The following is a 54,362-nucleotide window of genomic DNA, read 5'->3' as shown; positions in this document are numbered from 1 at the left end:
TGTCGCCGATCCAGGCGCCCATCGCGGCCTCGCTCCCCGCGAGGTACTTGAGCTTCGTCTCGGCGCGGCGGGGCGAGGTGATCTGGAGCATCAGGCGCACCTCGTCGCGGCGCTCGTGCACCGGGGCCTGGTGCCAGGCGGCGATGTAGGGCGTCGGGGTGTCGTAGAGGGCGTCGATGCCGCGGAGCAGGCGCTGGTACATCACAGCCAGCTCGTCGCGCTCCTCCGGGGTCGTCGCCGCCAGGTCCGGGACGTGGCGGTGCGGCAGGAGGTGCACCTCGACGGGCCAGCGCGCGGCGAACGGCACGAACGCGGTGAAGTGCTCGCCGCGGAGGAGGACGCGCTCGCCGGCCTGCTCGAAGGCGAGGACGTCGGCGAACATCGACGGCCCGTAGCTGTCGAGCGAGGCGAGCAGGCGGGTCGTGCGCGGCGTGACGTAGGGGTAGGAGTAGATCTGCCCGTGGGGGTGGTGCAGCGTGACGCCGATCGCCTCGCCGCGGTTCTCGAACGGGAAGACCTGCTGCACGCCGGGAAGGGCCGAGAGGGCGCCCACGCGGTCGGCCCAGGCCTCGACCACGGTCCGGGCGCGGGAGGCGCTGAGCGTGGCGAACGAGCCCTCGTGCTCGGGGCTGAAGCAGACGACCTCGCAGCGGCCGACGCTGGTCAGCGTCCGGCCGAGCCCGAGAGTGCGCAGGTCCTCCAGGGAGGCGGGCGCGTCCGCGTCCTCGAGGAGCGGGCCGAAGGAGGGGGAGCGGTTCTCGAAGACGGCGACGTCGTACCGGCTGGGCACCTCCGACGGGTTCGTCGGCGACGCCGGGGCGAGCGGATCGAGCTCGGCCGGCGGCAGGAACACGCGGTTCTGGCGCGACGCGGCGATGGAGACCCACTCGCCGGTCAGCACGTCCTGGCGCATCCGCGCGGTGGCGGGGCGGGGGTCGAGGTGGCGTGCGTCGGCGGCGCGCTCCGGGGGGAGGGTCGTGTCGGCGTCGTCGAAGTAGAGGAGCTCGCGGCCGTCGGCCAGCGTGTGCGGGCGCTTGACGACGCCGGCGGAGAGTGTGATCGCTTCGTTCATGGCAGGAGTCAGACTAGGGCCGCATCTTCGAAAAGGAAAGCTCGTTTTCCCTTTGACAAGTCCACCGGTCCGCGGGCACGATGGGCGGATGAGGACGGACGGCGAGCAGGAGTCCACGTCGGCGATCGAGCGCCGGCTGCGGCTGCGTCTAGCCGCCGAGAGCTCGGGCTTCGTCGGGGTCGCCCCGATGGCCGACATGCTCGGGGTCTCGGTCGTCACGGTCCGCTCCGATCTCGCCCTGCTCGCGAACGAGGGCGTCCTCCAGCGGGTGCGCGGAGGGGCGATCCCGGCGCCGAGGCCCACCGGCGAGCGCTCGCTCGAGGAGGGCCTTAGCGCCGCCTCCGACGAGAAGGCCGCGATCGGCGAGGAGGCCGCCGCCTCCGTCTCCTCCGGGCAGAGCATCGTGCTCGACGTGGGCACCACCCCGCTCGCCATCGCGCACGCGCTCGTGGCGCGGGAGGAGCTGCGCGACGTCACGGTGATCACGAACGGCCTCTCCACGGCGCTGGCGCTCGAGCCGGCCATCCCGCGCTTCACGGTCGTCGTCACCGGGGGCACTCTGCGGCCGCTGCAGCACTCGCTGGTCGAGCCGCTCGCGTCCGAGCTGCTCGAGCGGATCCGCGCCGACATCGCCTTCATCGGCTGCACCGGCGTGCACCCCGAGGCCGGCGTCACCAACGTCAACCTCCCGGAGGCGACCCTGAAGCGCCGGATGCTGCAGGCGGCGACCCGCCGGGTCGTGGTCGCGGACTCCTCGAAGCTCGGAGTGGTCGACCTCGGCCGGGTCGCCGCTCCCGACGAGTTCGACCGTCTGCTCACGGGGGCGGGGGCCGCCGACGGAGTCGTCGCCGCTCTGGAGGAGGCGGGGCTCGCGGTCACCCGCTGCCGGACGCTCGGCGAGCGCGTCAGTCCGTAGGATCAAGGAATGGCCGACTTCACCCCCGCCCCCGCCACCGGGCGCCAGTTCTCGCTCGACCTCACCGCCGAGGGACGCACCCTGCACGCCGTCGTGACGGAGGTGGCCGCAGCGCTGCGCCACCTCTCGGTCGACGGAGTGGAGATCACCGCCTCCTACCCGGAGAGCACCGTCCCGCCGTTCGGCTCGGGCATCGTCCTGATGCCCTGGCCCAACCGCGTCAAGGACGGGCGCTGGCACCACCGCGGCGAGACGCTCCAGCTCGCGATCACCGAGCCGAAGTACCACAACGCCATCCACGGCCTCCTGGTGAGCACCCCGTACCGCCTCGTCGACCAGGGCCCGTCCTTCGTCGAGCTGGCCGCGCCGGTCGTGCCGCAGGCGGGCTACCCGTTCCACCTCGAGACCTCGGTCCGCTACGAGCTGCAGGCCGACGGGCTGAAGGTCGTCCACCGCGTCGTCAACGTCGGAGCCGACGAGGCGCCCGTCGCCATCGGCACGCACCCCTTCCTCGCCATCGGCGACGTCCCGACCGACGAGCTCGAGATCACCGTCGACGCGGCGGTGCACATCGAGGTCGACGAGCGCCTCAACCCCACCGTGCAGAACCCGGTCGAGGGCACCGAGTGGGACCTCCGCTCCGGCCGCCGCATCGGCGACCTCGAGCTCGACGACGCCTGGGCCGACGTCCGGATGGTCGACGGCGAGAGCGTGCACGGCCTCCGCGCCGCGGACGGCCGCCGCGTGCTCCTCTGGGCCGACGCCTCGCACAACTTCATCCAGGTCTTCATCACCCGGATCTTCCCCGACGGCGACGACGTGAAGACCGCGATCGCCGTGGAGCCGATGACCGCTCCCGCCGAGGCGTTCAACAGCGGGCAGGGCCTGCGCTGGCTCGAGCCGGGCGAGGAGTGGACCGTCGCGTGGGGCATCCGCCACGAGGGGTTCCCCACCGCGTCATGACCACCCTCGCGGCGGTCGGGCGCGACGACGAGGCCAAGCGCGTCGCTCTCGTCCGGATGAAGCGGCTCGCCACGGGCCTGCTCGTGGTGATGGCCGTCGTCTTCGCCGTGTCGTTCGCCCTGCAGGAGCGCTACCCGTGGCTGCAGTGGGTCCGGGCCGCGAGCGAGGGCGGGATGGTCGGCGCGCTCGCCGACTGGTTCGCCGTGACCGCGCTGTTCCGGCGGCCGCTGGGCCTGCCGATCCCGCACACCGCGATCATCCCGACCAAGAAGGACGAGATCGGCGCGAGCCTCGCGCAGTTCGTCGAGGAGAACTTCCTCCGCGGCGCCATCGTGCGCGAGAAGCTCGACTCCTTCGGGATCGCCCGGCGGGCGGGGCTGTGGCTCGCCGAGCCGGAGAACGCGCACCGGGTCGGCGGCGAGAGCGCCGCGGCCGTCCGCTCGGCGATCGCCCTGCTGGACGACTCCGACGTGCAGCGCGTGATCGAGGCGCTGGCACGGCGCCACCTCCTCGACCCGCAGTGGGGCCCGCCGCTGGGCTCGCTGGTGGGAAGCGTGGTCGAGGCCGGCCACCACCGGCGCCTCGTGGACACGCTGGTGGAGCAGGCGGAGGCGTGGCTGACCGCGAACCCGCAGAGCTTCACCCGCATGGTCAGCGGCCGCCTGCCGAGCTGGCTGCCCTCCGCGGTCAGCCGAGCGGTGGACGAGCGGTTGTACCGCGAGGCTCTCGTCTTCGTCGCCGCGGTGCGCGAGGACCAGGTGCACCCGTTCCGGATCGCGATCGACGGCTACCTCGCCACGCTCGCGCAGGATCTGGGCACCGACCCCGACCTGATCGCCCGGGTCGAGGAGATCAAGAACCGCGCCTTCGACAGCCCGCGCGTCCGCGAGCTCGCCGGGGACGCCTGGGAGGCGACGAAGGCCTCCCTCCTCGGCGCGATGGACGACCCGTCGAGCCCCCTCCGCGGCAGCATCGAGTCGATCGTGGTCGATCTGGGCCGCCGGCTCTCGACCGACGCCGGTCTCGCGGCGACCGTCGACTCCTGGATCGGATCGGTCGCGGCCAACCTGGTCGACCGCTACCGCACCGACATCGCCAGCATCATCGGCGACACCATCCACCGCTGGGACCCGCGCGAGACGTCCGAGAAGCTCGAGCTGCAGGTCGGGAAGGACCTCCAGTTCATCCGGATCAACGGCACCGTCGTGGGCTCCCTGGCCGGGCTGGTCATCTTCACCGTCGCGCACGCGCTGCTCGGCTCGTGAAGCGGGGCGCCCGGGCCCGCTCCGCAAGCCCTCGTCGGCGTCGGTGGTCGGGCGTACGGTCGCACCATGAGCGATGACAACACCACCGATCCCGATGTCAAGACCGAGGGCGACGTCCTCGGCGCCCGTGCCGACGACGGCAGCGACACCAGCGCCAGCAAGGACCCGTCCGACTGGGTCACCGGCGACGAGCCGATGACCGGCCCGCAGCGCAGCTACCTCGACACCCTCGCGCGCGAGGCGGGCGAGACCCTGCCCGCCGACCTCACCAAGGCCCAGGCCTCCGAGCACATCGACCGCCTGCAGTCCTCCACGGGCCGTGGCGACGGCAGCAACGGGCACGACTGATCCCGCCGGGGCGCCCCGGGGCTGAGCATCAGTCCCCGTCGGCGCCCCCGTCCGGGGCGCGCACACCGCGCCCCGGCGTCCCTAGGGTTCCGTCATGGCGATCTCCCGCACCACGCGCAACGCCCTCGACCTCATCGACGCGATCCGGATCCCCGGCCGCATCGATCCCCGTCTGGCCCGGCAGGTGACCCTGTCCCTCCGCCAGCTCCTCGAATCCGGAGCCTTCGGCCCGAGCGAGCGGCTCCTCCGCCGCCGCGCGAGGAGGCTCCGCTCCCGCACCCGCGAAGCGGCCGCGTTCCGGCAGACGCGCTCGGCCGGCTGCACCGTCCAGCCCTGAGTCCGCTGAACGGAGCCGCTCCGCTGTGACCGGCGACGGGACAGACACCGTTCGCGCGGTCGTCTAGAGTTCCTGGCATCCGGTCCGCCGGATGCCCGCCGCAGTCTCCCGGCCGGTCGACAACGGAGTCGTCCCGGTGCGGGTCATCCCCCCGTTCGCGCGTCGAACGCCCCGCTGGTTCCAGCACCCCGCTCCCTCCTCGAGAAGGGACTCCCGCGATGACGACTCGCGTCTCGCACACCGCGACGACCGTCCGCCTCGTCCGCTGGTACCGGATCGACTCCGACTGGCTCTCGGAGGTCGTCACCGGCCGCCTGCTCGAGCACCAGGACGGCCGCTGGCGCCTGCTCGTCGGCGAGAAGGTCCGCGACTACCCGGACGAGGTGTGGTCGCTCTGCCACGAGTGACGCCGTCGCGGAGCACCGCGGCCCGGACGAGCCGTCAGAGGTAGAGGTAGTACGTCTTCGCGCAGTCCGTCGAGCAGAACGGGTCACGGCGGCGGGCCGGCCGGACTCGGCACGCCTCGCACAGCCGAGGCCGGCGCAGGAGGACGCGGAGGACGGTCAGCACCTCTGCACGGTAGTGCGGCGACCTGGCTGCGCCCTGGCACTGTCCGGAAAGCGCGACCAGGCGGTCGTGTGGTGGGCCCCGTCGGGCTCGAACCGACGACCCGCGGATTAAAAGTCCGCTGCTCTGCCAACTGAGCTAGAGGCCCGCGCGCTCCAGGGTAGCGGGCCGTCGACGCCCCCGGAGCAGGTGCGGCCCGGAGCAGGTGCGGCCCGTAGCGCGGACGATCCCGGAGCGGACCGCGTCCTCCGCGCGGGCATACCCGCCCAGCCGCGGGCGTTACCCTCCTCGAACCCCCTACGGAGCGCGAGCGCGAGAGCGTCCGCGCGCACGACCGCGGAAGGCGGCCCCATGACAGACGGCTTCCACAAGCCGACCAAGTTCCCCTCCCACGTCTTCGAGGCGTTCCAGGGAGGAGAGGACCCGGCGCAGATCAGCCGTGTCGCCCACGAGACCGCGATCGCGCTGCTGAGCCGTGTCCGGAACGACCCCGACCCGGTGGTCATCGACCGCCTGGTCGAGTACACCGACCACAACGGCATCGACGCGCTCGCCGAGCTCTGGGCGCGCTCCAGCGCGGCGAGCCTGCCGGGCGCCCTCTGGCGGATCTACCTGCTGCGGCTGGTCATCCGGCAGGACCCGGAGAGCACGAGCTTCCTCTACCAGCGCGGAGTCGAGCTGTCCGCCACGATCGACCCGGTGGTCGCCGGAGCCAGCACTCCCACGGGGCCGGCCGAGATCACCGAGCTGGCCGACCGGATCCTCCGCGGCGTCTTCGACGGCGACTTCGCGGTGGCACTGGACCGCGCCGCGGCGTTCTGCCGCGTGAGCGCCTCCGGAGCCGTCTCGGTCGCCGACGACGTGGAGCCGGTGAACCCCGCCCGGGCGAGCGAGCTGACCACCCGCGCCCTGCGCCTCTCGACCACCGCGGCCGAGCTCGTGAGCTGCGCGCGGCTGTGGCGGAGCGACTCCCTGGAGTGACGCGCAACCCGCGTTCACCCACTGCGAACGCCGCTCGCCGCCACCGCGGAGGCCTTTGGTAGACTGGCGGAAGCCGGATCGCAGTAACCCCGGGCTCCACTTATAGCCGCTTCGAGCGGCCTCGCGCCGAGAGGCGTTCCTGCGGTCCGGCCCCTTCTCTGCTCGCATCGCCGCCACGGTGCGCGAGGCGAGGGCCCAGGAGGAGTCGATCCTCGCCCGAGTCCCCACAGACAGGCGCCAGCGGAATGAAGAACAGCAGAGCTCTCCGGATCGGCGCGCGCGTCTGGGCGGGGGCGGGGCTGCTGGTCGTCGCCGCCCTCTACCTCCTCGCCGCCCCGAGCGTCGACGACGCGGAGGGCGCCCAGTTCGCCGCGGGGGTCTCGCTCTCGCAGGGCACGGTGATGCGCGTCCTCGCGGTCCTCGACGTGCTCGCCGGGCTCTGGGTCCTCATCCGCCCGCGCAGCTATCCGGGCATCACCGCTGCGGCGGTGGCCGTGATCTCGCTCTGGCTGGCCCCCCGGCTGGGCGACCCCGCGCTCGTGCCGATCGGCACGTTGGCGCTGGATGTCCGATTCGTGACGCATCCGATCGAGGTGTCGGTCGTCGTTGCAGGCCTGGCCGTGACAGCCTTCTGGATGACGCGGAATCTTTCAGCCCGGGCGCGGGCGAGGCGGGGCTGATGACGGACGACACCACAGCGGAGGCGGCTGTCCTCCTCGAGCGCATCGCCGGGGGAGAGCAGGCCGCGTTCGCCGCGCTCTACGACCAGATGGCCGGCCGGGTCCTCGGCCTGATCATCCGCGTCCTCGTCGACCGCTCCCAGTCCGAGGAGGTGGCCCAGGAGGTCTTCCTCGAGATCTGGCAAACCGCTGGGCGTTTCGCTCCGAATAAAGGAAGCGCGACGACCTGGATCCTCACGATGGCACACCGCAGGGCCATCGACAGGGTCCGCGCGGCTCAAGCCGGCCGTGATCGGGACATGCGCATCGGAATCCGAGACCTCGGACGCGACTACGACCAGGTCTCCGAGCAGGCGGAGGTGTCCCTCGAGCACGAGAAGGTCGCGGCCGCCATGGGCCGCCTGACGGAACTGCAGCGGCAGGCGCTGCAGCTCGCTTACTACGGCGGATACTCGCACAGCGAGATCGCGGGGATCCTGCAGTGCCCCGTGGGAACCGTCAAGACGCGCCTGCGTGACGGAATGATCAGACTTCGAGAAGAGATGGGGGTGGCCCTGTGAACGATGTGCGACTCCCCGACGGGATGGACGACCCGCGCGATCTCGCGGCGGGTCACGCACTGGGCATCCTGACGCCCGAGGAGCAGGAGCGCTACGAGCGCTTCCTCTCCGAGCACCCGGAGGCGCGCGGCGAGGCCGACGCGTTCGCCGAGGTGGCGGAGGCGCTGGTCGCCGACGCACCCGCCGTGGAGCCTTCGCCGGGCTTCAAGGCCGACCTGATGGCGCTCATCGCCACCACTCCGCAGCTGCCGCTGGAGGAGCCCGACGAGGACCACGAGGTGCCCTCCGCGCCCCGTCTGGTCCCCGTCGCCTCCGAGGGCGAGCGGAGCGGTCCGACGGCTCGCCGGGACGGTGGCGGCAGCGCCGCGAACCGCGCACGGAGCCGCTGGTTCGCCCGCCCCGCGGTCTACCTCTCGGCGGCCGCGGCCGCCGCGGTGATCGTGGTCGGCGGTGTGACCCTTCCGCCGCTGCTCTCGTCCGGCCCCGGCCAGACGCAGCAGCAGACGGCTCTGGAGCAGATCCGCAGCGCCCCCGACGCGCAGGAGACGACCGGCACGGTCGCCACCGGCGAGCAGGCGACGCTGGTCTGGTCGAGCTCGCTCGGCCGCTCCGCCCTCGTGGTGGACGACCTGGCGCCGCTGCCGGAGGACAAGACCTACGAGCTCTGGTACATCGGCTCATCCGGTCCGGTCGCCGCAGGGACGTTCGACGGGGGAGAGGGCAGCACCGTGGCCCCGCTCGAGGGGAGCCTGACCGAGGGCGGAGTCGTCGCCGTGACGGTCGAGGACGCCGGCGGCTCGCCGACTCCGACCACCGATCCGATACTGGCGATCGACATCGCCTGACGGCCCGAGCACGAGAAGAGCCGCACTCCCATGACGGAGTGCGGCTCTTCTCGTTCCCGGAGGGAACGCGGTGGAACGAGAGCGAGCCGCGACCCCGGAGGGACGCGGCTCGCTCTCGTCTGCGGCGGATCAGCCGAAGCGGCCCGAGACGTAGTCCTCGGTCGCCTGGACGGACGGCCGCGAGAACATCGTCGCGGTGTCGTCGTACTCGATGAGCTTGCCCGGCTTGCCGGTGCCCGCGATGTTGAAGAACGCGGTGCGGTCCGAGACGCGCGAGGCCTGCTGCATGTTGTGGGTCACGATGACGATCGTGTAGTCGTTCTTGAGCTCCTCGATGAGGTCCTCGATCGCGAGGGTCGAGATCGGGTCGAGGGCGGAGCAGGGCTCGTCCATCAGGAGGACGTCGGGGGAGACGGCGATCGCGCGGGCGATGCACAGACGCTGCTGCTGGCCGCCGGAGAGACCGGAGCCCGGCTTGTCGAGGCGGTCCTTCACCTCGTTCCAGAGGTTCGCGCCCTGGAGCGAGCGCTCGACGAGCGCGTCCGCGTCCGACTTCGAGATGCGGCGGTTGTTGAGCTTCACGCCGGCCAGCACGTTGTCCCGGATGGACATCGTCGGGAACGGGTTGGGGCGCTGGAAGACCATGCCCACCTGCCGGCGGACCTGCACCGGGTCGACGCCCGGGCCGTACAGGTTGTTGCCGTCGATCAGGACCTCGCCCTCGACGTGCGCGCCGGGGATGACCTCGTGCATGCGGTTGAGCGTGCGGAGGAAGGTCGACTTGCCGCAGCCGGACGGGCCGATGAAGGCGGTGACCGTGCGGGGCTCGATGGCGAGCGAGACGCCCTCCACCGCGAGGAACTGGCTGTAGTAGACGTTGAGGTCGTTGACCTCGATGCGCTTGGACATTGCTTCCTTCGGGGATTCCGGCCGGAGCCGAGTGGTGGGTGTCAGCGGCCGAGCTTGGGGGCGAAGATCTTCGCGATCAGGCGGGCGACCAGGTTCAGCGCCATGACGATCAGGATGAGGGCCAGCGCGCCGGTCCAGGCCCTGTTGAGGAACGCCTCGGCGTCGGGGCCCTGGTTCGCGTACTGCGTGTAGACGAAGACCGGGAGGGTCATCATCCGCTCGCTGAAGAGGTCGTAGTTCATCGACGCGGTGAAGCCGGCGACGATGAGCAGCGGGGCGGTCTCGCCGATGACGCGGGCGATCGCGAGGGTGATGCCCGTCGTGATGCCGGCGATGGAGGTCGGCAGCACGATCTTGACGATGGTCAGCCACTTCGGCACGCCGAGGGCGTAGGACGCCTCGCGCAGCTCATTCGGGACCAGCTTCAGCATCTCCTCCGACGAGCGGACGACCACGGGGATCATCAGCACGGCGAGGGCGATCGAGCCGGCGAAGCCCATCCGGACGCCGGGGCCGAGGAGCAGCGCGAAGAGCGCGTAGGCGAACAGGCCCGCGACGATGGAGGGGATGCCCGTCATCACGTCGACGAAGAAGGTGATCGCCCGGGCGAGGTGGCCGCGGCCGTACTCGACGAGGTAGATCGAGGTGAGCAGGCCGATCGGCACCGAGATCAGCGCGGCCATGGCCGTGATCTCGAGCGTGCCGATGATCGCGTGGAGGGCGCCGCCGCCCGCGTCGATGACGTTGCGCATCGACGAGGAGAAGAAGAGCGGATCGAACCGCGCGACTCCGTTGGAGACGACCGTGTAGAGCAGGGAGATCAGCGGGAGCAGCGCGATGATGAACGCGGTCGCGACCAGCGAGGTCACGAGGCGGTCGACAGCCTTGCGGCCGCCCTCGACCAGGCGCGAGACCACGTAGATGGCGACGTCGAAGAGGACGGTGCCCCAGAAGATCGCGCCGACGAGGCTGAAGTCGTTCATCATGCCGGCCGCCTGGAGGATCAGGAAGACGGCGGCGAACACGACCCAGCTGCCGACGAGCAGCATCCAGGGGGTGCCCTTGGGCAGCTTGCCCGCCTGCAGCGAGAAGGGCATCGACGAGGTGGCGGCGGACATCAGTTGGCTCCCGAGAAGGCCTTGCGGCGGTTGACGATGAACCGCGCGACCGAGTTCACGACGAGGGTGATGACGAAGAGGATGAGGCCCGAGGCGACGAGGACGTTGACGCCGACTCCGCTCGCCTCCGGGAACTGCAGCGCGATGTTCGCGGCGATGGTGTTCGAGTTCTGCGAGGTGAGCAGGAGGAAGGAGACGACCGTCGCGGGCGAGAGCACCATCGCGACGGCGAGCGTCTCGCCGAGGGCCCGGCCGAGGCCGAGCATGGCGGCCGAGACGATGCCCGGGGCGCCGAAGGGCAGGACGGCCATGCGGATCATCTCCCAGCGGGTCGCGCCGAGCGCGAGCGCCGCCTCCTCGTGCAGGCGCGGGGCCTGGAGGAAGATCTCGCGGCAGACCGCGGTGATGATCGGGATGACCATGACGGCCAGCACCACCGAGGCGGTGAGGATCGTCTTGCCGGTGCCCGACGCCTGGCCGCCGAAGAGCGGGAACCAGCCGATGTTCACGTTGAGGAAGAGGTAGAAGGGCTGCACCATCGGCGCCAGCACGGTCGCGCCCCAGAGGCCGAAGACCACCGAGGGGACGGCGGCGAGGAGGTCGACCACGTAGCCGAGGGCCATCGCGATGCGGCGCGGCGCGTAGTGCGAGATGAAGAGGGCGATCGCGATCGAGAGCGGCAGGGCGATCACCAGGGCGATCACCGCCGACCAGACCGTGCCGAACACCAGGGGGCCGACGTAGGCCCAGAAGCTCGTCGCGTCGCCGGGGAGGCTGCCGGCCGGCGCGGTGAACGCGGGGATCGACTGCGCGATGAGGAAGATCGCGACGGCGGCGAGGACGAGGAGGATGAGGGAGCCGGCGGCGACGGTCGAGATCGAGAAGACCCGATCTCCGACACGCACCTTCGCCTTCGGGCGGACGACGGTCTCAGTTGCCATTCCAGGGGACTCTCTTCAGACGAGGGGGTTCGGCGGGGCGCACAGGGAGATGCTAGGGCTCGGAGGGGGCGTCCGGTGGGTCGAGCCCGGCACAGGCGGGGCCCGTCCCGCGGATCGTGCTGCGAGACGGGCCCTGCCGGTGGGACTACTTGATCGACTCGATCGCGGTGGCGACGGTCGAGGCGAGCTCGGAGCTCAGGGGAGCGGAGCCGGCCTGAGCGGCGGCGGCCTCCTGGCCCTCCTCGCTCGCGACGTAGGAGGCGAAGGACTTGACGACCTCGCCCTTGTCGGCGTCCGCGTACTCCTGGCACACGATGAGGTAGCTGACCAGGACCATCGGCCAGGCGTCCGCCTCGGTGCCGGTGCGGTCGATCTTGATCGCGAGGTCGTTGTCCTCGCGGCCGTCGGCGATGGGCGAGGCGGCGACGACCGCCGCGGCTCCGTCGGCCGAGATGGTCGAGAACGCGTCGCCGACCTTCAGCTGGGCCATGTCCATGCCCTGGGCGCCGGACTCGTCGGCGTAGCCGATCGTGTTGGTGCCGTTCTTGACCGCGTCGACGACACCCGAGGTGCCCTTGGCGCCGTCACCGCTCTGGTACGGGAAGGTCTGCGCGGCGGGAGCGTCCCAGACGTCGCTCGCGGTGGCCGCGAGATAGTCGGTGAAGTTCTGCGTGGTGCCCGAGTCGTCCGAGCGGTGCACGGAGGTGATGTTCGCCGACGGGAGGGTCGCGTCGGGGTTCAGGGCCTTGATCTCCGGGGCGTCCCAGGAGGTGATGGTGCCCTTGAAGATGCCAGCGATGGTGGCCGCGTCGAGCTTGAGCTCGTCGACGCCCTCCACGTTGAAGATGACCGCGATCGGCGAGATGTAGACCGGGAGGTCGATCGCCTTGGTGTCGGGGGCGCAGGCGGCGAAGGTGCCTGCGAGCTCCTCGTCCTTGAGCGCGGAGTCGGAGCCGGCGTAGTCGGCGGCGCCGTCGATGAAGTTGGTGCGGCCGGCGCCGGAGCCCTGCGGGTCGTAGTTGACCGTGACCTCGGGGTTCGCGGTCTGGAACGCGGCGGCCCAGGTGGTCTGCGCGGTGCCCTGAGCGGACGAGCCGATCCCGGTGATGGTGCCGGAGAGCGTGGAGGTGGTGGCGGAGCCGGAGCTGCCGCCTGCGGCCGGTGCCTCGTTGGCAGCGCAGGAGGTCAGCGTGATCGCTGCGACGGCGGCGACGACGGCCGCCTGGCCGAGACGCGAGAATCTCACAAGTATCCCTTTCGGGTAGGAAAGCGTGGAAAACAGAACAGGGCCTGGTGCAGCCCGCGAGCGAGAGTACGGAGGGGTCGTGTCCTGGCACCGACCGCTCGGTGAACGCGCGGTGAACGGGTCCGCCTCGGGGATTGCGGAGCGACGGGGCGGCGGGGAAGGCGCGGTGCGTCCGGCGGGTCCCGGCGGCGCGACCGGCTTGGTGCGGACGGACCCGTCGAGCCGGTCACGCAGCGCGCCCGGGCGGTCAGGCCAGCGGCGTGTGCGTCTCGATCGCTACGATGCCGGATCCGGGATGACCGGTGGAGAGGTGCACCACGGCGAAGCCCCCGGTCGGCAGCGCTGCCGCCTCGTCGAGGTAGGCGCCGAGAGGGGTCGCCGTGGCGAGGGCGATCTCGCGCAGGATCTCGGGGATCACCGGCCGGTGGCTGCAGAGGACGGCGGTGCGGCGGGCGCGGACCCGCTTGCCGACCAGGGCGCGGACGTCGGCGGTGCCCTGCTCGTGCGCCTCCTGGCTGAGGTCGTCGCGCAGCTTGACCGGCTTCCTGACCAGACCGGACAGCGGGGCGATGGTCGACCGGCAGCGCTTGGCGGTGCTCGAGACGAGGCGGCGCGGGCGCCAGGCGGCCACGGCCTGAGCGGCGGCAGCGGCCTCGACCCGGCCGCGCCCGGTGAGGCGGCGGGTGGAGTCACGGCCGTCCCAGGAGGAGGCGGGCACCGCCTTCGCGTGCCGCAGGACCACGATCGCGAAGGTCTCGAGCGCACCGCGTGCGGCTATCCGGGCGAACTCGTCGACGATCGTCACGTCGTGCGGATAGGTCAGGTAGCTCCGGGCCCGCTTGAGCGTCACCCACTCGAGCGCCTCGACCTCGTCGTTCGGGAGGAAGTCGGACGCCAGGACGGCCTTCTCGGTCACCTGCGCCGCCCAGTAGTAGACGGCCTTCGGGCGCCCGCTCGGCAGCGTGTACTCGGTGCACCCCAGCGGCACCCCGAGCGCCACCGAGAGCCCGGTCTCCTCGCGGATCTCGCGGACCGCGGTCTCCGGGAGGGACTCGCCCGCGTCGACCTTGCCCTTGGGCAGGCTGACGTCCCGGCGGTGCGGCCGGTGGATCACGAGGATGTGCGGGCGGCCCTCGATGATCCGCCAGCACACCGCTCCTGCTGCGTAGACGGTGCCCGTCACGGGCGTCAGCGGCTGGAGGCCCGGTTGGCGGACCGTGTCGCCGCGCGCTTGCGATGGGTGATGTGCTGCATCAGCTGGTTCTGGAGGTCGGCGAGCGGAGCGCCCTCCTCGTCGAGGTGGTGCCGCGTCCAGTCGCCGTCCGGGCCGAGCCACCAGGAGGCGGTCCGCTCGTCCATCGCCCGCTCGAACATGTCGTCGATCTCGCTGAGGTGCGCCGGCTCGACGATCCGCACCAGAGCCTCGACGCGGCGGTCGAGGTTGCGGTGCATCATGTCGGCGCTGCCGATGAAGACGTCCGGCTCGCCGCCGTTGACGAAGCTGAAGATGCGGGAGTGCTCGAGGTAGCGGCCGAGGATCGAGCGCACGCGGATGGTCTCGGAGAGCCCCTCCTGGCCGGGCTTCAGCCCGCAGATGCCGCGCACCCAGACGTCGACCGGCACGCCGGCCTGGCTGGCGCGGTAGAGCGCGTCGATCACGGACTCGTCGACGATCGAGTTGACCTTGATCCGGATGCCCGAGGGCCGCCCCGCGCGGGCGTTCTCGGTCTCGGCGGCGATCCGCTTGAGCAGGCCCTTCCGGAGGTGGCGCGGCGCGACGAGCAGGCGCTTGAACTTCTTCTCGATCGCGTAGCCCGAGAGCTCGTTGAACAGGCGCGTGAGGTCCTTGCCGACCTCGGGGTCGGCCGTCAGGAGTCCGAGGTCCTCGTAGATGCGCGAGGTCTTCGGGTTGTAGTTGCCGGTGCCGATGTGGGAGTAGTGGCGGAGCACTCCGCCCTTCTCCTGGCGGATGACGAGCGCGAGCTTGCAGTGGGTCTTCAGCCCGACGAGCCCGTAGACCACGTGCACGCCCGCCTTCTCGAGCTTGCGCGCCCACGAGATGTTCGCCTGCTCGTCGAAGCGCGCCTTGATCTCGACCAGGGCGAGCACCTGCTTCCCCGACTCGGCCGCGTCGATGAGCGCCTCGACGATGGGGGAGTCGCCGGAGGTGCGGTAGAGCGTCTGCTTGATCGCGAGCACGTCCGGATCGGCCGCCGCCTGCTCGAGGAACGACTGCACGCTCGTCGCGAAGGACTCGTAGGGGTGGTGCAGGAGCACGTCGCCACGGGAGACCGCCTTGAAGACGTCCTGCCGCTGGTTGGGCTCGCTGGGCGAGAGCTGCACCGCCGTCGTCGGGACGTGGTTGGGGTACTTCAGGTCCGGGCGGTCGATCTTCTGCAGGCTGAAGAGCCCGCTGAGGTCGAGCGGGGCCGGGAGCTTGTAGACCTCCTGCGTCGTGATGTCGAGCTCGCGGACCAGCAGGCCCAGCGTCTCGTCGTCCATGTCGTCGGTGACCTCGAGGCGGATGGGCGGGCCAAACCGGCGGCGCAGCAGCTCCTTCTCGAGGGCCTTGATCAGGTTCTCGGTCTCGTCCTCGTCGACCTCGACGTCCTCGTTGCGCGTCACCCGGAACACGTGGTGGTCGAGGATCTCCATGCCGGGGAACAGGTCGTCCAGCTGGTTGGCGATCAGGTCCTCGAGCGAGATGAACCGCATCGGCTCGCCCGGCGCCGCGACGCCGGCGATCCGCACGAAGCGGGGGAGCATCTGCGGCACCTTGAGGCGCGCGAACTCGACCTTCTGCGTCTTCGGGTTCCGCACCCGCACCGAGAGGTTGAGCGAGAGGCCGGAGATGTAGGGGAACGGGTGCGCCGGGTCGACCGCGAGCGGCATCAGCACCGGGAACACCTGGGCCGAGAAGTAGTCGTCCAGCACGGTGCGCTCGGCGTCGCTCAGCTCGTCCCAGCGGACGAGGTCGATGCCGCCGTCGCGCAGGGCGGGCTCGACGAGCTCCTTGAACGCTCGGGAGTGGCGCTGCTGCAGCAGGTGCGCCTTCTCCGAGATGTCGGTCAGCACGTCGACCGGCACGCGCCCGATGTTCGTCGGCAGGGCGAGCCCCGTGAGGATGCGGCGCTTGAGGCCGGCGACCCGGACCATGAAGAACTCGTCGAGGTTGGACGAGAAGATCGCGAGGAAGTTCGCCCGCTCGAGCGCCGGAACCAGCGGATCCTCCGCGAGCTCGAGCACGCGCTGGTTGAACGCCAGCCAGCTCAGCTCCCGGTCGAGGTAGCGGTTGTCGGGGAGGAGCGGGTCCGAGTGCTCCTCCTCGTCGTCGAAGTCGTCGTCGAGGTCATCGCTGAGACCGTCTTCGAGAAGCAGGTTGTCGCCGTCCATGCGACCATCCTGGCACCGCGTCCGTCCGCTCCGCGCCGCCGCTCGTGAATGCCGGATGAACGGGGCCGGGGAAGGCCCTGTGGAGGAGTGCCGGCTCAGCGCAGCGGCGCGGCCCGCTGCAGGTACTGCACGTCGACGGAGGCGTCCGTGAACCCGAGCGAGCGGTAGAGCGCCACCGCCGACCGGTTCTCGGCCTCGACGTAGAGGTCGGCCGTGGTGCAGCCGCGCTCGAGCATCCGCGCGAGCCCGGCGTTCAGCAGGGTGCGGCCGAGTCCCCGTCCGGCCGCCTCGGGGGCGACCCCGAGGACGTAGATCTCGCCGGTCGTCGATCCGGGCTCGATCTTGAGCCAGTCGTAGCCGAGGAGCGTGCCGTCGGCGTCGCGGAGCAGGAGGAAGTCGCCCTCGTCGAACCACGGCTCGGCGCGGCGGGCCGCCAGGTCCTCCTCCGTCATCCGCCCCTGCTCGGGGTGCGCGGCGAAGACCCGCGCGTTCAGGGCGATCCACTCGGCCGGAGCGAGGTCGCGGGCGTCCGAGAGGACGACGCCCTCGGGGACGCGGACCTCGGGAGCGGCGAGCGGCTCGAGCTCGAGGTGCAGGAGGGTGCGAACCGGTGCGAAGCCGTGGGAGGCCGCGAGGGCCCGGGCGGCGGGGTGGTCGCCGTGCGCCCAGGCGAGCAGGCCCGTCCGGCCGCTCGCGAGGACCTGCTCCAGGGTCGCGGTGCCGAAGCCGACCCCGCGCCACTCCGGATCGACGACGAACTCCAGCTCGCCCTGCCCGAGGATCGCCGCCGCCACGACCACGTCCGCGCGCAGCCCCACGAGGAGGGTGCGCGAGCCGGCCCGGGCGTCGACGAGCGTCTGGTCGCTGAAGGGGGGCTGGTGGTCGAACCAGGCGGCGCGCCCGATCAGGTGCTCGAGGCCGGCCGCCACCGCGGGATCGGCCAGATCCTCAACGGACAGGTTGAGCGACTCGCTCATTGTCCTCTTCGTACACGTTGAAGCGGTATCCGACGTTGCGGACCGTGCCGATCAGCGACTCCAGGTCGCCGAGCTTCGCGCGGAGGCGCCGCACGTGCACGTCGACCGTGCGGGTGCCGCCGAAGTAGTCGTAGCCCCACACCTCGCTCAGCAGCTGCTCGCGGGTGAAGACGCGCGAGGGGTGCGTGGCGAAGAAGCGGAGGAGCTCGAACTCCTTGAAGGTGAGGTCGAGCGGGCGCCCGTGCACCTTGGCGGAGTAGCTGGCCTCGTCGATCACGACGCCCGACGCCTGGATGCGCGAGGTCGACTGCTCCTGCGCCAGCCGGCCGATCACCAGGCGGATGCGGGCGTCGACCTCGGCGGGGCCGGCCGAGTCGAGGATGACGTCGTTGACGCCCCAGTCGGCCGAGACGGCCGTGAGCCCGCCCTCCGTGAGGATCAGGATGAGGGGGACGTTGATGCCCGTGGTCGTGAGGATCTTGCAGAGCGACTTGGCGCTGGCGAGGTCCTGCCGCGCATCGACCAGGATCAGATCGCAGCTCGGGGCGTTCACGAGCTGGGCGGGCTCCGCGGGGATCTGCCGGGTCCGGTGGCTGAGGAGCCCCAGTGCGGGGAGCACCTCGGCGCCTCCCGCCGAGGTCAGTATCAACAACTGCGCCACGGATCCTCCAGAACTGGTCTGCCCGCAATACTAGCGGCGGGCCGGGAGGGGCGTCCGCCTGGGGCACAATTGTCGGATGGGCAGGGATCGGGTGGGCATCGGAGTCGTCTGGGCGCTCGCACTCGCGGGCTCCGTGCTGACGCTGGCGATCGCCGCTCCGGAGTCCCGGCAGCTCTGGCTCGCGCTGACGTTCGGCGGCTGCGTGCTCGCGACCTTCGCGGTGCAGCTCGCCGTGGCCCGCGCCGAGGGGTACCTCCTCCGCGCGATGACGAGCATCGTCGGAGCGATGGCCGTGGTCGCGGTCGCGAGCGGGATCGCCCTCCTCCTCCCCGCCTGAGCAGTCGCGCCCTCCCGTCCCGAGCGCCCGGATCCGCACCGCCTGAGCGGTCGCGTCCGCCCCGCCCCTGCGTCGGAGGCGGCGGGTAGGATGAGCGCATGCTTCTCGCCCTGGAACTCTTCTACCTCGGTCTGCTCGGGCTCGCCTCCCTCGCCATCGCGTGGGTCTCCGGCGTGGTCGTCTACAAGCTCTACCGCGGCCAGCGCTAGCCGCCGCCGGAGCCCGAGTGATCTCGCTTCCGTCGGGCCTGCCGCCCGAGCTCGTCCCCCTGTCCTGGCTGCTCGGCGTCTGGGAGGGCTCGGGCGTCATCGACTACACGATCGGCGACGACTCCGTCCAGGCCGAGTTCGGCCATCGCATCAGCTTCAGCTACGACGGCCTCCCGTACCTCAACTACAACTCCTACACGTGGCTGATCGAGGAGGGCGCCGAGGAGGCGCCCCGGCCGCTGGTCACCGAGACCGGCTACTGGCGCCTCAGCCGCGCTCTGACCGACTCCGACGCCGGCCCGGGAATGCTGCCCGGCCGCGGCGCACCCGCCTTCCCCGACGCGGAGTCCGTCGAGACGCTGCGCAACGCCGCCGGCGGGTTCGACATCGAGGTCTCGCTCGTGCACCCGGACGGGGTCAGCGAGCTCTACCTCGGCCAGGTCAAGGGGCCGCGGATCGACCTCGCGACCGACGCGGTGATGCGCACCGCCGCGGCGAAGGACTACGCCGCCGCCACGCGCCTCTACGGCCTGGTCGACGACCACCTGCTGTGGGCGTGGGACATCGCCGCGCTCGGCCAGGGCCTGCGGACCCACTCCTCCGGACGGCTCGCCCGTGTCGACTGACGCGCTCTCCCCGCTCCTGGCCGCCCCGGGCGCCGTCGCGACGACGAGCGCCGCCGAGCCCGGCGTCGCCGCCCACTACGGCGAGCCCTTCCGCGAGCAGCGCGCTCTCGCCGCGGGCACCGCGCTCGTCGACCTCTCCGGCCGCGGCGTCGTGACCGTCACGGGGCCGGACCGCCTCACCTGGATCGACTCGCTCACCAGCCAGGCCGTCTCGCGCCTCGCTCCCGGCGCGTCCGCCGAGACGCTCCTGCTCGACCCGACCGGCCGGATCGAGCACGTCATCCGCCTCGTCGACGACGGCGAGACCGCCTGGCTCCTGCTCGACCGCGACGAGACGGCCGGCCTGGCCGCCTGGCTCGACCGGATGCGCTTCATGCTCCGCGTCGAGGTCGCCGACCGCACCGACGACTTCGCGACCCTCGCCGTCCTCGGCGACGGGCCGGCCCTGACGCTCGCCCTGTCCCTGGCCGAGGAGCCCGTCGTCTGGAGCGACCCGTGGTCGCTGGTCCAGCCGGGCGGCTGGCAGTACGCGCTGACCACAGAGCACCCCGGGGCCTCCTGGGAGCTCCGCGAGGTCCTGGTCCCGCGAGCGGCCCTCGAGGCCCTCGCGGAGACGGCCGTCGGGGTGGGAGTGGCCCTCGCCGGGGTCGACGCCCTCGAGGCCCTGCGCATCGCCGCCTGGCGCCCGCGCCACGCGACGGAGGTCGACGAGCGGTCCATCCCGCACGAGCTCGACCTCCTCCGCTCGAGCGTGCATCTCGCCAAGGGCTGCTACCGGGGCCAGGAGACGGTGGCGAAGGTGCACAACCTCGGGCACCCGCCGCGGCGCCTGGTCCTGCTGCAGCTCGACGGCTCCGACTCGGTCCTCCCCGCCCACGGCGACGTCGTCACGGCGCTCAAGGGCGGCGAGCCGGTCGAGGTCGGCACGGTCACCTCCAGCGCCTGGCACTACGAGGACGGACCGGTCGCCCTCGCGGTCGTCAAGCGGAGCGTCCCGGTGGACCTCGAGCTGACCGTGCTGGCCGGCGACTCGCGCGTGGCCGCGGCCCAGGAGGTCGTGGTCCCGCCCGGAGCCGGAGCGGAGGCGGGAGTGCCCCGCCTGCCCCGCCTCGGGGCGACGACCAGGTAGGCCACGCCGTGGTGGCCGCACGTCCCGCCGAGCGGGGCCGGGCGGCCGAGCGGCTGCGCGGTCTCGTCCGGACCCCCGAGCTGAGTCCCGCGCGCGCCCTCGCCCGCGCGGGGGCGTCGCTCCCCGCCGTGCTGCAGATCGTGCTCGCGGCGACCCTCGCCTACTCCGTCGCGCACTTCCTCCTCGGGCACCCCGCGCCGGTGCTGGCGCTGACGGCCACGATCTCGAGCCTCGGCATCGCGCGCGACACCCGCCCCAAGCAGGTGGCCGAGACAGCGACGGGGATGCTCATCGGCATCACGGCCAGCGAGGTCCTGCTCCTGCTGTGGGGGAGCGGCGTCTGGCAGCTCGCCGTCGTCCTCGCGATCGTCTTCACGCTCGGCCGGGCCCTCTCGCCCTCGCCGGGGTTCGCGGTGGCCGCCGGGACCCAGGCGATGCTGGTGATGGTCCTCCCTGCGCCGGACGGAGGCGTCTTCACCCGGAGCGTCGACGGCCTGATCGGCGGGCTCGCGGCGCTGCTCTGCACGGCGATCGTGCCCCGCCCGCCGCTGCGCACAGCGCGGGCCGAGGCGCACCGGCTCCTCACCGCGCTCAGCCGGACCGTGGAGGAGCTGGCCGAGGCGCTCCGCCGGGGCGACTCCTCGGCGTCCACCGCAGCCCTCGAGCGGATCCGCGGGACGCAGCCGGTCATCGACGGCTGGACCGCGGCGCTCGACTCCGCGACCGGCGTCGCCCGGATCTCGCCGTTCGTCCGCCGGCACCGCGGCGAGCTCTCCCGCCAGGCCGTGATGCTGTCCGCGCTGGACCTCGCGACCCGCAACCTGCGCATCGTCGCGCGCCGCACCGACTTCCTCGTCCGGGACGGCGCCCCGCGGCCGGAGCTCGCCGGAGCGGTCGCCGCCCTCGGCCCGGGCATCGCGCTGCTCGGCCGCGCGGTCGCCGATCCGTCGGTGCTCGCCCTGGCGCGTCAGGACATCGTGCTGCTCGCGACCACGCTCGACCCCCAGCGGCTGATCCCGGAGGCGCGCCTCGCCGAGAAGACGGTGCTCGTCCTGCTCCGCCCGCTCGTCGTCGACCTGCTCACGGCGACCGGCGCCGCTCCCGCCGAGGCGCGGGCCGCCCTGCCCCCGCTCGCCTAGGGCTCAGGAGGTCCGGTGCTCAGTCGGGCGCTCAGGAGGAGGGGGCGACCGCCTCCCACGCGACCGTCACCTCGCCCAGGCGCCAGCGCCGCGGCCCGCCGAGGACCGGCCACTCCGGCCGGAGGTCCCGGACCGCCGCGATCCAGCGCTGACCCGGACCGTAGACGGCGAGAGGGGCGTTCAGCGTCCACGCCCGCTCGAGGGAGGAGAGGAAGGCGTGCACGCCCTCGCCGGGCACGTTGCGGTGGATGAGGGCCTTCGGCAGGCGCTCGGCCGCCGTCATCGGCGAGGGGGTCGCCGCGAGCCGGAGCGAGAGGGTCAGCGAGCGCGGGCCCTCCCGGCCGACCTCGATCCAGGTGCAGATGCGGCCGATCTCGTCGCAGGTGCCCTCGACCAGGACGCCGTCGGGCTGCAGACGGTCCGTCATCGTCGCCCAGGCTCCCTCCACCGCGTCCTCGTCGTACTGGCGGAGCACGTTGAAGGCGCGGATGACGCCCGCCCGCCGCCCCGCGGGCAGGGGCACCTCGAAGCCGCCGCGCTCGAAGCGCACGCGCGCGTCCGCGGGGAACGGCGTGCCGCCCTCCCTCACCCGGGCGAGCTGGCGCCGAGCGGTGTCGACCCGTGCGGGCTCGATCTCGAGGCCGAGCACCTCGACGTCGGGCGCGGCCCGGACGAGCCGGCGGTGCAGCTCGAGCGTGGTGACCGCGCTCGCCCCGAAGCCGAGATCGACGACGAGCGGGGAGGCGGTGCTGCGCAGGACGGGCAGCTCGGCGAGCCGGCGGTCGACCCGGCGGAGGCGGTTCGTGCCCGTCGTTCCGCGGGTGACGGCTCCGATGGGCATGCTCTCCAGCGTATCCGCGGGCGAGGGGGCCGCCTCTAAGCTGGACGCATGTCCGAGACCTACACCCTCATCCTCGTGCGCCACGGCAACAGCGAGTGGAACCAGAAGAACCTCTTCACCGGCTGGGTCGACGTGCGCCTGACCGAGCAGGGAGTCGCGGAGGCCACCCGCGCCGGCGAGCTGCTGACCGAGGCGGGCCTGCACCCCGACATCGTCTACACGTCGCGCCAGACGCGTGCGATCCAGACCGCCAACATCGCCCTCGAGGTCGCCGACCGCCTGTGGATCGACGTCAAGCGCTCCTGGCGCCTCAACGAGCGCCACTACGGCGCCCTGCAGGGCAAGGACAAGGCGCAGACCCTCGCCGAGTACGGCCCCGAGCAGTTCCAGACCTGGCGCCGCTCCTTCGACGTGCCGCCGCCCCCGCTCGACGACGACGACCAGTACTCGCAGGCGCACGACGAGCGCTACGCCGACCTCGGCGACGCCCTGCCCCGCACCGAGTCGCTGAAGCTCGTGATCGAGCGGATGCTCCCGTACTGGGAGTCCGACATCAAGCCGGACCTCGCCTCGGGCAAGACCGTCATGATCACCGCGCACGGCAACTCCCTCCGCGCGCTGGTGAAGACCCTCGACGGCATCTCGGACTCGGACATCGCGGAGCTCAACATCCCGACCGGGATCCCGCTCGTCTACGAGCTGAACGAGGACTTCGAGCCCATCGGCGAGGCGCGCTACCTCGACCCCGAGGCCGCGGCCGCCGGTGCCGCCGCCGTCGCCGCCCAGGGCGCCAAGAAGTAGCACCGCCCCGCACGCGCGAACGGCCCGCCCGAGTCCTCGACTCCGGCGGGCCGTTCCCGTAGCCCCGGAGGCGGAGCGCACGGACACGTCCGGCCCGCAGGAGACGCTCGTTCCTGCGGGCCGGACGGTGAGACGGGCCGGAGCCCGAGGTGTCGACTAGGAGTAGTCGCCCGAGATCAGGTACTGGACCTTCTTGGCGATCGACACGGCGTGGTCGGCGAAGCGCTCGTGGTAGCGGCTGGCGAGGGTCGCGTCGACGGTGTCGGCGGCCTGGCCCTTCCACGCCTCGCTGAGCACCTTGTCGAAGACGCTGACGTGCAGCTCGTCGATCTTGTCGTCCTCGTCGCGGATCTCCTCGGCGATGCGCGGGTCCTGCGAGCGGAGCAGGTCGGTCAGCTTGTGTGCTACGACCACGTCGAGGCGGCCCATCTCGACGAACGTCGGACGCAGGCTCTTGGGGACCACCTTGTCGGGGAAGCGGTAGCGCGAGAGCTGGGCGATGTGCTCGGCGATGTCGCCCATCCGCTCGAGCGACGCGCTGATGCGCAGCGCCGAGACGACGATCCGCAGGTCGCGGGCGACCGGGTTCTGCCGGGCGAGGATGTCGATCGCGAGCTCGTCGAGGCTGATGGCCAGCTCGTCGATGCGCGCGTCGCTCGCGATGACCTCCTCCGCGAGGGTGACGTCGGAGTGGTTGAACGCCTGGGTCGCCTTCTCGATGGCGATCTCGACGAGTCCGGAGATCTCGACGAGTCGTTCCTGGACCTCGGCCAGCTCCTGCTGGAAAACTTCGCGCATCTGTGTTCGACCCTCTCTACGGCGCGCGCGGACGACGGCGCCGGATCTGCGGCGAGCACCTCGCACGCCGCTGCGACTGCACTCCGTGGGCGCAGGCGCAGTCATGATGACCACGGCAGGTTAACGGACGGTGCCGGGCGTTTGAACAGTACTCGACCCCCGGAGGATCGACGGGAGTCCGGTAGGGGGACGCCCGGTGGATGGTTAGCCTGGGTCCGTGGATTCGGGCTTGATCGTGGTTCTGTCGCTCGTTCTCGGTGTCGCGATCGGGATCCTTCTGACGACCGTGCTCACGCTCGCCGCCCGCCAGGGCCGCATCGCGCAGGACGTGATCTCGGTCGGGCTACCCGAGGGGATCGAGGCGATCATCGACGCCGTCGGCTCGCCCGCCTTCGTGACCGACCCGTCTCACAACGTGCTGAAGGCGTCCACCCGCGCCGTCGCGCTCGGCCTGGTCTCGCAGGACACGCTGCTCCACCCCGACCTCGCCGCCATCGTCGACCGCGTCCGCCGCTTCGGCGACGACATCGTCCAGGACCTCGAGCTCGCGACCAGCCCGCTCTCCGACGCCGCCGTGACGCTCGTCGTCCACGCGACCCGCCTCGGCTCCCGCTACGTCCTCGTCATCGCCGAGGACCACACCGAGGCGCGCCGGCTCGAGGCCGTCCGCCGGGACTTCGTCGCCAACATCTCCCACGAGCTGAAGACCCCGATCGGCGCCGTCGGCCTGCTCGCCGAGGCCCTCGACTCCGCCGCCGACGACCCCCAGCAGGTGCGCCGCTTCGCGCACCGGCTGACCCAGGAGTCGCACCGCCTCGCGAAGATCACGCGCGAGATCATCGAGCTCTCCCGCCTCCAGGCCGCCGACGTCGCCGGCTCCGCCGAGATCATCCGCGTCGACGACGTCGTCACGGCGGCGCTCGAGACCACCCACGTCATGGCGGAGTCGCACGACGTCACCCTGGTCAAGGGCGGGATGAAGAAGGCCTACGTCGTGGGGCAGGAGAAGATGCTCGTCTCGGCGCTGCACAACCTCCTCGCCAACGCCATCCAGTACTCGCCCGCAGGCTCCCGCGTGGGCATCGGCGTCCGCTCCACCGGCGGAGTCGTCGAGATCGCCGTCACCGACCAGGGCATCGGCATCCCGGAGGAGGACCTCGACCGGGTGTTCGAGCGCTTCTACCGCGTCGACCAGGCCCGCTCCCGCCACACCGGCGGCACCGGCCTCGGCCTCAGCATCGTCAAGCACGCCGTGCAGAACCACGGCGGCGACGTCCGCGTCTGGTCCAAGCCCGGCCGCGGCTCCACCTTCACCATCCGGCTCCCCGAAGCCGACCCCGCCCGGACGCCCTTCGCGGCGACCGCCCCGATAGGAGAACACGCGTGACCAGCATCCTGCTCGTCGAGGACGAGAGCGCCCTCAGCGAGCCCCTCAGCTACCTGCTCGAACGCGAGGGCTACGACGTCACCGTCGCCGAGGACGGCAACCGCGCCGTCGCCGCCTTCGACGAGGGCGACTACGACCTGATCCTCCTCGACCTCATGCTGCCCGGCATGCCCGGCACCGAGGTCTGCCGCGAGATCCGCACCCGCTCCTCCGTCCCGATCATCATGGTCACCGCCAAGGACTCCGAAGTGGACATCGTCGTCGGCCTGGAGCTCGGCGCGGACGACTACGTCACCAAGCCCTACTCCACCCGCGAACTGCTCGCCCGCATCCGCGCCGTCCTCCGACGCCGCACCGAGGAGCCCGGCGAGGAGCGGATCGTCGTCGCGGGCCCCGTCCGCATGGACATCGAACGCCACACGGTCGAAGTCGACGGCGTCGAGACCCCGATGCCCCTCAAGGAGTTCGAGCTCCTCGAGATGCTCCTCCGCAACGCGGGCCGCGTCCTCACCCGCGGCCAGCTCATCGACCGCGTCTGGGGGAGCGACTACTTCGGCGACACGAAGACCCTCGACGTCCACGTCAAGCGCATCCGCTCGAAGATCGAGAAGACGCCGAAGGAGCCGGTGCTCCTGGTTACTGTCCGCGGCCTCGGCTACCGCTTCGACGCTTGATCGCGGGCCCTGGCGGGGCGATCTGCGGCGTTGTCGTCGGTTGCGATACCGCTGGTATCGCGCCCTCCTCCGCCTTGCAGCTCACCCCGCCAGGACCCGCGATCAACCCTGTGCTGGAGGGGTGAAGTGCGGGGCCGTCGCTGCGCGACGAGCCGCGGGGTGGGGCCGTCGCTGCGCGACGAGCCGTCGATGGTGGGGCCGTCGCTGCGCGACGAGCCGGGCAGGGGGCGTCGCTCAGGGCGTGGTGCTCGAGTGGTCGGCGTATCGAGACCCGCGCAGCCGGACGTCGCCCGCCTGGTGGTCGAGTGGCCGGCGGAGCGGGTGTGTCGAGACTTGCGGGGACGACGAAGGGCCGCCCACCGGGGTGGACGGCCCTCGAGGGCGGAGGGGGCTACTCCGCGGTGGGAGCGTCGACGCCGGGCTCGGCGGTCGGAGTGGGGAGCGCGGTCCGGGCGGGGTCGGCCGTCGGGGTGACGGTCGGCGTCGCGGAGGGCGCGGGGGTCAGCGTCGAGTAGGCCTCGAGGGCGTTCGTCAGGACGGGGACGAGGAGCTCCTTGCCCTGCTCGGAGCCGTACTGGAAGTAGACGGGGAGCAGGCCGCCGGGGATTGTGTCGATGTCGTCCATCTGGACGGCCTCGGTGCTGTCGGGGCGGACCTCGGTACGGCCGGGGACGGCGTCGACGGTGTCGCTGGTGCGGCCCGCGGAGCCCTCGTACTGCACCTCGACGCTCAGCGCCTCATCGGTGGAGTTCACGAGCGTCACGATCAGGGTGCCGGCCTCGCCGTCGTCCGAGACGATCATCGCGTTGCGGATGGCGAGATCGCCGATCGTCGCGCCGACTCCGTCGCTCGGGTCGTAGATCTTGCGCGTCGCCTGCGGGGCGACGAGGTTGCAGCCGGCGGTAGCGAGGGCGACGCCGACCGCGAGAACGACGGATGCAGCGATACGCGCCTTCACAGGAACCTCCAGATCGTCGGCCCCGCTCGCCCCGGACAGGGCGACTTCACTGTGCACGAGCCGACACCAGGCTAGCGTAGCGAGCACCGCGGCTCCGCCCGTCCGGACTCCCTTCCCGCTCGGCGCGCATGGTAATCTGTCCGCCGCTGAAAGGACGTCGCATGCAGTTCGAGGTCGGAGAGACGGTCGTCTACCCCCATCACGGAGCCGCCACGATCGCCGAGGTGAAGACCCGGACGATCAAGGGCCAGGAGAAGACGTACCTGAAGCTCCGCGTCGCGCAGGGCGACCTCGTCATCGAGGTGCCCGCCGACAACGTCGACCTGGTCGGCGTCCGCGACGTCATCGGCCGCGAGGGCGTCGAGCGCGTGTTCGAGGTCCTGCGCGCCGAGGTCGTCGAGGAGCCGACCAACTGGTCGCGCCGCTACAAGGCCAACCTCGAGAAGCTCGGGTCCGGAGACGTCGTCAAGGTCTCCGAGGTCGTCCGCGACCTCACCCGCCGCGACCGCGACCGCGGCCTCTCGGCGGGGGAGAAGAGCATGCTCGCCAAGGCCCGCCAGATCCTCGTCTCCGAGCTCGCCCTGGCCGAGAAGACCGACGAGGACGCCGCCTCCGTGCTCCTCGACGAGGTCCTCGCATCCTGAACGGTCCGGCCGGCGCGCCGACCGCGGCCGTCGTCCTCGTCGCCGCCGGCAGCGGCACGAGGCTCGGCCGCGAGCGCCCCAAGGCCTACGTCGACTGCGCGGGGAGGACGATCCTCGAGCGCAGCCTGCGCACGGTGCTGCTGCTCGCGGAGCCGGTCCAGATCGTCGTCGTGGCTCCCGCCGCCCTCCTCGAGGAGACGGCCGCTCTGACGCACGCCGCCGGAGCCCCGGACGGCTCCGTCAGCGTCGTCGCCGGAGGCGCCAGCCGCCAGGAGTCGGTCGCTCGAGGGCTCCGGGCGCTCGGCCCGGCCGTCGAGACGGTGCTCGTGCACGACGCCGCCCGCGCCCTCACGCCCGTCGACCAGTTCGAGCGGGTGATCGCGGCGGTCCGGGAGACGGGCGGCGGAGTGATCCCGGGTCTGCCGGTCACCGACACGATCAAGCGCATCCGCGCCGACGGCGGGATCCTCGGCACGGTGGACCGCTCCGAGCTCGCCGCGGTGCAGACGCCGCAGGGCTTCCCGCGCGCGCTCCTCGACGAGGCCTACGCCTCGGCGGAGGAGGACTTCACCGACGACGCGGCGCTCCTCGCCTCGCGCGGCGGTCCCTCGATCGTCGTCGCCGGCGACCCGCTCGCCTTCAAGATCACCACCCCCTGGGACCTGGCCCGCGCCGAGCAGGTGCTCGCACCGCCGCCCGCCGTCGTCGTGCCGCGCGTCGGCATCGGCACGGACGTGCACGCGTTCGACGACGCGTCGCCGCTCTGGCTCGCCGGGCTCCACTGGCCGGGGGAGCGGGGCCTGTCCGGGCACAGCGACGGCGACCCGGTCGCCCACGCGATCTGCGACGCGCTCCTGGCGGCGGCGGGTCTCGGCGACATCGGCTCCCGCTTCGGCACGACCGACCCGCGCTTCGCGGACGCCCACGGCGATGTCTTCCTCCGCGCGACCCGCGAGCTGGTGGAGGCCGCCGGCTTCGCCATCGGCAACGTCTCGGTGCAGCTCATCGGCAACCGCCCGAAGTTCTCGCCGCGGCGCGAAGAGGCGCAGAGGCTGCTCTCGGAGCTGCTCGGCGCACCGGTCAGCGTCGCCGCCACCACCTCGGACGCGCTGGGCTTCACCGGCCGGGGCGAGGGGGTCGCCGCGACCGCGACGGCACTCGTCCTCCCCACCCCCGCTGTCGCGCGGTAGTCCCCGGGCGGAGCCGCCGACCCGGCCGGGAGCGGTCCGCCCGGTAAACTCGCCCGCGTGACTCTGCGACTGCATGACTCGAAGGCCCAGGCCCTCGTCGATTTCGTCCCCCTCCGCGAGAACGAGGTCGGGATGTACGTCTGCGGACCCACCGTTCAGTCCTCGCCCCACATCGGGCACCTGCGCTCCGCCCTCGCCTACGACCAGCTGCGCCGCTGGCTGGCGTACCGCGGCTTCCAGGTCACCCTGGTGCGCAACGTCACCGACATCGACGACAAGATCCTCGCCATCGCCGAGGACGCGCGGCGTCGGGTGCCCGAGGGCGCGCCGGTCGAGCAGTGGTGGGCGCTCGCCTACCGCGTCGAGCTCGAGTTCACCGCCGCGTACACGGCCCTCGGCATCCTCCCGCCGACCTACGAGCCGCGCGCGACCGCGAGCATCGCCGAGATGATCACCCTCATCCAGACCCTGATCGAGCGCGGTCACGCCTACCCGGCGCCCGACGACTCCGGCGACGTCTACTTCGACACGCGGTCCTGGCCGGACTACGGCTCGCTCACCCACCAGCGCCTCGAGAGCATGGAGGCGGCGACCGACGCCGACCCGCGCGGCAAGCGCGACCCGCACGACTTCGCTCTCTGGAAGGGCGCCAAGGCGGAGGAGCCCGAGTCGGCCGCCTGGGCCTCGCCGTGGGGCGCCGGGCGCCCCGGCTGGCACATCGAGTGCTCCGCGATGTCGACGAAGTACCTCGGCACCCAGTTCGACATCCACGGCGGCGGGCTCGACCTGCGCTTCCCCCACCACGAGAACGAGCTCGCCCAGTCCAGCGCCGCCGGCCACGCCTTCGCCAGCTACTGGCTGCACAACGGCCTCGTGTCCGTCATCGGCCAGAAGATGAGCAAGTCGCTCGGCAACTCGGTGTTCGCCTCCGAGCTGCTCGAGGCGGCCCGCCCGCTCGTCGTCCGCTACTACCTCGGCTCGGCCCACTACCGCTCCACCCTCGAGTTCCACGACGGGGCCCTCGAGGAGGCCGAAGCGGCGCTGGAGCGGATCGAGGGCTTCCTCGAGCGCTCCCGCCGCCGCCTCGACGGCACGCGGTTCGCCGCGCTCGGCGAGCCGGTGGTTCCGGAGGAGTTCGCCGAGGCGATGGACGACGACCTGTCCGTCCCGCAGGCCATCGGCGTCCTGCACGAGACCGTGCGCGCCGGCAACGCCGCCCTCGACGCCGAGGACCTCGGCTCCGTCTCGGCCCTGCGCACCCAGGTGCTCGCGATGGCGGCCGTGCTCGGCATCGACCCGGAGGCGCCCGAGTGGGCGCGCTCCGACGACGAACCCTCGTACCGCGCGCTCAGCGTGCTGGTCGACCGCCTGGTCGCCGAACGCCAGACCGCGCGCGAGCAGCGCGACTGGGCGAGCGCCGACCGCATCCGAACCGATCTCGCCGCGGCGGGAATCACGATCGAAGACACCCAGACGGGTGCGCATTGGAGTCTCGATGGCGAATAAGCCCGGCCGCCCCGGAGCGGTCCGAAAGAAGAGCAAGGGCAAGGCCGTCGGTTCCGGCGGTCAGGGCCGTCAGGCCCTCGAGGGCAAGAAGCCCACGCCCAAGGCCGAGGACCGGCCCTACCACCCCGCAGGCAAGGCGAAGCTCGCGCGTGAGCGCTTCGTCGCCGCAGGCGGCAAGGGCCGCCCCGGCGGAGCCCTCTCCGCGGCCGCCCGCGGACAGGGGCGCCCCGCTCCGTCGCGCAAGCCCAAGAGCGGCGACGACTTCGAGATGGTGACGGGCCGGAACTCGGTCCTCGAGGCGTTGCGCGCCAGCATCCCGGCCACCACCCTCTACCTCGCGACCCGCATCGAGATGGACGACCGGGTCAAGGAGGCGCTCAAGATCGCCACCGCCCGCGGCCTTCCCGTGCTCGAGGTCATGCGCCCGGAGCTCGACCGCCTCGCCGGCCCCGACTCCGTGCACCAGGGCCTCGTGCTGAAGGTGCCGCCCTACGAGTACGCCCACCCGAGCGACCTGCTCGAGCGCAGCGTCTCCCGCGGAGCGGTCCCCCTCCTCGTCGCCCTCGACGGCATCACCGACCCGCGCAACCTCGGAGCGATCATCCGCTCCGTCGCCGCGTTCGGCGGCCAGGGCGTCATCGTCCCGCAGCGCCGCTCCGTGGGCCTCAACTCCGCCGCCTGGAAGACCTCCGCCGGAGCCGCCGCGCGCATCCCCGTCGCGATGGCGTCCAACCTCACCGCCATGATCAAGGACTTCAAGCGCGCCGGCGTCTTCGTCATCGGACTCGACGGCGACGGCGACGTGATGCTGCCCGGCCTCGAACTCGCCGACCGGCCGCTCCTCGTCGTCGTCGGCAGCGAGGGCAAGGGCCTCTCCCGCCTCGTCACCGAGCAGTGCGACGCCGTCGTCTCCATTCCGATCAGCTCCGCCACCGAATCCCTCAACGCCGGGATCGCGGCGTCGGTCGCGCTCTACGAGATCTCCAAACTCCGCTCCGCCTCCGAGTAGCGCGGGCGCCGGCACGGCGATCTGCGGCGTTGTCGTCGGGCGCGATACCGCCGGTATCGCTTCCTCCTCCGCCTTGCAGCTCACCGCGCGGGCACCGGCGTGGCGATCTGCGGCGTTGTCGTCGGGCGCGATACCGCCGGTATCGCTTCCTCCTCCGCCTTGCAGCTCACCGCGCCGGCACCCGCGCTCCAGGTCTGGATGTCAGGGGCGCCGCCTTCGGCGAGCGGACAGGGGCGCCGCCTGCGGCGAGCGGACCGAGTGCGCCGCCTGCGGCGAGCGAGCCGGGGGGATGCGAAGAGGGCCCGTGCTGACAGCGCGGGCCCTCTTGCGGTGGTGGGGGGTCAGACGTTCTTCGTCCAGTCGACGTCGGCGTCCTCGTCGGTGAGCTCGGCGTCGCCGGACTCGTCGAGGACGAGGTTCGGGAGGGTCAGCGCCTCGGTGGGAGGAGCGATGACCGTCGCCTCGTCGCGGCGGTGACGCAGGATGTCGTTCACGTAGGCGGTGACCGCCTCCGCCAGGGGGACGTCGCGCGCCTGCTGCTGCGACATGAACCATCGGTGCTCGAGCAGCTGGTGGAACATCTCGGCCGGCTCCAGGCGGCCCTTGAGATCACGGGGGATCGAGCGGATGACCGGCTCGAACACCTGCGCCAGCCACTCGTGCGCCACCATCTCCTCGTCCAGGCCCTGCTTGTCGTAGGTCGCCGTGTACGAGTCGAGGTCGTTGAGCAGGCGCCGCGCCTGGTTCTCCTGCGCGTCCAGCCCGGTGAGACGGAGCAGCCGCCGCTGGTGGTGGCCGGCGTCGACCACCTTCGGCTGGATCCGCACCGTGGACCCGGCCTCGTCGGTCTTGATCGCGAGCTCCTCGATGTCGAAGCCCAGCTCGTTCAGCCGGTTCACGCGGTCGTTGATCCGCCAGCGCTCCGAGGTCGCGAACGACTCGGCACCGGTCAGCTCCTTCCAGAGGCTGCGGTACGCCGCGACGATGCCGTCGGAGACCGTGATCGGATCGAGGTCGTCGTCGACGCGACCGCCGGCCTCGAGGTCGAGCAGCTCGCCGGCGATGTTGACGCGGGCGATCTCCAGATCGTTCTCGCGCTGGCCGTTCGAGAGGCCGCCCGAGTAGAGCTGCCCGGTCTCCGCATCGACCAGGTAGGCGGCGAAGGCGCCGGCATCGCGCCGGAAGAGGGTGTTCGAAAGGGACACGTCGCCCCAGAAGAAGCCGATCACGTGCAGGCGGACCAGGAGGAGCGCCAGCGCGTCGACCAGACGGGTCGCCGTGTCCGGCCGCAGCGTCTGCGAGAAGAGCGCCCGGTAGGGGAGCGAGAACTTGAGGTGACGGGTGACCAGCACGGCGGGCAGGGCCTCGCCCTCGTCGTCGGTGCGGTTCGTGATCACCGCGCCCGGCACCACGCACGGCACGTCGAGGCGCTGCAGCGTCTTCAGCATCTCGTACTCGCGCCGCGACATCTCGGCGGTCGTCTCCTTGACGGCGACGACGTGACCGGAGAGGTGGGCGAAACGGACCGTGTGCCGCGAGATGCCCTTCGGCAGGGCGGCGATGTACTCGTCGGGCCAGTCGTCGAGCCGCAGGTTCCACGGCAGGTCGAGCAGGGCCGGGTCGACGGTGGCCGAGGTGATGTTCAGGGAGCCGGACATGGTGCGCCGTTCGTGTCGCGTGTCGGACGGTGGGGGAGCCGCAGACGACGCTGCCGCCGCCCTGGAGGGGACGGCGGCAGCGTGCGGTGCAGGAGGAGGCTCAGGAGAGGCGCTCGCCCGACTCCGCGTCGAAGATGTGCACGCGGTGGTTCGCGGTCACGTACACGCGGTCGCCCGCGGTCGGGTGCACGCGGCCGTCGACGCGCGCGACGATGTCGGTGCGGCGGCCCTCGACCTCGGTGTGGCCGTAGAGGTAGCCGTCCGAGCCGAGCTCCTCGATGAGGTCGACCTCGATCGGCAGTCCGCCGGGCTGGGTCGAGACGGTGACGTCCTCCGGGCGCACGCCGAGCGTGACGACCTTCTGGCTCGTCTTCGCGAGCGCCTCGCGGGCGATCGGGAGGACGGTGTCGCCGAACTTGACGCCGCCGTCGGTGACGTCCGCGTGGAAGAGGTTCATCGCGGGCGAGCCGATGAAGCCGGCCACGAAGACGTTGTTCGGGTTCTCGTACAGGTCGCGGGGCGAGCCGACCTGCTGGAGGAGGCCGTCCTTGAGGACCGCGATGCGGTCGCCCATGGTGAGCGCCTCGGTCTGGTCGTGGGTGACGTAGACCGTGGTGATGCCCAGGCGGCGCTGCAGCGTGCCGATCTGGGTGCGGGTGGACACGCGGAGCTTGGCGTCGAGGTTCGACAGCGGCTCGTCCATGAGGAAGACCTGGGGCTTGCGGACGATGGCGCGGCCCATCGCGACGCGCTGGCGCTGGCCACCGGAGAGCGCCTTCGGCTTGCGGTTCAGGTAGGGCTCGAGGTCGAGCATCTTCGCGGCCTCGAGGACCCGCGCGGCGCGCTCGTCCTTGTTGACGCCGGCGATCTTGAGCGCGAAGCCCATGTTCTCGGCGACCGACATGTGCGGGTACAGCGCGTAGTTCTGGAAGACCATCGCGATGTCGCGGTCCTTCGGCGGAACGTCCGTGACGTTGCGGTCGCCGATGAGGATGCGGCCCTCGTTGACCTCCTCGAGGCCGGCGAGCATGCGCAGGGACGTGGACTTGCCGCAGCCGGAGGGGCCGACGAGGACGAGGAACTCGCCGTCGCCCACCTCGAGGTTGAGCTTGTCGACGGAGGCACGAGTGGCCCCGGGGTAGACGCGGGACGCGTGGTCGAAAGTTACGGACGCCATTGTTCTTGCTCCTTCACCGGCAGGTACGTGCCGGACGATCCGAGTGAATGGAAGTGATGGTCATCATCGCGTGGGCGACTCCGACCAACCGTCACAGTATGCCACGGGGCCGACAGTCGTCGGTCGGGCACCGCGTATCCGTCGTTTGGAGGTTTCCCAGGGCTCGCGCGTAGGATTCCGGCGAGTCGCGCCCGGCGACCCCCTTCTTCCCCCTCTCTCATTCGGAGCGTTCTTGTCATGACCACCGGCGGAGCCAACGACCGTCTCTCGAAGAACCAGCGACGAGAGGCCGCCCGAGAGAAGGCGCGCCGCCTGCGCGAGCAGCAGAAGCGCCGCGACCGCGTGAGCCGCTTCGCCCTGCAGGGCGGGCTCGCCGCCGTCGTGATCGCGGTCGTCGTGATCGTGGTCTTCGCCGTCACCTCGAGCATCCGCCCCGCGGGCCCGGGCCCGGCGAACATGGCGAGCGACGGTGTCGTCATCGGCGAGAACATGGTCGCGCAGACGAGCGGTGCCGTCGCCGCCGACGGGACGCCCACCCCCAGCGCGCTCGACACCTCGGCCGGCACGGTCGACATCCGGGTCTACCTCGACTACCTCTGCCCCTACTGCGGCCAGTTCGAGAAGACCAACGGCGACCAGATCAAGGAGTGGGTGACCAGCGGTGCCGCGACGGTCGAGATCCACCCGATCGCCATCCTCACGACCCGCTCCAACGGAACCAAGTACTCGGAGCGCTCGGCCAACGCCGCCGCGTGCGTCGCGGACCGCTCGCCCAACTCCTTCTTCGACTTCAACTCCCTGCTGTTCGCCAACCAGCCGGCGGAGGGGACAGACGGACTCTCGGACGACCAGTTGAAGGACTACGCCTCGCAGGCGGGCGTCGAGGACACGGCGGCCGTGAACACCTGCATCGACGACCAGAGCTTCGTGAGCTGGGTCCGCGCCGCGACCGAGCGCGCCACCTCGGGTCCGCTGCCCGGCACGGACGTGCCCGCTGTCACGGGCACCCCGACCGTCCTGGTCAACGGCGAGGCGTACTCGGGCTCGCTGACCGACCCGGACGCCTTCAGCTCCTTCGTGCTCTCGGCCGCCGCCGACTCCTACTCGTCGGCGACTCCCGCGCCCACTTCCTCCGAGACCCCGGCGCCGAGTGACACGCCCGCCTCGACCGAGGCCCCCGCGTCGACCGAGACGCCCGCGTCGACCGAGACCCCCGCTCCCAGCGACGCCCCGGTCTCCACCGAGGCTCCGGCCTCCTCCGAGCCCACTCCGGCCGCCGCGGGCTGAGCCCCGGACGCGCAGGAGCCCCGCGCATGCAGAAGGCCCCGACCGCACACAGCGGTCGGGGCCTTCTTCTCTCCTGAGCCGACGACGGGACTTGAACCCGTAACCGCCCGATTACAAGTCGGGTGCGCTACCAATTGCGCCACGTCGGCAGGTGCGCTCGCGCGCCCGGCCACCCTATCGCGGGCCCCGGATCCGCCCGGATCGGGGCCCGCCGCGTCTCACGGTTCGAGGATGCTGAGGTGCCGCTCTGCGGGAGCGGGACGCTTGGGGCCGCCGATCTTCCCGTCGGGACGGCCGACGTAGAGCCAGCCGAGCAGCTCCTCGCCCTTCTCGAGGCGATGCGCCTTCCGCACGGCCTTGTCGCGCGTGTAGGAGCCGGTGCGCCAGAAGACACCCCAGCCCGCCTCGTCGAGCAGCAGGCTCAGGAGGTGGGCGACGCCCGAGGCGACGGCCTCCTGCTCCCAGGCCGGCACCTTCGACTTCTTGACGCTGACCACGACGGCCAGCAGCAGGGAGGCGCGGTGCGTCTTCTCGATGTACTTCCGCGGGTCCTTCTTCGCCCCCGAGGCGACCGCGAAGCTGCGGCCGACCCGGTCGCGGGCGGCGCCGCGGATCTCGATGACCCGCCACGGGCGCAGCGAGCTGTGATCGGCGAGACGCGACGCCGCCGAGACGAACGCCGCGATCTCGTCGTGCCCCGGAGCCTCCGGCGTCACCTTCGAGCGCGATCGGCGCGCGAGGACGGCCTCGAGCACGGGGGAGGAGGACACGGTCACTCGCCCTCGGCCTGGAAGTTCAGGGCGATCGAGTTCATGCAGTAGCGGTCGCCGGTGGGCGTGCCGAAGCCGTCGGGGAAGACGTGTCCCAGGTGGGATCCGCAGTTCGCGCAGCGGACCTCGGTGCGGACCATGCCGAGGGTGCTGTCCTCGATCAGCTGGACCGCGTCCGGGTTCACGGACTCGTAGAAGCTCGGCCAGCCGCAGCCGGAGTCGAACTTGGTGCCGCTCTTGAAGAGCTCGGCGCTGCAGGCGGCACAGGTGTAGAGGCCGGAGCGGTGCTCGTCGAGCAGCTCGCCGGTCCACGGGCGCTCGGTGGCCGCTTCGCGCAGGACCGCGTACTGGTCGCGGTCGAGCTCCTCGCGCCACTCGGCGTCGGACTTGTTCACGGAATACGACGACATGGGTCTCCCTCGGAATCCTCGTCAGTGTACGGGGGCGGTCGCGCCCCTCCACCTGGTCCAACCCCCGGGGCGACGGCTCCATTCCGCCTCCGCGGGCTGTGGAGGAGACTCCCCGCCTCCATGCCGCGACACGGTCACGAGGTGTTCGGAGCGCCTCCCCGGCGGCGGCCGTGGGCCTGCCTACCCTGGACGGATGAGCAGGACGACGGACCCGAGACCGGGCACCGGTCTGTCCGAGCGCGAGCTGCGGGTGCTCGCCTTCGAGCGCGAGTGGACGGCCCGCTCCGGGGACAAGGACGACGCGATCCGCTCCCAGTTCGGACTGTCGGCCGCCCGCTACTATCAGGTGCTCAGCGCGGTGCTCGCCTCTCCGGCCGCCCTCGCGCACGACCCGATGCTCGTCACGCGGCTGCAGCGCATCCGCGACCAGCGCGCCGGCGCCCGCGCCTCGCGACGCCTCGGGCGCCTCGAGTAGACGAGCTGCTCGAGTCCACCAACGGAAGGCCGGCCGTACCCCCGATGTCGAACACGCACCCGAGAGACCGCTTCGACGAGGTCCCGGCGACGGAGGCGCGCGTCGGCGCCCACCGCCGGCCGCCGGCCCCTCACGCCCGCGCCGTCGCCCTCGCCTGGGCCGCCCTCGCCACCGGAGTCATCGTCCTGCTCGGCTTCATCGGGCTGCTGGTCATCGACGACCGGGTGCAGTTCACGGATGTCTTCACTCCGCCGACCGCGACCGCGGAGGCGACCCCGACCGCAGCCGCGACGCTCGATCCCGATCTCGCCGTCGCCGTCCTCAACGGCACCGCCACCGTCGGACTCGCCGCCAGCGCCGGCGACGCCCTGACGACGGCCGGATGGAGCGTCCCGACCGTCGCGAACGCGAACACCGAGGACATCGCCGCCACGACCGTCTACTACACCGACCCAGCGCTCGAGGGAGCGGCCCTCGGTCTCGTCGACTCGCTCGGAACGGGGACCGTCCTGCTCTCGCAGGACTTCGTCGAGACGGGCTCCGTCGTCGTGGTCCTGGGGGCCGATTACGCCTTCGAGCAGGGCTGATCGGGGCCCTCTGTTACGGGCACGTTTCCTCCGTGTTGAATCCCGGGCAACTCTTCCCCGCGAGGCCCTTTCCAGCCCCTCCCGGGGCCGATAGCCGGATTAGTATTCCTGACCAGGCACCAGCACATCGCTCGTGCCGCGGGCATCACAGCACTGGGGAGTACAGAGATGGCGAACGGAACCGTCAAGTGGTTCAACGCTGAGAAGGGCTACGGCTTCATCACGGTCGACGGCGGCGGACAGGACGTCTTCGTCCACTACTCCGCGATCGACATGTCGGGGTACAAGGTCCTCGAGGAGGGGCAGCAGGTCGCGTTCGAGGTCGGCACGGGGTCGAAGGGCCCCCAGGCCGAATCGGTCCGCCCGGCCTGACCGCCGAGCCTCCCGGGAGCCGTCGTCCGCCTCGTGCGGGCGGCGGCTCCTTCGTGTCGGAGCGCGTGCCGGTCGCTTGCACTCGTCCACCGCGAGTGCCAGAATCGACCTTGGCACTCGCTCCGGTCGAGTGCCAGCACAGACATTTCACGACGTCCGGGAGGGACGAGAAACACACATGGCCAAGATCATTGCTTTTGACGAAGAAGCCCGCCGCGGCCTCGAGCGTGGACTCAACACTCTGGCCGACGCGGTCAAGGTGACCCTCGGCCCGCGCGGCCGCAACGTCGTCCTCGAGAAGAAGTGGGGCGCTCCCACCATCACGAACGACGGCGTCTCCATCGCCAAGGAGATCGAGCTCGACGAGCCGTACGAGAAGATCGGCGCCGAGCTCGTCAAGGAGGTCGCCAAGAAGACCGACGACGTCGCCGGCGACGGAACCACCACCGCGACCGTCCTCGCTCAGGCGCTCGTCCGCGAGGGCCTGCGCAACGTCGCGGCCGGCGCCGACCCGATCAGCCTCAAGAAGGGCATCGAGAAGGCCGTCAAGGCCGTCACCGCCGAGCTCATCGCCGGCGCGAAGGCGATCGAGACCAAGGAGGAGATCGCGGCGACCGCCTCCATCTCCGCCGCGGACCCCGAGATCGGCGCGATCATCGCCGAGGCGATCGACAAGGTCGGCAAGGAGGGCGTCGTCACCGTCGAGGAGTCGAACACCTTCGGCACCGAGCTCGAGCTCACCGAGGGCATGCGCTTCGACAAGGGCTACCTGTCGCAGTACTTCGTGACCGACCCCGACCGTCAGGAGGCGGTGTTCGAGGACCCCTACATCCTCATCGTCAACTCCAAGGTCTCGAACATCAAGGACCTGCTCCCGGTCGTCGACAAGGTGATCCAGGCGGGCAAGCAGCTGCTGATCATCGCCGAGGACGTCGACGGCGAGGCGCTGGCGACCCTGGTCGTCAACAAGATCCGCGGCATCTTCAAGTCGGTCGCCGTCAAGGCCCCCGGCTTCGGCGACCGTCGCAAGGCGCAGCTCCAGGACATCGCGATCCTCACCGGCGGCCAGGTCATCTCCGAGGAGGTCGGCCTCAAGCTCGAGAACGTCACCCTCGACCTGCTCGGCTCGGCCCGCAAGGTCGTCATCACCAAGGACGAGACCACGATCGTCGAGGGTGCCGGCGACGCCGAGGCCATCGCCGGCCGCGTCGCGCAGATCCGCGGCGAGATCGAGAACACCGACAGCGACTACGACCGCGAGAAGCTCCAGGAGCGCCTCGCGAAGCTCGCCGGCGGCGTCGCGGTCATCAAGGCCGGAGCGGCGACCGAGGTCGAGCTCAAGGAGCGCAAGCACCGCATCGAGGACGCCGTCCGCAACGCGAAGGCCGCCGTCGAGGAGGGCATCGTCGCCGGTGGTGGCGTCGCCCTCATCCAGGCCGGCAAGCTCGCCTTCGAGAAGCTCGAGCTCGTCGGAGACGAGGCGACCGGCGCGAACATCGTCAAGGTCGCCATCGACGCCCCGCTCAAGCAGATCGCCCTCAACGCGGGCATGGAGCCCGGCGTCGTCGCTGCGAAGGTCCGCGAGCTGCCCACCGGACACGGCCTCAACGCCGCGACCGGCGAGTACGTCGACCTCATCGCCGCGGGCATCATCGACCCGGTCAAGGTCACGCGCTCCGCTCTGCAGAACGCGGCGTCGATCGCCGGTCTCTTCCTCACCACGGAGGCCGTCGTCGCCGACAAGCCCGAGAAGAACCCGGTCGCCGCGGGCGGCGACCCCACCGGAGGCATGGACTTCTAGTCCGTCCCCCCACCACGCAGAAGGCGGTTCCCCTCCGGGGGAGCCGCCTTCGGCGTTTCCGGAGGCATCTGAGCGAGCAGCAGGCGACCGAACCGGCAGGTGGTTCTGAATCCGCTCCGCGACCACAACGGCGGTCCTCCTGCGGTGGCACCGCACTCCGCGCCGCCTCGGTCTCCTCAGCGGACACCGGCACCAGAAGCGCGTGGGGTGCGCCGGTGCGGGTCGCGACGTACGGGGTCGGGGCGGAGATGTCGTCGGCCGAACGGATGCGGACGGCGACTCTGCAAGAGCCGGCGACGCGGCATCCGTCGAGCGTCGGGTGTCATCTCCAGCGGTCCGGGCGGGCTCGCCGCCCGTTGGTCCCCAAGAGGAGAGAGTGAGCCGTGCGCGGCCGTGCGCGGCCGTGCGGGCCGGGTGGGCGAGGTCACGGTCGCTCGGGCGGATCGATCTGTGCCGCTCGCGGACGTCGACGGGAGAGCTCGGACCGAAGGGGCCCCCGAGGAAGGACGGACCGCGGTGCGGATCAGACCGAGGCGGGGGAGGTCTCGCCGTTCTGGCCGACCGTGAGCAGCGGCAGCGCGACGCGGAAGGTCGCGCCTCCGCCCGGCGTCTCGACGACGTCCACGCGGCCCTTGTGCGCGGCGACGATCGAGGACACGATCGCCAGTCCGAGGCCGCTGCCGCCGGTCTCGCGGGTCCGCGACGTGTCCGCGCGCCAGAAGCGCTGGAAGATCTTCTCGCGGATCTGCGGCGGGATGCCCTCGCCGTGGTCGATGACCTCCAGCAGGGCGAGGCGGCGGGAGCGGTCGACGGCGACGCCGATCTCGATCGGAGTGTCCTCGGGCGTGTAGCGGACGGCGTTGCCGATCAGGTTCGTCAGGACCTGGCGGATCTTGTTCTCCTCCGCCATCACCATCGCGGGCACGCCCGGCTCCTCGGGGGCGGTGGCGGTGCCGGCGGCGATCTCCTCGGCGTTGACCCGGCGCGGACGCCGGCGGAATCGGGCGAGCCTCGCTCCTGCCGCGGCGATCGGGCCGGTGAGCCCGGGGTTCGTCAGCTCAATGGTCTGAGTGGCGGAGGCGCCGGCCTCGTCGGGCTCGAGCGCGGGCGTCTCCACGGGGGTGTCGTCGCGGGTCTCGACGCCGAAGTCGCGGTCGGGCCAGGAGGCCATCGCGTCCATCGCGGCGTCGCGGGCGAGCGGCATCAGATCGACGGGCGCGAGTGCGAGAGGCTTCGTCTCGTCGAGGCGGGCGAGCTCGAGGAGGTCCTCGACCAGGCCGCCCATCCGGATCGCCTCCTTCTCGATGCGCTCCATCGCCTGGCCGACGGCCTCGGGCGTCTGCAGAGCGCCCATCCGGTACAGCTCGGCGTAGCCGCGGACGGAGACCAGCGGGGTGCGCAGCTCGTGGCTGGCGTCGCCGACGAAGCGGCGCATCTGGTCGATCGTGCGGGCGCGGTCGCGGAAGGCGGAGTCGATCCGCCCGAGCATCGCGTTCAGGGAGCGGTTGAGGCGTCCGACCTCGGTGTTGGGTGTCGTGCCGTCCAGGCGCTGGCTGAAGTCGCCGTCGGCGATGGCGGCGGCGGTCTGCTCGACCTCGCGCAGCGGGGCGAAGGTGGTGGTGACCAGCAGGCGGGTGAGGAGTGCGCCGATCACGACGATCGCGACTCCGAAGCCGAGGAAGATCGTGAGGTACGTCGTCATGATGACGTCGACGCTGCGGGTCGACACCGCGAGCAGGAGCGTCTGGTACTCGGTGCCCCTCGTGAACACCGTCGACATGACGTGGTACTCGACCTTGCCGTTGGAGCTCCAGATCTCCATCGGCTTGTCGCCGCCCTGCAGCGCCTGCTCGAGGGTGAAGGTCTGCGGGAAGGCGGGGTCGGCCGCGCCGGACGCGTTCGTGTTGTCGAGCGTGCCGTACTGGTCGTAGACGGCGCCGAAATCGGCCTTGGACTCGTCGATCGCGGCCAAGTCGTTGACGGAGAGGTCGCTCGCCGTCCGCTGGACCTGGTCGGCCAGCTGCGCGTCGAGCTGGGCGACGAGCTGCGGCTTCAGCATCGTCATCGTCCCGATCCCGGAGACGAGGAGTCCCAGCGTGAGCAGGAGGACCGTGACCGCGGTGATCTTCGTGCGCAACGAGATGGAGTTCCACCGCTCGGCCAGACCCTGGTGCATGGCGGTGGAACTCCCTCGGGATCGGCGGGCGCCGCGCCTCCGGCGGGAGGTGGCGCCGAGGTGGCGGAGGCTAGGCCTTCGCGACCTTCAGCATGTATCCGAATCCTCGCTTGGTCTGGATGAGCGATTCCTCCGAATGCGTGTCGAGCTTACGTCGCAGGTACGAGATGTAGGACTCGACGATGCCCGCATCGCCGTTGAAGTCGTACTCCCACACGTGGTCGAGGATCTGCGCCTTGCTGAGCACCCGGTTCGGGTTGAGCATCAGGTAGCGGAGCAGCTTGAACTCGGTGGGGCTGAGCTCCACCGGCTCGTCGCCGACGAGGACCTCGTGCGTGTCCTGGTCCATGGTCAGCTCGCCGGCCCGGATGACCGCGTCCTCCTCGGCGTGCATGGTGCGGCGGAGGATCGCCTTGATGCGCGCGACGATCTCGTCGAGGCTGAACGGCTTCGTGACGTAGTCGTCACCGCCGACGGTGAGGCCCGTGATCTTGTCCTCGGTGTCGTCCTTCGCCGTGAGGAAGAGGATGGGGGAGGTGTACCCGGCCGAGCGGAGGCGCTTGGTCACGCCGAACCCGTTCATGTCGGGGAGCATCACGTCGAGGATGATCAGGTCCGGCTCCTCCTCGAGGACTGCCGAGATGGCCTGGGCCCCGTTGCCGACCGCACGCACGGCGAAGCCGGCGAAGCGGAGGCTCGTGGTGAGCAGGTCTCTGATGTTGGGCTCGTCGTCGACGATGAGAATGCGGGGTCCGTCCATGCAGGACAGTATCTGGCCGTCGGCTGCACGGAGTCTGGGAGTCGGTTGTCCAGGCGCTCGGTGCCGGCTCGGCGGCGGGGAACGCCTGACGAAAGGCGGTGCGGCAGGAGGAGACCGCGTCCGATCAGGACTGCGCGCGGCGGCGCCGGACCCCCACGATGAGCATCGCGATCATCATGAGGAACGCGATGGGCAGGCCCACCAGCGGCACGGCGAAGACGAACTGCCAGAACGGGCCGGCGTACTCGCGGATCCCGAGCGCGGGGGCGACCAGGATCGCGAGGAACGCGAGGACCGTCACGACGATGATCGCGATGAACATGTAGGCGAGCGTGCGCTCCGCGCGTCCGACGCCCGCCGGCTCCTGTGGCTTCACCCGTCAAGGATAGGGCGGCCCCGGTCGACTAAACTGATGGCTGCTTCATTTCCAGGAGGGGTCTGCATGCCTACCGGCAAGGTCAAGTTCTACGACGAGGAGAAGGGCTTCGGCTTCATCAGCACTGATGACGGCCAGGAGGTCTTCCTGCACGCTTCCGCGCTGCCCTCCGGGACCGCGGTCAAGGCCGGCACCCGCCTCGAGTTCGGCATCGCCGACGGCAAGCGCGGGGCGCAGGCGCTCTCGGCGCGCGTCCTCGACGCCCCGCCGAGCCTGGTGAAGCTCAACCGGAAGTCCGCGGACGACATGTCCGTGATCGTGGAGGACACGGTCAAGCTGCTCGACGGGATCGGCGCGGGGCTCAAGCGCGGCCGCTACCCCGACAAGGCGCACGGGCGCACGATCGCGGCGCTCCTGCGCCGGGTTGCGGACGAGCTGGATGCCTGACGCCGACGGCACGACCGACGAGCAGGGCCCGGTCGAGGAGACCGTCGCCGCTCCGACCACGGAGGACGCTCGCGTGGAGCAGTCCTCGGAAGAGGGTGACTCCGGCGCCGAGCCGGACGCGATTCCCGCCGATTCTGACTCCTCCGCTGAGGACGCGCGCGGAGCCGACGAGGAGATCGACGCTGACCAGGCGGCTCCTGTCGACGAGGCGCCCTCCGGCGAGGATGAGAGCGACGCTGCCCTCCCGGTGGCCGAGGCTTCTGCCGAGGACTCCGCCTCTGCGGAGGAGACTCTTCCGGCCGACGACGTCGCCGCGGAGGCGGGAGTCTCCGGCTCGGGCACGGCTTCTGCTGCAGTGCCGGCTCCTGCTGAGGACGCGGCCACTGCTGACGATGCGGTTCCTGCTGACGACGCGGGAACATCTGAGGACTCGGCTCCTGCTCAGGACATGGCTCCTGCTGACGACTCGGCTCCTGCTGAGGATGCGGCTCCTGCTGAGGATGCGGCTCCTGCTGAGGACGGGGCTCCTGCTGAGGATGCGACTTCTGCTGAGGATTCCGCCCCCGTCGCCGACGACCGTTCCGAGGCCGACGACGACGCTTCCCCGGGGGAGGCTGACGAGGCCGCCGCGGACGAGGCTCCCGAGCCCGTCTACGAGGCGGACGCCGTGCTCGCGGGGTCTCTCGATGTCGCTCGCGCCGCGCTCGCCGAGATCGCCCCCGAGGGGACGATCGGCGAGCTGGTCACGACTCTGGCGCAGGGCGAGCACGTCGTGTCGTTGCAGTTCGCGAACCTCATGCGCGGGTACCCGGGTTGGCTGTGGACGGCGACGCTGTCCCGGATCGACGAGACCGAGGACGTGAACGTCCTGGAGGTCGAGCTGCTGCCGGGCGAGGGCGCGGTCCTCGCTCCGGACTGGGTGCCGTGGTCCGTGCGTCTCGCCGACTACCAGACCGCGCAGGACGCGCTCGGCGAGGAGGTCGAGGACGCGGACGACGACGAGCTCGAGGACGCCGAGGAAGACGACCTCGACGACGAGTCGGACGACGACTCCGACGAGGACGAGGACGCGGGCGACGACGACGACTCGGAGGACGATTCCGACGACGACGACTCGGACGACGAGGACTCGGACGAGGACGACTCCGACGACCCGGACGACGACTCCGACGACGAGGACTCCGACGACGTCGAGCACGAGCCCGCTCCCGCCCCGACGACCCGTCGCCGTCGACGTCGCCGCTGATCCGGTCCGGCGCCGCCCGATGAGCATCGACTCCGACACCCGCATCGCTTATCCCGACGGCGCCGTGCGCTCCTCCGGGCGCGTGCAGCACGTGGGCCGGCTGGAGGGCGGCCGCTGGGCGGTCGTCCTCGATGCGACCTCCGCTCACCCCGTCGACCCGACCTGGCCCGACCAGGGGCCCGACCGCGGCGCGCTGGTCGTGGCGGGGGAGCGGCATCCCCTCATCGACTGCCGCATCGGGGCGTGGCAGGGCGGCGAGCTGCACGTCGGCGAGCGGCTCCCGGCGCGGCTCGGCACTCCGGAGTGGAGCTTCGTCGTCGTCCACATCGTCGACGACGCCTCCTCACTCCACGTGGACGACGAGGTCGACGTCGAGGTCGACGCGGACCACCGGCACGAGCTCTCCCGTGGGCACACCGCCTGCCACCTCGCCTCCCTCGCCCTCAACGCCGCTCTGGCCTCGTTCTGGTCGAAGCCGGCGCGCACCGACGCCCTGGGCAACCCGGACTTCGACCAGGCGGCGATCCAGACCTCGCGGATCCGCGAGTCCGGCTCCACCGACGTCTACCGCCTCGGCAAGTCCCTCCGACGCAGCGGGATGGACACCGCCCGCCTGCTGGCGGAGATCGTCGAGGTGCAGGAGCGGGTGAACGCCCTCCTCGCCGAGTGGATCGCCTCGGACGCGGAGGTGCGCATCGAGCGCGACGACGACCTCCTCAGCACGCGGCGGACATGGCGCTGCACCCTCCCCGCGGGGGACGCCGCGATCGCGTGCGGCGGCACCCACGTCGAGCGCCTCGGCGAGTTCACCGGCCTGCGCGTCCGTCTCGAGCCCGAGGCCGACGGCACCGGACTCCGGATGGAGACCGACGCGGTCTAGCGTCGGTTGCGGCTGTAGAACAGCCCGATCGTGCCGAGGACCAGTCCGATCACGACGGTCGACAGGACGACCGGCTCGATGACGGCTCCGACGGCCGTCGCCACGAGCACGGCCACGAGCGCGACCGCCCAGACGACGCACCCGACCAGCAGAGCCGTCGCGTCGTCGCTCGCGTAGGGCGGCGGCGCGGGCCGCCGCTCCTCCTCGCGCAGCCACAGCCGCATGGCGTGCCTCAGACCGCCAGGCGCTCGAGGACGTGGTCGATGCAGCCGAGCAGCGAGCGGACGTCGTCCGGCTCGATCGCGACGAACGTCGCCACGCGCAGCTGGTTGCGGCCGAGCTTGCGGTACGGCTCCGTGTCGACGATCCCGTTCGCGCGGAGGATCTTCGCGACGAGAGCGGCATCGACGGAGGCGTCGAAGTCGACGGTCGCGACGACCTGGGAGCGGTGCTCGGGCACCTCGACGAACGGGGTGGCGAGGCTCGAGGCCTCGGCCCAGTCGTAGATCGTGGAGGAGGACTCGGCCGTGCGCGCCGACGCCCAGGCCAGGCCGCCCGAGGCGTTCATCCACTCGAGCTGCGACTCCATCAGCAGGAGGGTCGAGAGCGCCGGAGTGTTCAGCGTCTGGTTCAGGCGCGAGTTGTCGACGGCGTTCTTGAGGCTCAGGAACTCGGGGATGTAGCGGCCGCTCGCCGCGATGCGCTCGATCCGCTCGATCGCGGCGGGGGAGAAGAGGCCGAACCAGAGTCCGCCGTCGGAGGCGAAGTTCTTCTGCGGGGCGAAGTAGTAGACGTCGGCCTCGGCGATGTCGACGTCGATGCCGCCCGCCGCGCTGGTGGCATCGATGACGGTGAGCGCGCCCTCGTCGCCGCGGACCCGGCGGACGGAGGCCATCACTCCGGTGCTCGTCTCGTTGTGGGGCCACGCGTACACGTCGATCCCCTCGACGACCTCGACCTCGCTCCGGGACCCCGCGGGGGCGGAGACGACGTGGGCCGGCTCGAGGAACGGCGCGGAGGCGGCGGCCGCGAACTTCTGGCCGAACTCGCCGAACGTGAGGTTCTCGGCGCGGCGCTCGATGAGGGAGAAGGCCGCGGCGTCCCAGAAGGCGGTCGAGCCGCCGTTGCCCAGCAGGACCTCGTAGCCCTCGGGGATGCGGAACAGCGTGGCGAGGTGCTCGCGCACGCGCCCGACGAGGTCCTTGACGGGCGCCTGGCGGTGCGAGGTCCCGAGGAGGTGCGCGCCCTGCGTCGCGAGATGGGCGAGCTGGTCGTGCCGCACCTTGGACGGGCCGCAGCCGAACCGTCCGTCGTGGGGGAGCAGCTCGCGAGGAATGGTGAGGTCCGGCATGCGTTAATACTAGGGTTCCCGGCCCGCACCCCTCCTCCGAGCGACGGAGGCCTGCGTCGCGCCGCAGCGCCGATGCTGCGTCGTGGCGACCACTAGGGTGGAGCGCGCCGAGACGGGAAGGCTGAGATGACGGATCTGATCGACACCACCGAGATGTACCTGCGCACCATCCTCGAGCTCGAGGAGGAGAACATCATCCCGCTGCGCGCGCGTATCTCGGAGCGGCTCAGCCACTCCGGGCCGACCGTGTCGCAGACCGTCGGTCGCATGGAGCGCGACGGCCTCGTCGTCGTCTCGGGCGACCGCCACCTCGAGCTCACCTCCGACGGCCGCCGCAAGGCGATCCACGTCATGCGCAAGCACCGCCTCGCCGAGCGGCTCCTCCACGACGTCATCAAGCTCGACTGGGAGTTCGTGCACGAGGAGGCCTGCCGCTGGGAGCACGTGATGAGCGAGCAGGTCGAGCGCCGCCTTCTCGAGATGCTCGACCACCCGACGGAGTCGCCCTACGGCAACCCGATCCCGGGCCTGGACGAGCTCGGCGACACCCCCGCCTCCCGCTTCGCCGACGGCGTCATCAGCCTGCCGCGCTTCGTCGCCGGGTCGAGCGAGCCCCGCCGCGGCGTCGTCCGTCGCCTCGGCGAGCCGGCGCAGGTCGATCCGGAGCTCCTCCTCCAGCTCAAGCAGGCCGGGGTCGTGCCCGGTGCCGAGGGCGAGTTCTCGGCCCTCAACGGCTACGTGCTCGCTCGCATCGACGGAGCCGAGGCGGGCATCGAGCTGCCCAACGAGGTCGCGGCGCACATCTTCCTCGTCGTCTGACCCCCGCCTCCCTGGGAGTGGCCCGTACGGTCCCTTACCGCATCCGGTGACCGGAGGCGAACGGGAGAGCGGTCTCTTCCCGCCGAGAAGGTGACAAATCGGTAACGGTCGCTTACGCTCTGTGGAGCCCTGCGGCCGAGCCTCGGTCTCAGGGCGCGGGATCCGACGCCCCCACACCCGTCTCGGATCCTGTGCACACCGATGCTTCGTGCATGAGACGGGACAGCTGCCTGGGCTGAGGGGACGTCGGAGGATCTCCCCCTTGCCCCAGAACCCCCTCACCCCGAACGAGGACGCCGGCTCACCCGACCGGTTCCGCTCCAACCACCCCGACCGCTCCGGCGACGCGAACTTCGAGAACCGGCCCCCGGTCATCCGCGCCCGGATCCACGGGGACGCACCCGTCTCCCGTCGCGCCGTTCCCGCAGCTCCTGCCCGCCGCGCGGACATCACCGACTTCGTGCCGTCGCCGGCCGGGACCCCGCGCAAGCGCCGGGGCCGTGTCGTCGGCAAGGTCGCGATGGTCGGCTTCGCCGGCGCGCTGGTCGCGACGATGGCGCTCCCCGCCTACGCCTTCACTCCGGGCAGCCAGGACGACGGCCTGTTCGCGGCGTCGCGAGCCGACCTCCTCCGCCAGGGCTCCGCGCAGACCGTCGCCGTCGACGGCGGAGTGGTGCAGGCCGCGATCGCCCGCGACGGCTTCTCGGCCGAGGCGGCGCCCCCGCCGCCCGCACCGGAGCCCGAGCCCGTCGTGGTGGCCGAGCCCGTCGTCGACACGAGCGACGTCGCGGAGGCGCGCGCCGAGACCGCCGAGGAGTTCAACTCCTACTCCGGCGCCTCGGCCAGCGAGATCGCGGCCGCCGCCCCGACCACCAGCTACAGCCTCTCGGCGGTGTTCGATACGGCGATGCAGTACCAGGGCGTGCCCTACGTCTTCGGTGGAGCCGACCCGAGCGGCTTCGACTGCTCCGGCTTCGTGATGTACGTCTTCGCCCAGTACGGCATCTCGATGCCGCACTCGGCTGCGGGCCAGGGCGCCATGGGCACCCCCGTCTCGCTCGCCGACGCGCAGCCCGGCGACCTCGTCATCATGGACGGCCACGACGGCTTCTACGCGGGCAACGGCAACATCCTGCACGCGCCGTACGAGGGCGCGAGCGTCCGCGTGCAGCCGCTGTGGACCTCCGACTACCGGATCGTGCGCATCAACGGCTGATCCGGTCGATCCGCTCGAGAGCCCGTCCCCTCCTGGAGGGGGCGGGCTCTCGTCGTCCCGCCGTGTGAACGCCGCGTGACGAATCCGGACCGACCCCTGGTGTTCCGGGCGTGAAGGGTTAACCTGAACCCCAGTCCGCTCGCGTGGCGAGCGGATCGATTCGTCGAGGGACGGAGTGCCGGGATGGCCGAGCGGAGCGGGCGCCACAGCGTGGGGCTGCGCGCGCGCGTGCGGCCGGCCGATTCGATACGCGCGCGGGTCCTCACCGCGGCGGTGCACTCCTCCGACACGCGGATACGACTCCACGTCATCGCGCGGCACTCCGCCGCGGCCTCGCAGGGCGCCGTCATCACGACGGCGCCCTTGCTCGTGGTCGCGGCGCCTTCGCGCGACGGCGTGCGACAGCACGGAGGTCACTGATGCGCACTCTGGTTCTCAACGCCGGCTACGAGCCGCTCGCGGTGGTGTCGTTCAAGCGGGCCCTGGTCCTGCTGATGACGGAGAAGGCGACCGTGATCGCCGCGGACGAGGGCAATCCGGTGCACAGCGCGCACGGCGACCACGTGCGGCCCTCGGTGATCGTGCTGACCCGGTACGTGCGCATCCCGAGCGGCCGCAGCGTGCCGGTGTCGCGCCGGGGCGTGCTCCGCCGGGACAACCACCGCTGCGGCTACTGCGGTCAGCACGCGGCGACGATCGACCACATCCAGCCCAAGTCGCGCGGGGGCCGGGACACGTGGGAGAACCTCGTCGCCTGCTGCCAGCGCTGCAACAACGTCAAGAGCGACCGCACCCCGCACGAGATGGGATGGCGTCTGCGCACCGTCCCCCGGATGCCGCGCGCCGGCTCCTGGCTCGTGCGCGGCGCGGAGCGGACGCAGCCCGACTGGGACGACTACCTGGCGCCCGCAGCCTGACGCTGCGGAGTCGGCATCGCCCCCGCGGATATCCGATGACGACGTTCCGCCGTTCGAGTGGACGCGGTGCGAGGGGCGGGCTCGGCAAGGCGGAGGAGGAAGCGATACCGGCGGTATCGCGCCTGACGACAACGCCGCTGAGGTCGTCCCTCGCGCCGCGTCATTCGTTGTCGTTGCCGGTGTTGGCGCTGGCGTTGCCGGGGCGCTCGCCGGCCCAGGTCCAGTTCGCGACCTCGGGGATGTCCTCGCCGTGCTCGCGGGTGTAGGCGCGGGCGCGGATGCGGGCGTCCTGCATCTCCTGGCGGAGACCGGCGGCGCGGGCGCCGAGGCCGGGGGTCCGGTCGATGACGTCGATCACCAGCGAGTAGCGGTCGAGGTCGTTGAGCATCACCATGTCGAACGGAGTGGTGGTGGTGCCGTTCTCCTTGTACCCGCGCACGTGCAGGTTGCCGTGGCCGGTCCGCTTGTAGGTCAGGCGGTGGATGAGCCACGGATAGCCGTGGTACGCGAACACGATCGGGCGGTCGGGGGTGAAGACCGCATCGAACTCGCGGTCGGAGAGGCCGTGCGGGTGCTCCGACTCCGACATCAGGCGCATCAGATCGACCACGTTGACCGTGCGGATCGCGAGGTCCGGCAGCTTCTCGCGGAGGATGCTCACCGCCGCGAGGGTCTCGAGGGTCGGCACGTCGCCCGCGCAGGCGAGCACGACGTCCGGGGACTCGCCCTGCCGCTCGCTGCTCGCCCACTCCAGGATGCCGAGGCCGCGCGTGCAGTGCGCGACCGCCTCCGCCATCGTGAGCCACTGGGGCGAGGGCTGCTTGCCGGCGACGACCACGTTGACGTAGTCCACGCTGCGGAGGCAGTGGTCGTAGGTCGAGAGGAGCGTGTTCGCGTCGAAGGGCAGGTAGACGCGCACGACCTCGGGCTTCTTGTTGACGACGTGGTCGATGAAGCCCGGGTCCTGGTGGCTGAAGCCGTTGTGGTCCTGGCGCCAGACGTGGCTCGAGAGCAGGTAGTTGAGGCTCGCGATCGGGCGGCGCCACTCGATGTCGCGGGTGCCGTCCAGCCACTTCGCGTGCTGGTTGAACATCGAGTCGATGATGTGGATGAACGCCTCATAGCAGGTGAAGAGCCCGTGGCGGCCGGTGAGCAGGTAGCCCTCCAGCCAGCCCTGGCACTGGTGCTCCGAGAGCACCTCCATGACCCGCCCGGCGCGAGCCAGGTGGTCGTCGAGGGGGCTGAGCTCGGCGTCCCACTGCTTGTCGGTGGCGGCGTAGACGGACTGCAGCCGGTTGCTCGCGACCTCGTCCGGCCCGAAGAGGCGGAAGTTGGTCGGGTTGGCGCGGATGACGTCGGCGAGCCATTCGCCGAGCACCTTCGTCGCCTCCGCGACGGTGCCACCCGGCTGCTCCACGACGACCTCGTAGCGGCGGAAGTCGGGTAGGTCGAGGGTCTGCCGCAGCAGCCCGCCGTTCGCGTGCGGGGTCGCGCTCATCCGCAGCTCGCCCTCGGGGGCCAGCGAGCGGACGCGGTCGACCACGCCGCCCTCCTCGGTGAAGAGCTCCTCGGGCCGGTAGGAGCGGAGCCAGTCCTCGAGGAGCCGAGTGTGCGCCTCGGTGTCGCGGGCGTTGGGCAGCGGGACCTGGTGCGAGCGGTAGGTGCCCTCCACCTGGACGCCGTCGATCTCGGTCGGGCAGGTCCAGCCCTTCGGGGTCTTCAGCACGATCATCGGCCAGGCCGGGCGTGAGAGGTCGCCGGCGGCGGCGCGCTCCTTGATCGCCGCGATGCGGTCGAGCACCGTGTCCAGGACGTCGGCGAACCGCTCGTGCACGCGCATCGGGTCCTCGCCGTCGAAGCCGCCCTCGACAAGGAACGGCTCGTGGCCGTACCCGCGGAGGAGGCTGTCGAGCTCCTCCTGCGGGATGCGGGCGAGGACGGTCGGGTTCGCGATCTTCCAGCCGTTGAGGTGCAGGATCGGCAGGACGACGCCGTCGGTGAGCGGGTTCACGAACTTGTTGGAGTGCCAGCTGGTGGCGAGCGGGCCGGTCTCGGCCTCGCCGTCGCCGACGACCGCCGCGACCAGGAGGTCCGGGTTGTCGAAAGCCGCTCCGTACGCGTGGCTCAGCGCGTAGCCGAGCTCTCCGCCCTCGTGGATGCTGCCCGGGGTCTCGGGGGCGACGTGGCTGGGGATGCCCCCGGGGAAGCTGAACTGGCGGAAGAGGCGGCGCAGCCCCTCCTCCGACTCGTCGATGTGGGAGTAGATCTCGCTGTAGGTGCCGTCGAGGTAGGCGTTGGCGACCATGCCCGGTCCGCCGTGGCCGGGACCGGTGATGTAGAGGGTCGGCTGGCGGCGCTCGCGGATCGCGCGGTTCAGGTGCGCGTAGATCAGGTTGAGGCCGGGGGTGGTGCCCCAGTGGCCGAGCAGGCGGGGCTTGATGTCCTCCCGGCTCAACGGGGTCTTCAGGAGCGGGTTCGCGAGCAGGTAGATCTGCCCGACCGCGAGGTAGTTCGCGGCGCGCCACCAGGCGTCGACCGTGTCGAGAGTGTCCTGGGTCAGCTCGGCGTCGGGGGGTCGCGCGATCCAGCTGTGCTCGGGGACGGGCAGGAGAGACGGAGCGGGGGAGTCGGCCATGTGCCCACGCTGGCATCCGGACGCCCGGGGCGGAAGGGCCTTGCAGGCCCGGCTCCGGAGGGGGTCAGCCGCGCGGCGTCGCCCGGCGGAGGACCAGCGAGCCGACCGCCGTCAGGAGCGCGGCGGGGACGAGGAGCAGAGCGGCGGCTCCGGCGGTGCCCGCGCTCTCGAGGACGTCCACCACGACCGGCCGGCCGCCGGCGAGAGCGACGACGACGACCACCGCGAGTGCCGCCGCTCCGAGGACGAGGAGGAAGGCCGTCACTCCGCGCTCCCGCCAGCGGAGGAAGACCGCGCCCGCTGCTCCGCCGAGGGCGAAGGCGGTGAGGAGCGAGCAGAGCAGGACGACGAAGCGCTCGAGCCACGGGCCGTCGAGGGGAGAGGCGAGGAAGAGCGCGCCGCCCAGCCACCAGCCCCCGGTCGCCTCCTCGATCGCCCCGAGGGCCACGACGATCGCGGACCAGAGCACGGACAGTGCCGCGAAGGCGAGGGCGCTGCCGAGGACGTGGTCGCGCCGGGTCGCTCCGTAGCTCAGCGCCAGCCCGAAGGTGGCGGTCGTGGCCTGGATGGAGCCGATGAAGAGGAAGACGACGATCAGCATCCCCGGCCCCACGAGCAGGATGCCCGAGTCGCCGCCGCCCCGCTCGGCCCCGATCCCGCGGAGGACGAGCCACCAGATCACGAGGTTGCCGGCGAGGACGGCGAGCAGGACGAGCAGCGGCCAGCCGAGGACCGTCCCGGGGTGGGCGAGGTGGAGCCTCAGAACGGAGAGGATCCTCCGCGGGGAGGCGGAGCGGCGGGCGGGGGCGGTCATGGTCGGTCCTCTCGGATCGGGGGCGGTGGTGTCAGCTGCTGCGCGGGGTGGCGCGGCGGAGGATCGCCCAGCCCGCGACTCCGGCGACCGCGGTCGGGATGAGCGAGAGGGCGTAGCCGCCCGCGTATCCGACGCTGCCGAAGAAGGAGCCGACGGCGGGCCAGTTCTCGGTGAGGGTGAGGAGGGTGCTCACGGCCAGCAGGAGGGCGCCGAGGATCCCGAAGAAGAGCAGCATCCCGCGCTGGCGCCAGCGCACGTAGACCGCCGCCGTCGCCGCTCCGATGAAGAAGAAGAAGAGCAGGGCGCAGAGCACCGCGACGGCCTGCTCGCCCACGGAGTCCCCGCCGAAGTAGATCGAGCGGAAGAAGCTGCCGCCGAAGCCCCAGCCGTCGGTCGCGCGCTCCACGATCCCGAGGACCACGAAGACGCCGGTGTAGAAGACCGAGAGGGCGACGAAGGTGAGGGCCGTGCCGAGGGAGAAGTCGCGGCGGGTGGCACCGTAGCCGAGGGCGAGGCCGAAGGTGACGTTCACCGACTGGACGGCCACGACCATCATGTAGACGAAGAGGAAGAAGGACGCGCCGGAGTAGGTCATCCCCTCCTGCGCCTCGAGGCGCTCGCCGGAGTCGAGCCCGCGGAGGATCAGCCACCAGACGACCAGGTTGCCCGCCAGGATGACGGCCGTGATGATCAGCGGCGTGTAGAGGATGGTGGTGGGGTTCGCGAAGTGCAGGCGGACGATGCTGCCGAGGCGGCCGGCGGCGGTGTCGTGGCGCGCGCGGGCGTCGGTGAGGGCGGTCATTCCGAGGCCTTCCCGGTGGTGAGCTGGACGACGAGCTGCTGGAGGGGGACGGACTCGAGCTCGAGCCCGTGGCGGGCGGCGGAGGCGCGGCCCGCGTCGTCGAGCCGGGGGAGCGTGGCCGAGGCGCGGCTGCCGAGAGCGGAGCGGGCGATGACCTCGCGGCCGGCGGTGAACGACTCGACGGCCTGCCGGGGTCCGATGACCGTTGCCGCAGCACCCCGCAGCTCCTCCGCGTCACTGTCGACGACGAGGCGGCCCTGATCGATGACGAGGACGTGCTCGAGCAGACTGCTGACCTCGTCGATGAGGTGGGTGGAGAGGACGACCGTGCGCGGGTGCTCGGCGAAGTCCTGGAGGAG

The 54,362-nt window shown here is 71.5% G+C and carries 57 protein-coding genes and 2 tRNA genes (2 of these 59 running past the window's edge); 32 read left to right on the top strand and 27 right to left on the bottom strand.

Going from position 1 to position 54,362, the window contains the following annotated elements; translation table 11 throughout:
• Nucleotides 1–1,072, bottom strand: the 5' portion of a protein-coding gene (gene galT / locus C5C57_RS02390; RefSeq protein WP_104224718.1) for a galactose-1-phosphate uridylyltransferase. It extends 191 nt beyond the left edge of the window; the window shows 1,072 of its 1,263 coding nt (coding positions 1–1,072); the start codon lies at nt 1,070–1,072; its stop codon lies off the left edge, out of view.
• Between the two features lie 88 nt (nt 1,073–1,160).
• Here galT and C5C57_RS02385 point away from each other — a divergent pair, with 88 nt between their 5' ends.
• The 6 genes from C5C57_RS02385 (at nt 1,161) to C5C57_RS02360 (ending at nt 5,308) form a co-directional block, all read left to right on the top strand.
• Nucleotides 1,161–1,988 (top strand): DeoR/GlpR family DNA-binding transcription regulator, encoded by an 828-nt coding sequence (locus tag C5C57_RS02385; protein ID WP_104297218.1) that lies wholly within the window; start codon nt 1,161–1,163, stop codon nt 1,986–1,988.
• A gap of 9 nt (nt 1,989–1,997) precedes the next feature.
• Nucleotides 1,998–2,951 carry an aldose 1-epimerase family protein gene (locus C5C57_RS02380; RefSeq protein ID WP_104263066.1) on the top strand — a complete coding sequence of 318 codons (954 nt, stop codon included), beginning with the start codon at nt 1,998–2,000 and terminating at the stop codon, nt 2,949–2,951.
• Nucleotides 2,948–4,216, top strand: a complete 1,269-nt coding sequence (locus C5C57_RS02375; protein ID WP_104224715.1) for a DUF445 domain-containing protein — start codon at nt 2,948–2,950, stop codon at nt 4,214–4,216. Before C5C57_RS02380 ends, C5C57_RS02375 begins: the two co-directional genes overlap by 4 nt.
• A gap of 66 nt (nt 4,217–4,282) precedes the next feature.
• On the top strand, nt 4,283–4,564 hold the full coding sequence (locus C5C57_RS02370) for a DUF3072 domain-containing protein (RefSeq protein ID WP_104224714.1): 282 nt from the start codon (nt 4,283–4,285) through the stop codon (nt 4,562–4,564).
• A gap of 94 nt (nt 4,565–4,658) precedes the next feature.
• A complete protein-coding gene (locus C5C57_RS02365; protein WP_104224713.1) occupies nt 4,659–4,901 on the top strand; it encodes a hypothetical protein in 243 nt (80 codons plus the stop codon).
• 218 nt (nt 4,902–5,119) lie between these two features.
• Nucleotides 5,120–5,308, top strand: a complete 189-nt coding sequence (locus C5C57_RS02360) for a hypothetical protein (RefSeq protein WP_104224712.1) — start codon at nt 5,120–5,122, stop codon at nt 5,306–5,308.
• A gap of 232 nt (nt 5,309–5,540) precedes the next feature.
• Here C5C57_RS02360 and C5C57_RS02355 read toward each other — a convergent pair.
• A tRNA-Lys gene (locus C5C57_RS02355) sits at nt 5,541–5,616 on the bottom strand.
• A 203-nt stretch (nt 5,617–5,819) separates the two neighbouring features.
• On the opposite strand from C5C57_RS02355, the gene C5C57_RS02350 reads away from it, so the two are divergent.
• From C5C57_RS02350 to C5C57_RS02335, 4 genes are all read left to right on the top strand, one after another.
• Nucleotides 5,820–6,449, top strand: a complete 630-nt coding sequence (locus tag C5C57_RS02350) for a DNA-directed RNA polymerase subunit beta (RefSeq protein ID WP_104227273.1) — start codon at nt 5,820–5,822, stop codon at nt 6,447–6,449.
• Between the two features lie 245 nt (nt 6,450–6,694).
• Nucleotides 6,695–7,129, top strand: coding sequence for a hypothetical protein (locus C5C57_RS02345; RefSeq protein ID WP_104224710.1), 435 nt, complete (start codon nt 6,695–6,697; stop codon nt 7,127–7,129).
• The gene (gene sigK, locus C5C57_RS02340; protein WP_104224709.1) at nt 7,129–7,689 is read left to right on the top strand and encodes an ECF RNA polymerase sigma factor SigK; all 561 of its coding nucleotides are present in this window, start codon (nt 7,129–7,131) and stop codon (nt 7,687–7,689) included. Before C5C57_RS02345 ends, sigK begins: the two co-directional genes overlap by 1 nt.
• Nucleotides 7,686–8,534: an anti-sigma factor domain-containing protein gene (locus tag C5C57_RS02335; protein WP_146079388.1), complete on the top strand. Its 849-nt coding sequence runs from the start codon at nt 7,686–7,688 to the stop codon at nt 8,532–8,534. The genes sigK and C5C57_RS02335 overlap by 4 nt, the downstream gene beginning before the upstream one ends.
• Before the next feature lie 129 nt (nt 8,535–8,663).
• On the opposite strand, the gene pstB is transcribed toward C5C57_RS02335, so the two are convergent.
• The 8 genes from pstB to C5C57_RS02295 all read right to left on the bottom strand — a co-directional run bounded on the left by pstB (nt 8,664) and on the right by C5C57_RS02295 (nt 17,779).
• Nucleotides 8,664–9,443, bottom strand: a complete 780-nt coding sequence (gene pstB, locus C5C57_RS02330; protein WP_104224707.1) for a phosphate ABC transporter ATP-binding protein PstB — start codon at nt 9,441–9,443, stop codon at nt 8,664–8,666.
• 41 nt (nt 9,444–9,484) lie between these two features.
• A complete protein-coding gene (pstA, locus tag C5C57_RS02325) occupies nt 9,485–10,561 on the bottom strand; it encodes a phosphate ABC transporter permease PstA (protein ID WP_104224706.1) in 1,077 nt (358 codons plus the stop codon).
• A complete protein-coding gene (pstC, locus tag C5C57_RS02320) occupies nt 10,561–11,502 on the bottom strand; it encodes a phosphate ABC transporter permease subunit PstC (protein ID WP_104227270.1) in 942 nt (313 codons plus the stop codon). Before pstC ends, pstA begins: the two co-directional genes overlap by 1 nt.
• A gap of 145 nt (nt 11,503–11,647) precedes the next feature.
• A complete protein-coding gene (gene pstS, locus C5C57_RS02315; protein WP_104224704.1) occupies nt 11,648–12,748 on the bottom strand; it encodes a phosphate ABC transporter substrate-binding protein PstS in 1,101 nt (366 codons plus the stop codon).
• Between the two features lie 247 nt (nt 12,749–12,995).
• A complete protein-coding gene (locus C5C57_RS02310; RefSeq protein ID WP_104224703.1) occupies nt 12,996–13,931 on the bottom strand; it encodes an NUDIX domain-containing protein in 936 nt (311 codons plus the stop codon).
• Between the two features lie 5 nt (nt 13,932–13,936).
• Nucleotides 13,937–16,141 (bottom strand): RNA degradosome polyphosphate kinase, encoded by a 2,205-nt coding sequence (locus C5C57_RS02305; protein WP_104224702.1) that lies wholly within the window; start codon nt 16,139–16,141, stop codon nt 13,937–13,939.
• Between the two features lie 95 nt (nt 16,142–16,236).
• Nucleotides 16,237–17,118: a mycothiol synthase gene (gene mshD / locus C5C57_RS02300; protein ID WP_104227268.1), complete on the bottom strand. Its 882-nt coding sequence runs from the start codon at nt 17,116–17,118 to the stop codon at nt 16,237–16,239.
• Nucleotides 17,090–17,779, bottom strand: coding sequence for a winged helix-turn-helix domain-containing protein (locus C5C57_RS02295; RefSeq protein WP_104224700.1), 690 nt, complete (start codon nt 17,777–17,779; stop codon nt 17,090–17,092). The genes mshD and C5C57_RS02295 overlap by 29 nt, the downstream gene beginning before the upstream one ends.
• Before the next feature lie 76 nt (nt 17,780–17,855).
• Between C5C57_RS02295 and C5C57_RS02290 the strand changes: the two genes are divergently transcribed.
• The 4 genes from C5C57_RS02290 (at nt 17,856) to C5C57_RS02275 (ending at nt 21,219) form a co-directional block, all read left to right on the top strand.
• Complete coding sequence (locus C5C57_RS02290; RefSeq protein ID WP_146076503.1) at nt 17,856–18,116, top strand: hypothetical protein; 261 nt, start codon at nt 17,856–17,858, stop codon at nt 18,114–18,116.
• Between the two features lie 226 nt (nt 18,117–18,342).
• Complete coding sequence (locus tag C5C57_RS02285; protein WP_104224698.1) at nt 18,343–18,951, top strand: FABP family protein; 609 nt, start codon at nt 18,343–18,345, stop codon at nt 18,949–18,951.
• Complete coding sequence (locus C5C57_RS02280) at nt 18,941–20,080, top strand: folate-binding protein YgfZ (protein ID WP_104247691.1); 1,140 nt, start codon at nt 18,941–18,943, stop codon at nt 20,078–20,080. The genes C5C57_RS02285 and C5C57_RS02280 overlap by 11 nt, the downstream gene beginning before the upstream one ends.
• An 8-nt stretch (nt 20,081–20,088) precedes the next feature.
• Nucleotides 20,089–21,219, top strand: coding sequence for an aromatic acid exporter family protein (locus C5C57_RS02275; RefSeq protein WP_104247690.1), 1,131 nt, complete (start codon nt 20,089–20,091; stop codon nt 21,217–21,219).
• Nucleotides 21,220–21,250: 31 nt separating this feature from the next.
• Here the strand turns inward: C5C57_RS02275 and C5C57_RS02270 are convergent, their stop codons facing one another.
• Nucleotides 21,251–22,060, bottom strand: a complete 810-nt coding sequence (locus tag C5C57_RS02270) for a class I SAM-dependent methyltransferase (protein ID WP_104247689.1) — start codon at nt 22,058–22,060, stop codon at nt 21,251–21,253.
• Between the two features lie 48 nt (nt 22,061–22,108).
• Here C5C57_RS02270 and C5C57_RS02265 point away from each other — a divergent pair, with 48 nt between their 5' ends.
• The gene (locus C5C57_RS02265; protein WP_104224694.1) at nt 22,109–22,861 is read left to right on the top strand and encodes a phosphoglyceromutase; all 753 of its coding nucleotides are present in this window, start codon (nt 22,109–22,111) and stop codon (nt 22,859–22,861) included.
• A gap of 156 nt (nt 22,862–23,017) precedes the next feature.
• Here the strand turns inward: C5C57_RS02265 and phoU are convergent, their stop codons facing one another.
• Nucleotides 23,018–23,659: a phosphate signaling complex protein PhoU gene (phoU, locus tag C5C57_RS02260; protein ID WP_104224693.1), complete on the bottom strand. Its 642-nt coding sequence runs from the start codon at nt 23,657–23,659 to the stop codon at nt 23,018–23,020.
• 217 nt (nt 23,660–23,876) lie between these two features.
• On the opposite strand from phoU, the gene C5C57_RS02255 reads away from it, so the two are divergent.
• Both C5C57_RS02255 and C5C57_RS02250 read left to right on the top strand, forming a co-directional pair.
• Nucleotides 23,877–25,046, top strand: coding sequence for a cell wall metabolism sensor histidine kinase WalK (locus C5C57_RS02255; protein WP_104224692.1), 1,170 nt, complete (start codon nt 23,877–23,879; stop codon nt 25,044–25,046).
• Nucleotides 25,043–25,720: a response regulator transcription factor gene (locus tag C5C57_RS02250; protein WP_104227263.1), complete on the top strand. Its 678-nt coding sequence runs from the start codon at nt 25,043–25,045 to the stop codon at nt 25,718–25,720. The genes C5C57_RS02255 and C5C57_RS02250 overlap by 4 nt, the downstream gene beginning before the upstream one ends.
• A gap of 391 nt (nt 25,721–26,111) precedes the next feature.
• On the opposite strand, the gene C5C57_RS02245 is transcribed toward C5C57_RS02250, so the two are convergent.
• Nucleotides 26,112–26,678 carry a hypothetical protein gene (locus C5C57_RS02245; protein WP_104224588.1) on the bottom strand — a complete coding sequence of 189 codons (567 nt, stop codon included), beginning with the start codon at nt 26,676–26,678 and terminating at the stop codon, nt 26,112–26,114.
• Nucleotides 26,679–26,839: 161 nt separating this feature from the next.
• On the opposite strand from C5C57_RS02245, the gene C5C57_RS02240 reads away from it, so the two are divergent.
• Genes C5C57_RS02240 through rlmB form a run of 4 tightly spaced genes read left to right on the top strand, consistent with a single transcriptional unit; the run spans nt 26,840 to nt 31,027 of the window.
• Nucleotides 26,840–27,322 (top strand): CarD family transcriptional regulator, encoded by a 483-nt coding sequence (locus C5C57_RS02240; protein WP_104224589.1) that lies wholly within the window; start codon nt 26,840–26,842, stop codon nt 27,320–27,322.
• The gene (ispD, locus tag C5C57_RS02235; protein WP_181027206.1) at nt 27,316–28,512 is read left to right on the top strand and encodes a 2-C-methyl-D-erythritol 4-phosphate cytidylyltransferase; all 1,197 of its coding nucleotides are present in this window, start codon (nt 27,316–27,318) and stop codon (nt 28,510–28,512) included. The genes C5C57_RS02240 and ispD overlap by 7 nt, the downstream gene beginning before the upstream one ends.
• A gap of 57 nt (nt 28,513–28,569) precedes the next feature.
• Nucleotides 28,570–30,018: a cysteine--tRNA ligase gene (gene cysS, locus C5C57_RS02230; protein ID WP_104247688.1), complete on the top strand. Its 1,449-nt coding sequence runs from the start codon at nt 28,570–28,572 to the stop codon at nt 30,016–30,018.
• Nucleotides 30,008–31,027 carry a 23S rRNA (guanosine(2251)-2'-O)-methyltransferase RlmB gene (rlmB, locus tag C5C57_RS02225; RefSeq protein WP_104224591.1) on the top strand — a complete coding sequence of 340 codons (1,020 nt, stop codon included), beginning with the start codon at nt 30,008–30,010 and terminating at the stop codon, nt 31,025–31,027. Before cysS ends, rlmB begins: the two co-directional genes overlap by 11 nt.
• A 341-nt stretch (nt 31,028–31,368) precedes the next feature.
• Here the strand turns inward: rlmB and C5C57_RS02220 are convergent, their stop codons facing one another.
• Both C5C57_RS02220 and C5C57_RS02215 read right to left on the bottom strand, forming a co-directional pair.
• Nucleotides 31,369–32,685: a DUF4032 domain-containing protein gene (locus C5C57_RS02220; RefSeq protein ID WP_104226481.1), complete on the bottom strand. Its 1,317-nt coding sequence runs from the start codon at nt 32,683–32,685 to the stop codon at nt 31,369–31,371.
• A 100-nt stretch (nt 32,686–32,785) separates the two neighbouring features.
• Nucleotides 32,786–33,862, bottom strand: a complete 1,077-nt coding sequence (locus C5C57_RS02215) for an ABC transporter ATP-binding protein (protein WP_104224593.1) — start codon at nt 33,860–33,862, stop codon at nt 32,786–32,788.
• Nucleotides 33,863–34,099: 237 nt separating this feature from the next.
• Here C5C57_RS02215 and C5C57_RS02210 point away from each other — a divergent pair, with 237 nt between their 5' ends.
• Entirely contained in the window at nt 34,100–35,149 is a 1,050-nt protein-coding gene (locus tag C5C57_RS02210; protein ID WP_104247687.1) for a thioredoxin domain-containing protein, read from the top strand.
• 76 nt (nt 35,150–35,225) lie between these two features.
• Here the strand turns inward: C5C57_RS02210 and C5C57_RS02205 are convergent.
• The 3 genes from C5C57_RS02205 to msrB all read right to left on the bottom strand — a co-directional run bounded on the left by C5C57_RS02205 (nt 35,226) and on the right by msrB (nt 36,329).
• Nucleotides 35,226–35,298 (bottom strand) — tRNA-Thr (locus C5C57_RS02205).
• A gap of 69 nt (nt 35,299–35,367) precedes the next feature.
• A complete protein-coding gene (locus C5C57_RS02200) occupies nt 35,368–35,925 on the bottom strand; it encodes a nitroreductase family protein (protein WP_104226480.1) in 558 nt (185 codons plus the stop codon).
• Nucleotides 35,922–36,329, bottom strand: coding sequence for a peptide-methionine (R)-S-oxide reductase MsrB (gene msrB / locus C5C57_RS02195; protein WP_104224596.1), 408 nt, complete (start codon nt 36,327–36,329; stop codon nt 35,922–35,924). Before msrB ends, C5C57_RS02200 begins: the two co-directional genes overlap by 4 nt.
• A 193-nt stretch (nt 36,330–36,522) precedes the next feature.
• Between msrB and C5C57_RS02190 the strand changes: the two genes are divergently transcribed.
• The 4 genes from C5C57_RS02190 to groL all read left to right on the top strand — a co-directional run bounded on the left by C5C57_RS02190 (nt 36,523) and on the right by groL (nt 39,564).
• On the top strand, nt 36,523–36,804 hold the full coding sequence (locus C5C57_RS02190) for a DUF3263 domain-containing protein (RefSeq protein WP_104224597.1): 282 nt from the start codon (nt 36,523–36,525) through the stop codon (nt 36,802–36,804).
• A 44-nt stretch (nt 36,805–36,848) separates the two neighbouring features.
• Nucleotides 36,849–37,391 (top strand): LytR C-terminal domain-containing protein, encoded by a 543-nt coding sequence (locus tag C5C57_RS02185; protein ID WP_104247686.1) that lies wholly within the window; start codon nt 36,849–36,851, stop codon nt 37,389–37,391.
• Between the two features lie 168 nt (nt 37,392–37,559).
• Nucleotides 37,560–37,763 carry a cold-shock protein gene (locus C5C57_RS02180; protein WP_104224599.1) on the top strand — a complete coding sequence of 68 codons (204 nt, stop codon included), beginning with the start codon at nt 37,560–37,562 and terminating at the stop codon, nt 37,761–37,763.
• 178 nt (nt 37,764–37,941) lie between these two features.
• A complete protein-coding gene (groL, locus tag C5C57_RS02175; RefSeq protein WP_104224600.1) occupies nt 37,942–39,564 on the top strand; it encodes a chaperonin GroEL in 1,623 nt (540 codons plus the stop codon).
• A 523-nt stretch (nt 39,565–40,087) separates the two neighbouring features.
• Here the strand turns inward: groL and C5C57_RS02170 are convergent.
• The 3 genes from C5C57_RS02170 to C5C57_RS02160 form a co-directional block, all read right to left on the bottom strand.
• Nucleotides 40,088–41,740, bottom strand: coding sequence for a HAMP domain-containing sensor histidine kinase (locus C5C57_RS02170; RefSeq protein WP_104247685.1), 1,653 nt, complete (start codon nt 41,738–41,740; stop codon nt 40,088–40,090).
• A gap of 70 nt (nt 41,741–41,810) precedes the next feature.
• Nucleotides 41,811–42,500 (bottom strand): response regulator transcription factor, encoded by a 690-nt coding sequence (locus tag C5C57_RS02165; protein WP_055787731.1) that lies wholly within the window; start codon nt 42,498–42,500, stop codon nt 41,811–41,813.
• A 124-nt stretch (nt 42,501–42,624) separates the two neighbouring features.
• Nucleotides 42,625–42,876, bottom strand: a complete 252-nt coding sequence (locus tag C5C57_RS02160) for a hypothetical protein (RefSeq protein ID WP_244229474.1) — start codon at nt 42,874–42,876, stop codon at nt 42,625–42,627.
• A gap of 66 nt (nt 42,877–42,942) precedes the next feature.
• Between C5C57_RS02160 and C5C57_RS02155 the strand changes: the two genes are divergently transcribed.
• From C5C57_RS02155 to C5C57_RS02145, 3 genes are read left to right on the top strand one after another with little or no spacing between them, the layout of a single operon-like run.
• Nucleotides 42,943–43,323, top strand: coding sequence for a cold-shock protein (locus C5C57_RS02155; RefSeq protein WP_104224602.1), 381 nt, complete (start codon nt 42,943–42,945; stop codon nt 43,321–43,323).
• Nucleotides 43,316–44,569 (top strand): DUF3027 domain-containing protein, encoded by a 1,254-nt coding sequence (locus tag C5C57_RS18400; RefSeq protein WP_258072424.1) that lies wholly within the window; start codon nt 43,316–43,318, stop codon nt 44,567–44,569. The genes C5C57_RS02155 and C5C57_RS18400 overlap by 8 nt, the downstream gene beginning before the upstream one ends.
• Before the next feature lie 19 nt (nt 44,570–44,588).
• Nucleotides 44,589–45,449, top strand: a complete 861-nt coding sequence (locus C5C57_RS02145) for a metal-dependent hydrolase (protein ID WP_104297217.1) — start codon at nt 44,589–44,591, stop codon at nt 45,447–45,449.
• Here C5C57_RS02145 and C5C57_RS02140 read toward each other — a convergent pair.
• The gene (locus C5C57_RS02140) at nt 45,446–45,673 is read right to left on the bottom strand and encodes a DUF2530 domain-containing protein (protein WP_104224604.1); all 228 of its coding nucleotides are present in this window, start codon (nt 45,671–45,673) and stop codon (nt 45,446–45,448) included. The genes C5C57_RS02145 and C5C57_RS02140 overlap by 4 nt on opposite strands.
• A gap of 8 nt (nt 45,674–45,681) precedes the next feature.
• Entirely contained in the window at nt 45,682–46,800 is a 1,119-nt protein-coding gene (serC, locus tag C5C57_RS02135) for a phosphoserine transaminase (protein WP_104247683.1), read from the bottom strand.
• A gap of 126 nt (nt 46,801–46,926) precedes the next feature.
• Here serC and C5C57_RS02130 point away from each other — a divergent pair, with 126 nt between their 5' ends.
• The 3 genes from C5C57_RS02130 (at nt 46,927) to C5C57_RS02115 (ending at nt 49,752) form a co-directional block, all read left to right on the top strand.
• Complete coding sequence (locus tag C5C57_RS02130; RefSeq protein WP_104224606.1) at nt 46,927–47,619, top strand: metal-dependent transcriptional regulator; 693 nt, start codon at nt 46,927–46,929, stop codon at nt 47,617–47,619.
• Nucleotides 47,620–47,881: 262 nt separating this feature from the next.
• A complete protein-coding gene (locus C5C57_RS17910; RefSeq protein ID WP_258063262.1) occupies nt 47,882–48,835 on the top strand; it encodes a C40 family peptidase in 954 nt (317 codons plus the stop codon).
• Between the two features lie 419 nt (nt 48,836–49,254).
• The gene (locus tag C5C57_RS02115) at nt 49,255–49,752 is read left to right on the top strand and encodes an HNH endonuclease (protein ID WP_104224608.1); all 498 of its coding nucleotides are present in this window, start codon (nt 49,255–49,257) and stop codon (nt 49,750–49,752) included.
• 160 nt (nt 49,753–49,912) lie between these two features.
• Here the strand turns inward: C5C57_RS02115 and C5C57_RS02110 are convergent, their stop codons facing one another.
• The 4 genes from C5C57_RS02110 to C5C57_RS02095 all read right to left on the bottom strand — a co-directional run.
• Nucleotides 49,913–52,387, bottom strand: coding sequence for a phosphoketolase (locus C5C57_RS02110; RefSeq protein ID WP_104247680.1), 2,475 nt, complete (start codon nt 52,385–52,387; stop codon nt 49,913–49,915).
• A 64-nt stretch (nt 52,388–52,451) separates the two neighbouring features.
• Nucleotides 52,452–53,201 carry a hypothetical protein gene (locus C5C57_RS02105; protein ID WP_104297216.1) on the bottom strand — a complete coding sequence of 250 codons (750 nt, stop codon included), beginning with the start codon at nt 53,199–53,201 and terminating at the stop codon, nt 52,452–52,454.
• A gap of 31 nt (nt 53,202–53,232) precedes the next feature.
• The gene (locus C5C57_RS02100; RefSeq protein ID WP_104246732.1) at nt 53,233–54,003 is read right to left on the bottom strand and encodes an ABC transporter permease; all 771 of its coding nucleotides are present in this window, start codon (nt 54,001–54,003) and stop codon (nt 53,233–53,235) included.
• A protein-coding gene (locus tag C5C57_RS02095) for an ABC transporter ATP-binding protein (RefSeq protein WP_104224612.1) crosses the window boundary here: on the bottom strand, nt 54,000–54,362 show its final stretch. Its footprint extends 513 nt past the window's final position; the window shows 363 of its 876 coding nt (coding positions 514–876); its start codon lies off the right edge, out of view — the gene reads right to left on this strand; its stop codon occupies nt 54,000–54,002. Before C5C57_RS02095 ends, C5C57_RS02100 begins: the two co-directional genes overlap by 4 nt.

It is taken from the genome of Rathayibacter sp. AY1C5, assembly GCF_002931705.1.
Lineage (GTDB): Bacteria > Actinomycetota > Actinomycetes > Actinomycetales > Microbacteriaceae > Rathayibacter.
The sequence above is the reverse complement of the archived record's forward strand: the minus strand, read 5'-3'. Positions and strand labels throughout refer to the sequence as shown.

Excerpts from the sequence above, each read along its gene's own strand:
- C5C57_RS02110 (WP_104247680.1), bottom strand. The coding sequence starts at position 52,387 with ATGGCCGACTCCCCCGCTCCGTCTCTCCTGCCCGTCCCCGAGCACAGC.
- serC (WP_104247683.1), bottom strand. The coding sequence starts at position 46,800 with ATGCCGGACCTCACCATTCCTCGCGAGCTGCTCCCCCACGACGGACGG.
- pstB (WP_104224707.1), bottom strand. The coding sequence starts at position 9,443 with ATGTCCAAGCGCATCGAGGTCAACGACCTCAACGTCTACTACAGCCAG.
- groL (WP_104224600.1), top strand. The coding sequence starts at position 37,942 with ATGGCCAAGATCATTGCTTTTGACGAAGAAGCCCGCCGCGGCCTCGAG.
- C5C57_RS02190 (WP_104224597.1), top strand. The coding sequence starts at position 36,523 with ATGAGCAGGACGACGGACCCGAGACCGGGCACCGGTCTGTCCGAGCGC.
- C5C57_RS02165 (WP_055787731.1), bottom strand. The coding sequence starts at position 42,500 with ATGGACGGACCCCGCATTCTCATCGTCGACGACGAGCCCAACATCAGA.
- C5C57_RS18400 (WP_258072424.1), top strand. The coding sequence starts at position 43,316 with ATGCCTGACGCCGACGGCACGACCGACGAGCAGGGCCCGGTCGAGGAG.
- C5C57_RS02240 (WP_104224589.1), top strand. The coding sequence starts at position 26,840 with ATGCAGTTCGAGGTCGGAGAGACGGTCGTCTACCCCCATCACGGAGCC.
- C5C57_RS02155 (WP_104224602.1), top strand. The coding sequence starts at position 42,943 with ATGCCTACCGGCAAGGTCAAGTTCTACGACGAGGAGAAGGGCTTCGGC.
- C5C57_RS02130 (WP_104224606.1), top strand. The coding sequence starts at position 46,927 with ATGACGGATCTGATCGACACCACCGAGATGTACCTGCGCACCATCCTC.
- C5C57_RS02370 (WP_104224714.1), top strand. The coding sequence starts at position 4,283 with ATGAGCGATGACAACACCACCGATCCCGATGTCAAGACCGAGGGCGAC.
- pstA (WP_104224706.1), bottom strand. The coding sequence starts at position 10,561 with ATGTCCGCCGCCACCTCGTCGATGCCCTTCTCGCTGCAGGCGGGCAAG.
- C5C57_RS02290 (WP_146076503.1), top strand. The coding sequence starts at position 17,856 with ATGGGCAGGGATCGGGTGGGCATCGGAGTCGTCTGGGCGCTCGCACTC.
- C5C57_RS02265 (WP_104224694.1), top strand. The coding sequence starts at position 22,109 with ATGTCCGAGACCTACACCCTCATCCTCGTGCGCCACGGCAACAGCGAG.
- C5C57_RS02360 (WP_104224712.1), top strand. The coding sequence starts at position 5,120 with ATGACGACTCGCGTCTCGCACACCGCGACGACCGTCCGCCTCGTCCGC.
- C5C57_RS02115 (WP_104224608.1), top strand. The coding sequence starts at position 49,255 with ATGCGCACTCTGGTTCTCAACGCCGGCTACGAGCCGCTCGCGGTGGTG.
- C5C57_RS02215 (WP_104224593.1), bottom strand. The coding sequence starts at position 33,862 with ATGGCGTCCGTAACTTTCGACCACGCGTCCCGCGTCTACCCCGGGGCC.
- pstC (WP_104227270.1), bottom strand. The coding sequence starts at position 11,502 with ATGGCAACTGAGACCGTCGTCCGCCCGAAGGCGAAGGTGCGTGTCGGA.
- C5C57_RS02365 (WP_104224713.1), top strand. The coding sequence starts at position 4,659 with ATGGCGATCTCCCGCACCACGCGCAACGCCCTCGACCTCATCGACGCG.
- rlmB (WP_104224591.1), top strand. The coding sequence starts at position 30,008 with ATGGCGAATAAGCCCGGCCGCCCCGGAGCGGTCCGAAAGAAGAGCAAG.
- phoU (WP_104224693.1), bottom strand. The coding sequence starts at position 23,659 with ATGCGCGAAGTTTTCCAGCAGGAGCTGGCCGAGGTCCAGGAACGACTC.
- C5C57_RS02145 (WP_104297217.1), top strand. The coding sequence starts at position 44,589 with ATGAGCATCGACTCCGACACCCGCATCGCTTATCCCGACGGCGCCGTG.
- C5C57_RS02210 (WP_104247687.1), top strand. The coding sequence starts at position 34,100 with ATGACCACCGGCGGAGCCAACGACCGTCTCTCGAAGAACCAGCGACGA.
- C5C57_RS02270 (WP_104247689.1), bottom strand. The coding sequence starts at position 22,060 with ATGCCCATCGGAGCCGTCACCCGCGGAACGACGGGCACGAACCGCCTC.
- C5C57_RS02385 (WP_104297218.1), top strand. The coding sequence starts at position 1,161 with ATGAGGACGGACGGCGAGCAGGAGTCCACGTCGGCGATCGAGCGCCGG.
- C5C57_RS02140 (WP_104224604.1), bottom strand. The coding sequence starts at position 45,673 with ATGCGGCTGTGGCTGCGCGAGGAGGAGCGGCGGCCCGCGCCGCCGCCC.
- C5C57_RS02345 (WP_104224710.1), top strand. The coding sequence starts at position 6,695 with ATGAAGAACAGCAGAGCTCTCCGGATCGGCGCGCGCGTCTGGGCGGGG.
- C5C57_RS02105 (WP_104297216.1), bottom strand. The coding sequence starts at position 53,201 with ATGACCGCCCCCGCCCGCCGCTCCGCCTCCCCGCGGAGGATCCTCTCC.
- msrB (WP_104224596.1), bottom strand. The coding sequence starts at position 36,329 with ATGTCGTCGTATTCCGTGAACAAGTCCGACGCCGAGTGGCGCGAGGAG.
- C5C57_RS02170 (WP_104247685.1), bottom strand. The coding sequence starts at position 41,740 with ATGCACCAGGGTCTGGCCGAGCGGTGGAACTCCATCTCGTTGCGCACG.
- C5C57_RS02380 (WP_104263066.1), top strand. The coding sequence starts at position 1,998 with ATGGCCGACTTCACCCCCGCCCCCGCCACCGGGCGCCAGTTCTCGCTC.
- C5C57_RS02305 (WP_104224702.1), bottom strand. The coding sequence starts at position 16,141 with ATGGACGGCGACAACCTGCTTCTCGAAGACGGTCTCAGCGATGACCTC.
- C5C57_RS02185 (WP_104247686.1), top strand. The coding sequence starts at position 36,849 with ATGTCGAACACGCACCCGAGAGACCGCTTCGACGAGGTCCCGGCGACG.
- C5C57_RS02350 (WP_104227273.1), top strand. The coding sequence starts at position 5,820 with ATGACAGACGGCTTCCACAAGCCGACCAAGTTCCCCTCCCACGTCTTC.
- C5C57_RS02180 (WP_104224599.1), top strand. The coding sequence starts at position 37,560 with ATGGCGAACGGAACCGTCAAGTGGTTCAACGCTGAGAAGGGCTACGGC.
- mshD (WP_104227268.1), bottom strand. The coding sequence starts at position 17,118 with ATGAGCGAGTCGCTCAACCTGTCCGTTGAGGATCTGGCCGATCCCGCG.
- C5C57_RS02100 (WP_104246732.1), bottom strand. The coding sequence starts at position 54,003 with ATGACCGCCCTCACCGACGCCCGCGCGCGCCACGACACCGCCGCCGGC.
- C5C57_RS02220 (WP_104226481.1), bottom strand. The coding sequence starts at position 32,685 with ATGTCCGGCTCCCTGAACATCACCTCGGCCACCGTCGACCCGGCCCTG.
- C5C57_RS02375 (WP_104224715.1), top strand. The coding sequence starts at position 2,948 with ATGACCACCCTCGCGGCGGTCGGGCGCGACGACGAGGCCAAGCGCGTC.
- sigK (WP_104224709.1), top strand. The coding sequence starts at position 7,129 with ATGACGGACGACACCACAGCGGAGGCGGCTGTCCTCCTCGAGCGCATC.